Source organism: Actinopolyspora lacussalsi (genome assembly GCA_030803735.1).
GTDB lineage: Bacteria > Actinomycetota > Actinomycetes > Mycobacteriales > Pseudonocardiaceae > Actinopolyspora > Actinopolyspora lacussalsi.
The window spans coordinates 1394842-1452512 of sequence record JAURUC010000001.1 but is presented as its reverse complement, the minus strand read 5'-3'; the positions used below and the strand labels follow the sequence as shown (position 1 = coordinate 1452512).

The 57671-nt window shown below is 66.1% G+C and carries 48 protein-coding genes (2 of these 48 only partly in view); 28 read left to right on the top strand and 20 right to left on the bottom strand.

Going from position 1 to position 57671, the window contains the following annotated elements; translation table 11 throughout:
- On the bottom strand, nt 1-462 hold the 5' portion of the coding sequence (locus tag J2S53_RS06370; protein ID WP_456240210.1) for a lantibiotic dehydratase. Its footprint begins 2619 nt before the window's first position; 462 of the gene's 3081 nt are visible here — the first part of the coding sequence; the start codon lies at nt 460-462; the stop codon falls past the left edge of the window.
- Between the two features lie 20 nt (nt 463-482).
- A complete protein-coding gene (locus J2S53_RS06365; RefSeq protein WP_456240209.1) occupies nt 483-629 on the bottom strand; it encodes a hypothetical protein in 147 nt (48 codons plus the stop codon).
- A 387-nt stretch (nt 630-1016) separates the two neighbouring features.
- Here J2S53_RS06365 and J2S53_RS06360 point away from each other — a divergent pair, with 387 nt between their 5' ends.
- From J2S53_RS06360 to J2S53_RS06345, 4 genes are all read left to right on the top strand, one after another.
- Complete coding sequence (locus J2S53_RS06360) at nt 1017-1778, top strand: YwaF family protein (RefSeq protein WP_456240208.1); 762 nt, start codon at nt 1017-1019, stop codon at nt 1776-1778.
- A 181-nt stretch (nt 1779-1959) separates the two neighbouring features.
- Entirely contained in the window at nt 1960-2943 is a 984-nt protein-coding gene (locus J2S53_RS06355) for a YeeE/YedE thiosulfate transporter family protein (protein WP_456240207.1), read from the top strand.
- Between the two features lie 97 nt (nt 2944-3040).
- Nucleotides 3041-4417, top strand: a complete 1377-nt coding sequence (locus tag J2S53_RS06350; RefSeq protein WP_456240206.1) for a serine hydrolase domain-containing protein — start codon at nt 3041-3043, stop codon at nt 4415-4417.
- The gene (locus J2S53_RS06345) at nt 4414-5031 is read left to right on the top strand and encodes a TetR/AcrR family transcriptional regulator (protein ID WP_456240205.1); all 618 of its coding nucleotides are present in this window, start codon (nt 4414-4416) and stop codon (nt 5029-5031) included. Before J2S53_RS06350 ends, J2S53_RS06345 begins: the two co-directional genes overlap by 4 nt.
- A gap of 102 nt (nt 5032-5133) precedes the next feature.
- Here J2S53_RS06345 and J2S53_RS06340 read toward each other — a convergent pair whose 3' ends face one another.
- A complete protein-coding gene (locus tag J2S53_RS06340; protein WP_456240204.1) occupies nt 5134-5910 on the bottom strand; it encodes an IclR family transcriptional regulator in 777 nt (258 codons plus the stop codon).
- 101 nt (nt 5911-6011) lie between these two features.
- Nucleotides 6012-7292: an MFS transporter gene (locus tag J2S53_RS06335; protein WP_456240203.1), complete on the bottom strand. Its 1281-nt coding sequence runs from the start codon at nt 7290-7292 to the stop codon at nt 6012-6014.
- A 402-nt stretch (nt 7293-7694) separates the two neighbouring features.
- Here J2S53_RS06335 and J2S53_RS06330 point away from each other — a divergent pair, with 402 nt between their 5' ends.
- The 7 genes from J2S53_RS06330 to J2S53_RS06300 all read left to right on the top strand — a co-directional run bounded on the left by J2S53_RS06330 (nt 7695) and on the right by J2S53_RS06300 (nt 15015).
- The gene (locus J2S53_RS06330) at nt 7695-8717 is read left to right on the top strand and encodes a FecCD family ABC transporter permease (protein ID WP_456242715.1); all 1023 of its coding nucleotides are present in this window, start codon (nt 7695-7697) and stop codon (nt 8715-8717) included.
- Nucleotides 8718-9479 (top strand): ABC transporter ATP-binding protein, encoded by a 762-nt coding sequence (locus tag J2S53_RS06325; protein WP_456240202.1) that lies wholly within the window; start codon nt 8718-8720, stop codon nt 9477-9479.
- A gap of 30 nt (nt 9480-9509) precedes the next feature.
- Nucleotides 9510-10499: an ABC transporter substrate-binding protein gene (locus J2S53_RS06320; protein ID WP_456240201.1), complete on the top strand. Its 990-nt coding sequence runs from the start codon at nt 9510-9512 to the stop codon at nt 10497-10499.
- Nucleotides 10500-10552: 53 nt separating this feature from the next.
- On the top strand, nt 10553-11371 hold the full coding sequence (locus J2S53_RS06315; RefSeq protein ID WP_456240200.1) for a Rossmann-like domain-containing protein: 819 nt from the start codon (nt 10553-10555) through the stop codon (nt 11369-11371).
- Complete coding sequence (locus J2S53_RS06310) at nt 11368-12405, top strand: GHMP family kinase ATP-binding protein (RefSeq protein ID WP_456240199.1); 1038 nt, start codon at nt 11368-11370, stop codon at nt 12403-12405. Before J2S53_RS06315 ends, J2S53_RS06310 begins: the two co-directional genes overlap by 4 nt.
- Entirely contained in the window at nt 12326-13372 is a 1047-nt protein-coding gene (locus J2S53_RS06305; RefSeq protein WP_456240198.1) for a pyridoxal-phosphate dependent enzyme, read from the top strand. Before J2S53_RS06310 ends, J2S53_RS06305 begins: the two co-directional genes overlap by 80 nt.
- 566 nt (nt 13373-13938) lie before the next feature.
- Nucleotides 13939-15015: a hypothetical protein gene (locus J2S53_RS06300; RefSeq protein WP_456240197.1), complete on the top strand. Its 1077-nt coding sequence runs from the start codon at nt 13939-13941 to the stop codon at nt 15013-15015.
- 231 nt (nt 15016-15246) lie between these two features.
- Here the strand turns inward: J2S53_RS06300 and J2S53_RS06295 are convergent, their stop codons facing one another.
- Nucleotides 15247-16368 carry an NADH:flavin oxidoreductase gene (locus J2S53_RS06295; protein WP_456240196.1) on the bottom strand — a complete coding sequence of 374 codons (1122 nt, stop codon included), beginning with the start codon at nt 16366-16368 and terminating at the stop codon, nt 15247-15249.
- Nucleotides 16369-16511: 143 nt separating this feature from the next.
- Between J2S53_RS06295 and J2S53_RS06290 the strand changes: the two genes are divergently transcribed.
- Entirely contained in the window at nt 16512-16958 is a 447-nt protein-coding gene (locus tag J2S53_RS06290) for an RrF2 family transcriptional regulator (protein WP_456240195.1), read from the top strand.
- Nucleotides 16959-17086: 128 nt separating this feature from the next.
- Here J2S53_RS06290 and J2S53_RS06285 read toward each other — a convergent pair whose 3' ends face one another.
- Entirely contained in the window at nt 17087-17533 is a 447-nt protein-coding gene (locus J2S53_RS06285; RefSeq protein WP_456240194.1) for a DUF4232 domain-containing protein, read from the bottom strand.
- Here J2S53_RS06285 and J2S53_RS06280 point away from each other — a divergent pair.
- Nucleotides 17523-17780, top strand: a complete 258-nt coding sequence (locus J2S53_RS06280; RefSeq protein WP_456240193.1) for a hypothetical protein — start codon at nt 17523-17525, stop codon at nt 17778-17780. The genes J2S53_RS06285 and J2S53_RS06280 overlap by 11 nt on opposite strands.
- A gap of 129 nt (nt 17781-17909) precedes the next feature.
- Here J2S53_RS06280 and J2S53_RS06275 read toward each other — a convergent pair whose 3' ends face one another.
- From J2S53_RS06275 to exaC, 5 genes are all read right to left on the bottom strand, one after another.
- Entirely contained in the window at nt 17910-18731 is an 822-nt protein-coding gene (locus J2S53_RS06275; protein ID WP_456240192.1) for an SAM-dependent methyltransferase, read from the bottom strand.
- Between the two features lie 63 nt (nt 18732-18794).
- Nucleotides 18795-20672 carry a DUF2339 domain-containing protein gene (locus tag J2S53_RS06270; protein ID WP_456240191.1) on the bottom strand — a complete coding sequence of 626 codons (1878 nt, stop codon included), beginning with the start codon at nt 20670-20672 and terminating at the stop codon, nt 18795-18797.
- 186 nt (nt 20673-20858) lie between these two features.
- On the bottom strand, nt 20859-21458 hold the full coding sequence (locus J2S53_RS06265) for a DUF6245 family protein (RefSeq protein ID WP_456240190.1): 600 nt from the start codon (nt 21456-21458) through the stop codon (nt 20859-20861).
- Nucleotides 21459-21747: 289 nt separating this feature from the next.
- Nucleotides 21748-22134, bottom strand: coding sequence for a DUF779 domain-containing protein (locus tag J2S53_RS06260; protein WP_456240189.1), 387 nt, complete (start codon nt 22132-22134; stop codon nt 21748-21750).
- On the bottom strand, nt 22134-23657 hold the full coding sequence (gene exaC, locus J2S53_RS06255; RefSeq protein ID WP_456240188.1) for an acetaldehyde dehydrogenase ExaC: 1524 nt from the start codon (nt 23655-23657) through the stop codon (nt 22134-22136). Before exaC ends, J2S53_RS06260 begins: the two co-directional genes overlap by 1 nt.
- Before the next feature lie 249 nt (nt 23658-23906).
- Between exaC and J2S53_RS06250 the strand changes: the two genes are divergently transcribed.
- Nucleotides 23907-25481 carry a GAF domain-containing protein gene (locus J2S53_RS06250; RefSeq protein WP_456240187.1) on the top strand — a complete coding sequence of 525 codons (1575 nt, stop codon included), beginning with the start codon at nt 23907-23909 and terminating at the stop codon, nt 25479-25481.
- A gap of 550 nt (nt 25482-26031) precedes the next feature.
- Complete coding sequence (locus J2S53_RS06245) at nt 26032-26793, top strand: spermidine synthase (protein WP_456240186.1); 762 nt, start codon at nt 26032-26034, stop codon at nt 26791-26793.
- A 114-nt stretch (nt 26794-26907) separates the two neighbouring features.
- On the opposite strand, the gene J2S53_RS06240 is transcribed toward J2S53_RS06245, so the two are convergent.
- The gene (locus J2S53_RS06240; RefSeq protein ID WP_456240185.1) at nt 26908-27594 is read right to left on the bottom strand and encodes a hypothetical protein; all 687 of its coding nucleotides are present in this window, start codon (nt 27592-27594) and stop codon (nt 26908-26910) included.
- Nucleotides 27595-27804: 210 nt separating this feature from the next.
- On the opposite strand from J2S53_RS06240, the gene J2S53_RS06235 reads away from it, so the two are divergent.
- From J2S53_RS06235 to J2S53_RS06200, 8 genes are all read left to right on the top strand, one after another.
- A complete protein-coding gene (locus J2S53_RS06235; RefSeq protein WP_456240184.1) occupies nt 27805-28245 on the top strand; it encodes a hypothetical protein in 441 nt (146 codons plus the stop codon).
- Between the two features lie 152 nt (nt 28246-28397).
- Nucleotides 28398-29144, top strand: a complete 747-nt coding sequence (locus tag J2S53_RS06230; RefSeq protein ID WP_456240183.1) for a lipoate--protein ligase family protein — start codon at nt 28398-28400, stop codon at nt 29142-29144.
- A gap of 239 nt (nt 29145-29383) precedes the next feature.
- Nucleotides 29384-30391, top strand: a complete 1008-nt coding sequence (locus tag J2S53_RS06225) for a LacI family DNA-binding transcriptional regulator (protein ID WP_456240182.1) — start codon at nt 29384-29386, stop codon at nt 30389-30391.
- Between the two features lie 199 nt (nt 30392-30590).
- Complete coding sequence (locus J2S53_RS06220; RefSeq protein ID WP_456240181.1) at nt 30591-31880, top strand: ABC transporter substrate-binding protein; 1290 nt, start codon at nt 30591-30593, stop codon at nt 31878-31880.
- A gap of 76 nt (nt 31881-31956) precedes the next feature.
- Nucleotides 31957-32982: a carbohydrate ABC transporter permease gene (locus J2S53_RS06215; protein WP_456240180.1), complete on the top strand. Its 1026-nt coding sequence runs from the start codon at nt 31957-31959 to the stop codon at nt 32980-32982.
- Nucleotides 32979-33845, top strand: coding sequence for a carbohydrate ABC transporter permease (locus J2S53_RS06210; protein ID WP_456240179.1), 867 nt, complete (start codon nt 32979-32981; stop codon nt 33843-33845). The genes J2S53_RS06215 and J2S53_RS06210 overlap by 4 nt, the downstream gene beginning before the upstream one ends.
- Nucleotides 33846-33928: 83 nt before the next feature.
- On the top strand, nt 33929-35584 hold the full coding sequence (locus J2S53_RS06205) for a glycoside hydrolase family 13 protein (protein ID WP_456240178.1): 1656 nt from the start codon (nt 33929-33931) through the stop codon (nt 35582-35584).
- A 79-nt stretch (nt 35585-35663) separates the two neighbouring features.
- A complete protein-coding gene (locus tag J2S53_RS06200; RefSeq protein WP_456240177.1) occupies nt 35664-36749 on the top strand; it encodes an ABC transporter ATP-binding protein in 1086 nt (361 codons plus the stop codon).
- A 188-nt stretch (nt 36750-36937) separates the two neighbouring features.
- On the opposite strand, the gene J2S53_RS06195 is transcribed toward J2S53_RS06200, so the two are convergent.
- The 4 genes from J2S53_RS06195 to J2S53_RS06180 all read right to left on the bottom strand — a co-directional run bounded on the left by J2S53_RS06195 (nt 36938) and on the right by J2S53_RS06180 (nt 43629).
- The gene (locus J2S53_RS06195; protein ID WP_456240176.1) at nt 36938-40168 is read right to left on the bottom strand and encodes a hypothetical protein; all 3231 of its coding nucleotides are present in this window, start codon (nt 40166-40168) and stop codon (nt 36938-36940) included.
- A gap of 456 nt (nt 40169-40624) precedes the next feature.
- The gene (locus J2S53_RS06190; RefSeq protein ID WP_456240175.1) at nt 40625-41479 is read right to left on the bottom strand and encodes an SAM-dependent methyltransferase; all 855 of its coding nucleotides are present in this window, start codon (nt 41477-41479) and stop codon (nt 40625-40627) included.
- A gap of 185 nt (nt 41480-41664) precedes the next feature.
- Nucleotides 41665-42747 (bottom strand): endo-1,4-beta-xylanase, encoded by a 1083-nt coding sequence (locus tag J2S53_RS06185; RefSeq protein WP_456240174.1) that lies wholly within the window; start codon nt 42745-42747, stop codon nt 41665-41667.
- A gap of 189 nt (nt 42748-42936) precedes the next feature.
- Nucleotides 42937-43629 carry a glycoside hydrolase family 11 protein gene (locus tag J2S53_RS06180; protein WP_092973030.1) on the bottom strand — a complete coding sequence of 231 codons (693 nt, stop codon included), beginning with the start codon at nt 43627-43629 and terminating at the stop codon, nt 42937-42939.
- 425 nt (nt 43630-44054) lie between these two features.
- Between J2S53_RS06180 and J2S53_RS06175 the strand changes: the two genes are divergently transcribed.
- Together J2S53_RS06175 and J2S53_RS06170 are read left to right on the top strand one after the other, a co-directional pair.
- Complete coding sequence (locus J2S53_RS06175) at nt 44055-44798, top strand: polysaccharide deacetylase family protein (protein WP_456240173.1); 744 nt, start codon at nt 44055-44057, stop codon at nt 44796-44798.
- Nucleotides 44799-45346: 548 nt separating this feature from the next.
- A complete protein-coding gene (locus J2S53_RS06170) occupies nt 45347-46600 on the top strand; it encodes an ROK family protein (protein WP_456240172.1) in 1254 nt (417 codons plus the stop codon).
- Between the two features lie 48 nt (nt 46601-46648).
- Here J2S53_RS06170 and J2S53_RS06165 read toward each other — a convergent pair whose 3' ends face one another.
- Nucleotides 46649-50038 (bottom strand): hypothetical protein, encoded by a 3390-nt coding sequence (locus J2S53_RS06165; protein WP_456240171.1) that lies wholly within the window; start codon nt 50036-50038, stop codon nt 46649-46651.
- Between the two features lie 269 nt (nt 50039-50307).
- On the opposite strand from J2S53_RS06165, the gene J2S53_RS06160 reads away from it, so the two are divergent.
- The gene (locus J2S53_RS06160; RefSeq protein WP_092928304.1) at nt 50308-51303 is read left to right on the top strand and encodes an LLM class flavin-dependent oxidoreductase; all 996 of its coding nucleotides are present in this window, start codon (nt 50308-50310) and stop codon (nt 51301-51303) included.
- A 119-nt stretch (nt 51304-51422) separates the two neighbouring features.
- Nucleotides 51423-52226, top strand: coding sequence for an SAM-dependent methyltransferase (locus J2S53_RS06155; RefSeq protein WP_456240170.1), 804 nt, complete (start codon nt 51423-51425; stop codon nt 52224-52226).
- Nucleotides 52227-52248: 22 nt separating this feature from the next.
- On the opposite strand, the gene J2S53_RS06150 is transcribed toward J2S53_RS06155, so the two are convergent.
- Nucleotides 52249-52374 (bottom strand): hypothetical protein, encoded by a 126-nt coding sequence (locus J2S53_RS06150; protein WP_456240169.1) that lies wholly within the window; start codon nt 52372-52374, stop codon nt 52249-52251.
- 585 nt (nt 52375-52959) lie between these two features.
- Between J2S53_RS06150 and J2S53_RS06145 the strand changes: the two genes are divergently transcribed.
- Nucleotides 52960-55191: a DEAD/DEAH box helicase gene (locus J2S53_RS06145; RefSeq protein WP_456240168.1), complete on the top strand. Its 2232-nt coding sequence runs from the start codon at nt 52960-52962 to the stop codon at nt 55189-55191.
- 45 nt (nt 55192-55236) lie between these two features.
- Here J2S53_RS06145 and J2S53_RS06140 read toward each other — a convergent pair whose 3' ends face one another.
- Together J2S53_RS06140 and J2S53_RS06135 are read right to left on the bottom strand one after the other, a co-directional pair.
- Entirely contained in the window at nt 55237-55533 is a 297-nt protein-coding gene (locus J2S53_RS06140) for a hypothetical protein (RefSeq protein ID WP_456240167.1), read from the bottom strand.
- A gap of 268 nt (nt 55534-55801) precedes the next feature.
- Nucleotides 55802-57671: the 3' end of an AAA domain-containing protein gene (locus J2S53_RS06135; protein WP_456240166.1), read on the bottom strand. 3548 nt of this gene lie beyond the right edge of the window; only the last 1870 of its 5418 coding nucleotides appear in the window; its start codon lies off the right edge, out of view; the stop codon is at nt 55802-55804.

Here is a 57671-nt window from a genome sequence, read left to right as displayed (position 1 = left end):
GTGATGCAGTTCCGCGAGCCTCTCGGAAAGCCATTCGCTGTCGGCGGTGACGCGTTTTCGGTGTTTCCGTCCGATTCGTACCCGCGATTCAGCCCCGAACGACGCGAGTTGTACGCCTGCCAGCAGCCCGAAAGGCGTCGGTCTGCCAGTCATGCGCAGGAGGTAGCGCGCGGCGGCGAGTACGCCGCGCTCCAACTTGGCCGGCTTGACGTGTTCACCGTTCTCGACCTTTTCCACGGTCCCAGCCAACGAGGAGCTGGACACCTCGACGGCCTCGCGAACGCGCTGGTCAGCCACGAGACGAAGCAGATGGCCCGCGAGTTTTTCCTGGTCGGGGCGAGGATCGGGTTCGAGATTCAGGCGGGTTGGGCCGGAGTCCTCCACCGGAAGCACGGCCGTCCGGGTGAGCCCGAGAGAGGCGGGCCGGAAGATCGGCCCGCCCTCGTCGTCGGTGTCACGCATAAGGTCGTGATCCCCGGGGGTTACGAGCAGATGATCGGATTGCAGGTTCCCTGCGTGATCGGTGACAACGGATCGTTCGCCCGAGCGGTTCGCGGCTGTGGCGCCGAGTCGGTGCCGTCGACCGAGGGAACCATCTCGACATCCAGGTCGAACAGTGTGCTGTCCATCATTGTCCTCCAATTCGAGCGGTGAAGAACGATCAACGATGTTCTGTTTACCCGCCAGGAATCATTGTGATCATTCGTTGTGTGACCCTATGGCACGATCGTTCGCCTGTCCACCCCGTTTCGGCAGAAAGCCCGACGGGGGAGCCGGTTCCCCAAGTCGCCGACAGCGGTGATTTATTCGGGGCATTCGTCGGTATCGTTGAGTTCCGGTTCGGCTCCGTGTTCCGTTTTTCAGTTCTCCTAACGTGTCGCGTGCGAGAATTCGGTGCCCGCGATCCGGCCGTTGGTGGGCGTTTCCATGGGACGATTCGGGGTGTTCGACGTGAATCGACGAATTCCCGTGCTGTCATTCGGGCGTTCGGAGGATTCTTCTACTACCCTCGCGGTGTGGACCCGTCGTGGGCGCAGGAGACCTTCACTCCCTACGGCCTCTCCCACTGGGCTCTCCTCGGGGTGACGGTAGTGGGGGCGGTGCTGCTCGTCCGGATCGGACGTCGTCAGCGCGGAACGCGTTCGGGAGTGCTGTTCGCCAGGGCGTTCGCGTTGCTGCTGGGGCTGTTCGCCGTGGCGATGCAGGTATACCGGGTCCTGCCGTCGCAGTGGGACATCGAGGTCTCGCTGCCGCTGCACCTGTCCGACCTCACCTGGCTCGTGGCGGTCTACGCGCTGTGGACGCGGCGGCAGTGGGCGTACTCGCTGACGTACTACTGGGGTCTCACGCTCAATCCGCAGGCCATGATCACTCCGGCGCTGGACGCTCCCGGGTTTCCGCACGTCGACTTCGTCGACTTCTGGACCCAGCACATCCTCGTGGTCTGGGCGGCCATCTACCTGACCTGGGGCTTGGGGCTGCGTCCCGACTGGCGCAGCCTGGCGACCACCGTCACCGTCACGGTCGTCTGGGGGGCGGCCGTGTTGGGGTTCAACCTGCTCACCGGGGCGAACTACGGCTTCCTCAACGCCAAGCCCGAGAACTCCTCACTGTTGGACGTCATGGGGCCGTGGCCGTGGTATCTCGCCGTGGAGTTCGCGGTGGGGATCGCCGCGTGGGCGTTGATCACGTGGCCGTGGACGCGCTCGGCCGGGCGGTCGGCGCGGCGGGCCACACGGCGAGGTGAGTCCGAGGCAGGGCGTCTCCCGCGACAGTGAGCGGGCTCTGGCGAGCTGATTCACTCGGACACCGTGGCCGATGCCGCGATACGACGCGGAGCTCGGGGCCCAGTAGCTTCCGCGCGACACTCACCCGAGCCGGGCTCCGTCCCGCATGAGGCCGCGTCCGCATGTGATGGTGGCGCCGAACAGCACCGGACCGTAGTGGGTGTGATGCGGCATGATCCTGGCGGTAGTCACGGGACTCGTAGCCGGGGTGCTCTTCGGCTACGTGCTGCAGCGAGGTCGGTTGTGCTTCCACGCGATCTTCGCCGGGATGTACGAACGAAGGTTCGCCCTGGCCCGCGCCTGGTTGCTCGCGGTGGCGTTGACCTCGGTCGGCCTGGCGGTGCTTTACGCGACTCCGGTGGGGCGAGGTCTCAATACCGGCCTGCCGCTGAGTCCGGTCGGCAACATCCTCGGCGGTCTGATCTTCGGTGTCGGTATGGCCGTGGCGGCCAGTTGCGTCTCCGGTCTGTTCTTCAAGCTCGGCTCAGGGATGCTCGGCGCTCTCGTCGGGCTGCTCGGGTGGGCGTTCGGCGAGCTCGCGGCGAGCAGGGTGCGGCTACCGGGGCCGACGGTGCTGCCGGGCGGAATCGACGGGACGTTACCGGGTGTGCTGGGCGTTCCCCGTGCGGTCGTGGCGGTGCCGTTCGCGGTGTTGGTGGTCGTGTTCGGTTGGCGGTGGCGCGGGGGTGATCACCGGCAGTACGCCTGGCAATGGCGCTGGCCCTTCGCGGGCGTCGCTCTCGCCGTGGTCGCCGTCGCTTCGTGGCTACTGGCCGGATTGGGAGGAGCGAGCTTCGGTGCGAGCACCGTGGGTGCGGTGAGCGGTATCGCGACGGGCGATGTCAATTGGTGGCTCGGCGCGTTCCTCTGCGGAATCGTCCTCGGCGGATTCCTCGCTGCCCGGACGGCAGGAGGATGGTGGTTGCGCGGTGAAACACGAGTGCGCTATCCGCGGTTGCTGTTCGGGGGCTTCCTGCTCGGTTTCGGTGCGTTGCTCGCGGGTGGTTGCAACCTCGGACACGGGCTTTCGGGCGTCGCACAGCTCAATGTCTCGTCGTGGCTGGTCGTAATCGCCTTCGTGCTGGGAATCGGTCTCGCCAGGAAGACGCAACGAGTTCTGTCCGCTCCACCGGTGCTCCCGGAGAAGACCTATTGAGCCGGCGTCGAGATGGCGGAGCCCATCCCGCAAAACTGTCACTGATTGACATTAGTCATCCAGTGACACAAGATGTCGGCCAGCGGGAGGAGTGGCGATGACGGATCTGTCGGGCCTGCGGACCTGGTTGGACGAGACCCTGCCCGAGCTCGCACGGCGGCACGGGGTGCCCGGTGCGGCCGTCGGCGTGCTCGCCGACGACCAGGTCGCCGAAGCGGCGACGGGCGAGCTCAATCTGCGTACCGGTGTCGCGGCCACCACGGACTCGCTGTTCCAGATCGGTTCGGTGACCAAGCTGTGGACGAGCACACTGGTGATGCAGCTGGTCGAGGAAGGTCTGGTCGAGCTCGACGCCCCGGTCACGCGTTACCTGCCCGACTTCCGACTCGCCGAAGAGGGGGTGGGCGCGGACATCACCGTCCGGCAACTGCTCACCCACACCTCGGGCATCTACGGCGACGCCTTCGTATCCACCACCCGGGACGAGGACGCGGTGCGGCGCTACGTCGAGGACGTCGTGCCCACGCTCTCCCAGGACATCCCTTCCGGCGAAGGCATGTCCTACTCCAACTCCGGCTTCGCCGTTCTCGGCAGGATCGTCGAAGCGGTGCGCGCCAAGTCCTTCCAGCGGCTGCTGCGCGAGCACATCGGGACGCCGCTCGGCCTGCGGCACTGGGCGGTCACGCCGGAGGAGGCGCTGCTGCACCGAACGGCCGTGGGACACGTGCCCGGCCGGGACGGAAGTCCTGAACCGGCCCCGTTCTGGAACCTGCCCGCCTCCCTCGCGCCAGCGGGCACCGTGCTGGCGATGGCTCCTCGCGAGCTGTTGGCCTTCGCCGGGGCGTATCTCGACGGTGGCGGGAAGCTGCTCGACCCGGCGACGGTCGAACGGATGTGGCGCCCACACGTCCCGGTCCCGGACATCGGCATGCTCGGTGGTCACTTCGGACTCGGCTGGATGATCTTCGACTGGGACGGGCAACGGGTCGTCGGGCACGACGGCGGCACCTACGGACAGAGCTGTAGCCTGCGCGTGCTTCCCGAGGCCGGTATCGCCCTCGTCTCGCACGCCAACGGCGGGGAGAACGCCGCCTTCCACCGTGAGGTCGTCGCGCGGATCGCCGACCGGATCGTCGGGCTTCGGCCACCCGAGCTGCCCACCCCGCCGGAACACCCCGAGGAAGTCGACCCCACCCGGTTCGCGGGTCGGTTCGACTCCTCGACGATGTCCCTGGAGGTGACCGTGCGGCCGGACGGCTCGGCCGTGGCGCGCTCGGAGGCGCTCACCGCCGAGGCCCGGCAGCTGCAACCCGAGCCGAGAGTGACCGAGCTCGTGCGGTTGGACGACGATCGGCTGATCGCCACCGATCGGCTCTTCGGGGCACACGAGGTTCTCGCGTTCTCCGGTGGCGGCCCCGGCAGTCCCGCCACCCACCTCTTCCAGGCCGGCAGGCTCACGAGGCGCACGGCATGAGCGGATCGCTGCGGCAACGGCAGAAGGACGACCGTCGACTGCGGATGATCCACGCCGCGCTGGAGCTGTTCGACGAGTACGGCTTCTCGGAAGTCGGCGTGGCCGAAATCGCCGAACGGATCGGGATGTCCTACCGGACCATCTACCGCTACTTCCCGAGCAAGGAGGACGTGCTGCTCGGGCTGGTGATCGAGGGCAACCACGCGTTCCTCGAACGGGTCGACGAATGCCTCGGTGAGGGACCCCTGCTCGTCACGTTCGCCGACGCCATGACCGAGGTGCTCGAGGAACTGTCCGACCGGGTCGGCGAGGACGCCATCCGCAGGATGAGCGAGCAGATCGACCGGGTGGAGTCGGTCCGCTCCCGTGCGTTGCTGCACAGCGCCGACATGCGGGACCGGCTGGCCGCCTTGGTCGAGCGGCATCCCGCGTACGCCCCGGAGCGGGATTCCGGGATCCACCTGGCCGTCGAGGTGTTCGGGGCCGTCTCCGCCGAAGCGCAGCGCAGGTGGCGTTCCGCCCCGCCGGGCAGGGGCTCGTTGGCCGATGAGTTCCGCGCCGTGATGGCGGAACTGCCCGCGGTGGTACCGGACTCGCCCCGGACCGCGGACTGAGAATCCGAGCTCCGGCGCGAGCGGATCGCGGGCGGTGCGCGTACTCGGGTGAGCTCGTAGGGCGTTCGGCAACCGGGCAGCACCGGCCCTATCTCTCCGGGGTCAGCGGGCGATACCGCGATGCGCCTCGTGATCGTGTCCGGCCATCGTGCGGGAGATGCCCCGTGCCGCCGCCTGCAGGGCAGGGACGTGCATCCGCGCCTGGTCGTCGTTGGGCACGATCACCGAGAGTGCCGCGACGACGGTGTGGTTCGGCTCCCGTAGCGGCACGGCCACACCCGTGGCGCGGGTGTCGATGAAACCGCGGCACAGCGCGATCCCGCTTCGGCGTACTTCGGCCAGCATCGCCCGGAGCTCGCCCGGATCCACGACCGTCGCCGGGGTGTAGGCGTGCAGCGGTCCCGTGAGGACCTCCTCCTGCAACCATGTGGGGGCGTGTGCGAGCAGTACGATGCCGACCGAGGAAGCGTGCAGTGGGAGTCGACCGGCGACGCGGGTGAGGTTGATGACCGCGCCCGGCGCCGAGAGACGTTCCACGAACAGCGCCTCGCGTTCCTCGCGGACACCGAGCTGGACGTGGTGACCGACCACCGCGTGCAGGTCCTCAAGGAAGGGCATCGCGGCCTCGCGCAGCCCGAGAGCGGGGGAGGCCCGCGAGGCCAGTTCCCACAGTCGCACGCCGACCCGGATTCTGCGGTCGTCGTCGCGGTGCAGCCAGCCGTGGCCGACGAGCTCCTCGACCAGGCGCGAGGCGGTGGCGATGTGCAGCTCGGCCCGGCGCGCGATCTCGGAGACACGCAGCGCGGGTGTCTCCGCGCCGAACGACTCGACGATGCGAACCACGCGCGACAGCACTGACTCCCCGGGAGAACCGACCATCACGACAGTCTCGCCGCCATCTCCTCGCCTTGTCGAGTGAGCTCACCGGTTCGCTCGTCATCGCACGCCTGGTCGAACTCGGTGGCGGCTTCTCGTCGGATTCAACCGTTGGGAACGGTATCGCGCTTTCCCGACGCCTCGGACGCCGTCGATGGGTGGGTGAAATGACGCGCGCCGGGTGCCATCGCCGCCAACGCCGGTGCCGCGAAACACGCCGCCGCACACACCACCAGCACCCAGAAGTTCCCGACGAGTGTCACCGCGGGTGCGATCAGCGCCAGTCCCAGTGGTGCCAGTCCGTAGGAGACCAGGAAGTCCAGGGAGGACACACGAGCCAGCTTGTCCGGTGCCACCTCACGCTGGGTCGCGGTGAACCACGGGACGTTGAACAGCTCGATCCCGATTCCCGCCAGCACGTAGCCCGCGACCAGTACTGCCGCGGGAAGCGGCAGCAGCAGCCCCAGCGGGGCGAAGCCGTAACCGGCCAACCCCGCCAGTGCCCAGAACCCCTGCGAACGGGGTCGCCACCGCGTGACGAGCAGCGCCCCGAGCAGCGCTCCCGCCGTGTAAGCGGTCAGCGCGGCGGCCAGGACAGCCTCGGTGCCGTAGCGCTCACGACTGATCAACGGCAGAACGACCCCGGTGGCGGAGTAACCGGTGGTGATGACAGTGGCCAACGCGGCCAGCCCGGCCAGGAACCAGGGATGCCCGCGCGCCTCGCGCAGTCCCTCGGTGAACTCGGAGACGAACGGCGTGCCGCCCTGGCGCGAGGGGCCTCCGGCATTCCTACTTCCGGCGGGAGGCAACCACGCCGCCACCAACCAGAGGCCACCAGTGAGCAACAGTAGTGTGCCGGTGTCGACGGCGGTGGCCGCCAGCGCGGTCAGACCGGGCGCGACCAGCGTCGTCACCCTCACCGACAAGGTCCGCGCGGCGTTGGCCCGCTGCAGTCGTGCCGAGTCGACGACCTCGGCGGTCAGGGCCTGAAACGCGGGCCTGCACGCCCCTTGCCCCGCTCCCACCACGGCCGCCGCCGTTGCCATCAGTGGTTGCGAGGTCCCCAACCCGAGCGGGATGACGAACGTGGCCGTGGCAGCGGTGAGTCCCGACAACGCCACGACCCTTCGACTGGTGTAGCGGTCGGCCAGCACGCCGCCGACGGGCACGGCGAGCAGGAAGCCCGCTGTGCGCGTCGCGAGCAGTGCACCGAGCATCACGGCGCTGATGCTTCCGTCGAGCACGGCCAGGCCGAGCACGAAGGGCAGTGCCCACGTGGCGAGTCCGGAAGCGGTCGTTCCTGCCCACAGCCGCAGGAAGTGCGGCTCTCGAAGCAGTGAGCGTCGCGGCGGGGTTTCCTCGGACTGTTTCTGGGCGGATGTCACTGGATCGACTCCCGTCACACGCGCCTACGGCGGCCGCACACGGGAGGACGTCCCCGATCGGCCACTTCGGAGAGCACCGAAGGTAGCGGAAAGCGTCTTCGCTGTGACTGTTCTCCCAATGAACATCAACCGTAGACGAAAATGATTACCGTTTTCTATTATGCATCCTAAGCGACCCCGAAAACCGACCTCGACCCCCCGAGCCCGCCCGCACGGAGCTTCGAAGACGGAGCGCACCCAGTGACCACATCGGATACCCAGTCCACAGCGGATACCCAGCCCACATCGGATACGCGGTACACGTCGGATGCCCAGCCCACATCGGATACGCGGTACACGTCGGATGCCCAGCCGACATCGGACGCGCAGCCGGCCCGCCCGGCGAGCCGCCGGGAAAAGAGCCTGCTCACGACGGTCCTGTCGTTGGTGGTGGTGCTGGCGATCTCGATCCTGGTCGGTATCACCCTCGGTCCGGCTCCCGTGCCGCTGCCCGAGACCGTGCGCTACCTCGCCGCCGCCGTCACCGGAGGAACGATCGACGCGGCCGACGCGAGCGGGTATTCGATCATCTGGCAGGTGCGCACTCCGCGAGTGCTGCTCGCGGCCGTGGTGGGAGCGGGCCTCAGCGTCGTCGGCGTGGCGATCCAGGCCACCGTGCGCAACGCGCTCGCCGACCCCTTCATCCTCGGGGTCTCGTCCGGAGCCTCGGTCGGCGCCAGCGCCGTGGTCTCGTTCGGACTGTTCGCCGGCCTGGGGGTCTACGCGCTGTCCACCGCCGCACTGCTGGGGGCGCTGGGTGCTTCGGCCCTCGTCTACCTCGCCGCGCGTGGTAAGTCCGGGCTCACTCCGCTTCGCCTCGTACTCACGGGCGTCGCCCTCGCCTACGGATTCCAGTCGATGATGAGCGCGATCGTCTTCTTCGCTCCCTTCAGCGACTCCGCCCGTACGGTGCTGTTCTGGCTGATGGGCAGTTTGGGCAGTGCCACCTGGTCCGGTCTCCCACTGGCCGCCGCCACCGTCGTTCTCGCCACGGTGCTGCTGTTGTGGAACTCCCGCGCGCTCGACGTGCTGGCCCTCGGTGACGAGACGGCCGCGGGACTGGGCATGGACGCCACCGCCGTGCGCAAAAAGCTCTTCCTGCTCACGGCGATCGTGACCGGATGCCTGGTCGCGGTCAGCGGTGCGGTCGGCTTCGTGGGGCTCGTCATCCCCCACCTCGTGCGGCTGCTGGTCGGTGCCAACCACCGCCGAGTGCTGACCATCGCGCCGCTGATCGGTGCGATCTTCCTCGTCTGGGTGGACCTCGCCTCGCGGACGCTGTTCGCGCCACGGGAACTGCCGCTCGGCGTGATCACGGCGCTGATCGGGGTTCCGGTGTTCATCGTTCTGCTGCGACGCCGCGGCTACCTGTTCGGAGGTCGGTGAATGTCGATCACACTCGACGGCCTGTCGGTGCACCTCGCGGGAACCGAGCTCGTCCGCGATCTGAACATCGAAACGGCGGAAGGGGAAGTCCTCGGACTCGTCGGACCGAACGGCAGCGGCAAGTCCACCGCGCTGCGCTGCGTCTACCGGGCGCTGCGGCCGAGCAGGGGAGCGGTGCTGCTCGACGGTGCCGATATCTCCACCCTCGCACCGCGCGAGTCAGCCCGGCACATCGCCGCTGTTCCGCAGGAGAGCAGCAACGATCTCGACTTCACCGTCGCCGAGATCGTCGAACTCGGCAGGTTTCCGCACCACCGCGGGAACCAGCCGCTGACCACCGAGGAACGCGCCGTCCGCGACGAGGCGATGCGTCGTGCCGACGTCGTGCACCTCGCCGACCGCGGTGTGCTGTCGCTGTCCGGTGGGGAACGCCAGCGGGTGCTGCTCGCCAGGGCCTTCGCGCAGCAACCCCGTGTGCTGGTCCTCGACGAGCCGACCAACCACCTCGACATACACCACCAGATCCAGTTGCTTCGCCAGCTGCGCACGGACTCGACCACCGTGCTGATCGCCATGCACGACCTCAACCTCGCGGCCGCCACCTGTGACCGGCTCGCCGTGCTCGCCAACGGGACGGTGCTGCACATCGGTACGCCCGTCGAAGTGCTCACCCCCGAGCTGATCAACGAGGCGTTCGGCGTCACCCCCTCGATCGTCCATCATCCGCGCACCGGAATCCCCCAGCTGCACTACGACATCTGATCACCGTTGTGAACAGGAGAGATATCCGCAATGACCTCACGCGTCGCAGTCACGCTCCTGCTGACCACCTCGTTACTGGCAACCGGCTGCGGAGCCAACGTCGCGCCCGCCTCGAACGGTGAATCCGGCACGGTCACCATCGAGAACTGCGGGCGCACGATCGAATACCCCGAACCGGAACACCCGGTCGCCTACGACATGAGCAGCACCGAGAAGATGTTCGCCCTCGGGCTGGCCGACCGCATGCGGGGCATCGTCATGCCCAGCACCGCCGACCCGTCGGTGAAACGCTCCCCGTGGCGGGAGGACTATCGCTCCGTCGAAACGCTCAGCACCGATGTGCTCAGTCTCGAGGTTGTCCTCGACGCGGAGGCGGACTGGGTCCTCGCCGGTTGGGAGTCCGGTTTCAGTCAGGCCCGGGGCATCACTCCGAGCAAACTCGACTCCCTCGGCATACGCAGCTACCAGCACACCGAGAGCTGCTTCAACTACGGATCGGATCCGGTTCGCGTGCCACCGCTGGAGGCCCTCTACACCGATCTGCGACAGATCGGGAAGATCTTCCGCATCGAGGATCGCGCGCAACGCGTGGTCGCGGACCTGAAGCGACGTGCCCGAGCTCTTCGCGAGGAACGACCACAAGGCACTCCACCCAGGGTGTTCATCTACGACTCCGGAACCGACAAACCCTTCACCTCCGGTGCTCAGGCGGCACCCAACGCCATCGTCTCGTTGGCGGGCGGGCGCAACATCACGCACGACCTCGACAAGCGCTGGACCACGATCGGGTGGGAATCGGTCGTGCGGGCGAATCCCGAAGTGATCACCGTCGTCGACTACGGGGACAAACCCGTCGAGGACAAGATCGCGTTCCTGAAGTCGTTCCCCCCGTTGGCGCAAACGCCCGCGATCAAGAACGACCGGTTCCACGTCATCGACTACGGAGCCGCCGTCAGCGGACCCCGCAACATCGCCGCCGCCGAGAAGTTCGCCGACTACCTGCGCTCCATCGGACGCTAGTCCACGAGCCGGCTCTCACCGGCTGTCCCTCCGATTCAGGAAAAGACATCACCATGGCCGAAACAGCGACCCTTGACGCCCTGTTCACCGAGGTGCTCGATGGTTCCGGGCCACCGCGCCCGAGCGAACTGATCGCCACCAGCGTGTTCTGGATCCAGCACGGCACTCGACTGGCGGGATCGACCACCGTATACCGCAACCGCTACGTCCTCGTCCGGGTCGGGCAGTCGTACGGTGCCTGCGCCTTCGAAGCGGGCGAGCTCGATCCGGACACCTGCTCCGGAGCCTCGGGCAGCGATCTCGCGACCCTGCTCCGTGCCGCACCGCTCCCACTTCGTGTCGCCGCGCTCGACGCGTATCTCACCGAGACCGAGCACCACCGCGACCGTCCCGACGCGGAAGCCGTCACCCTACCCGCGGGCACTCCCGAGCAACGGGCCCGAAGCCGGGACGAAGCGATCGCGGGGCTCCTCGAACTCGCACCGGGGAGCAGGGTGGCGCTCATCGGTGTTGTCACCCCGCTCGTCGTGGCGCTGCGGGAACGGGGGTGCGTCTGTCTGCCCTGTGACTACAACCTCGACGCCACCGCTGACGGTGGACTGGTCACCTCGGTCATGAGCGAAGTGCTCGAACCCGCCGACGCCGTCGTGGCGACCGGCATGACACTGGGCAACGGGACTTTCGACGGAATTCTGCGCCACTGCGGGAAGCGGAACGTGCCGTTGATCGTCTACGCCCAGTCGGGCTCCGCGGTCGCGAGAGCCTTTCTCGGCTCCGGCGTCACCGCACTGTCCGCCGAACCCTTCCCGTTCTCCCAGTTCGACTCGAACCCCACCACCCTGTACCGCTACCGCGCGGCCCACTCGTCATGAACGCACCCACCGACCGGAAAACTCCCCCGACCACCGGAACGGGCCAATCCGGCTGCCATCACGGTGAAATCCTGCAAGGAGTCTTCCTCGATGACCGAGGAGCGGCCTGTCGGGCTCTGGTGACCATGCCACTTCCCGGCCCCCGCAGCAGGGCCGTCTTCGTGCCCGACCCCGACACGGCCGCGGACAGCGTGGTCATCAGCCCGAACGACCGAAGCAAGGCGCGACGAGCGGCGATCCTGACCTGCGAACTCTGTGGCAGCACCACGGCACGGACTCCGTGCGGCGGACAACTGTTCCTCAGCAGCGAGGTTCCCGACGGTCTCGGGATGGGGTCGTCGAGTGCCGACGTGCTGGCCGCGATCCGCGCCGTCGTGGATGCCTACGGTGTGCACCTTCCCGCCGAGACCGTGTCGACAATCGCGGTGTCGGCCGAACGCGCCAGTGATCCGCTGATGTTCGACGACAGGGCCCTGCTGTTCGCGCAACGGGAGGGCAGAGTCCTCGAGGATCTCGGCGACCGGCTTCCCCCCGCGGTGGTGGTGGGATGCCTCACCGAAGGCGCCACCGGTGTCGACACCCTGGAGTTGGGTACCCACCACATCCGCGACCGGGACGTGCGGGTCGGTGAACGACTGCGCGCACTGCTGCGCCGAGCCGTGGCCCGGTCCGACGTCGCCCTACTCGGCCAGGTCAGCACCGAGAGCGCCCGGTACAACCAGCGCATCCTCGACAAGACCCAACTGGACTCACTCGCGGAGATCGCCGAGCGGGTCGGCGCCGTCGGCCTGCAGATCGCCCACAGCGGCAATGTCGCGGGTCTGCTCTTCGACCCGAACCAGCCCGGTACGGGAGACCGGATCCGGGCATGCCTGTTCGAACTGGACCGCAACGACATTCCCAGCACGCGAGTGTTCAGCACTCGGCCTCGTTCCCGAAACGGTGATGGTGATCATGGACGAGCACATCGCGGACGCAGTCGCACGCCCCGATCTGATCCGGCTCGACAGGGGACTCGTATGCCTTCGATTTGAGACGATGAAAGTCGTCTCCGCCCTGACGGCGGTCGAGCGATTGCTCGAACAGGGGCGTGTGCGTCCCGGGGACACCCTGCTGGACAGTTCGAGCGGCATCTACGCCTACGCGCTCGCGCTCGCCTGCCACAGGTACGGACTCGGGTGCCACATCGTCGGCTCGACGACCATCGATTCCACGCTGTACAACCAACTCGTCCTGCTGGGCTGCCGTCTGGAGCAGGTCGAACCGTCGGCGGATCTCAAACTCGACCAGAGTCTGCGGGTGCGTCGCGTGCGACAACTGCTGGACGAGAACCCGCACTACCACTGGATGCGGCAGTACCACGACGACATTCACTGTCTCGGATATCGCCCGATCGCGGATCGCATCCGCACCGAACTGGACGGTGAAGCACTCACGATCGTCGGCGGCGTCGGTTCCGGCGCCTCCACGGGGGCGCTGGCCAGGTATCTCCGCGGCGCCGGAACGGATGTCGGGCTGGTGGGTGTTCAACCGTTCGGCAGCATCACTTTCGGCGCCGAACACGTCTCCGACAGCGAGATGATCATCGCCGGGATCGGCAGTTCCATCCCGTTCGGCAATGTCGAGCACACCGCCTACGACACACTGCACTGGATCTCCTTCGACACCGCGCTGTCGGCGAGCACGGACCTGCTGCGCAGGCACGCCGTGTTCGCGGGGTTGTCCAGCGGCGCGGCGTACCTGGCAGCACACTGGGAGCGATACGTCCGGTCGTCGGGGCCGGTGCTGTTCATCGCCGCCGACACCGGGCACCGCTACAACGAGGCGGTGTTCTCCCGGGCCGAGTCGGCGAGGGACATCTCCGAGCTCGCACCGCATCCGGCGGTCGACACCGCGGAGCTCAAGATGCCGTGGTCGCGGATGTGCTGGGACCGTGCGGAAGCACCGCCCAACGCGCGCAGCGAGGAGGAACGAGAGGCGATGCCGGTGAAGTGGTCCTGATGGGAGCGTGACCCGATGGGCGTGGCACAAGAGGATCAAGAGATCTTCATCCCGTTTCATCACGTGGCCGTGCTCGGCGGCTACACGCTGATCAGCGCTCTCCGCCAACCCGAGGTGACGCGAGAGGTCCGCGTCGTCGGCATCTCCACGACGACGTCGTCGGGCTCGTCCGGGCCCGCCCGGTACGGCACGACCTCTTCGGGTTCGTCAGGGCTTCGTCTCCCCCGCGTTGCGGCAGCGTTACCGAGAGTCGGTATACGGTTGTAACCCAGCTGAGTTTCGGGTCCGATTTTTCTCTCATTGAATGAGAACGTGGTAGTGCTGTGGAATACAGCGACCGCATGCTCGGTGCCTGTCACGACCATGCGGAGCGTCGATGACGACGAGAGCTGACGCCGTGGGCCGGACCGAGGTGGGCGACCGTACGCCGCGGGCGAGCTGCCTGCCGTCGAAAACATCGGTACAGCGGCCCGCTGTGATCGAGGGACAACGGTGTGATCTCGGTCGCGTCAGGTCTCGTGGTCGACTCGCGCTGCCGCGATGATCAGGTGAAAGAGGACGCGGTGATGAGCCCACGAGTGGCTGGTGATTTGTTGTTGGTCGGGAGTTTGCCGACCGATTCGACCGAACAGGCGTTCCGGTCGGGCGCCCACTGGTTCGGCGATCTGGTGCACGCGTTGCCGGACGGTGAGACCGGGCCACGTGCTCCGTGGGTGGGTTACGAACGTGAGCGGTTGATACGCCCCAATCCCGATGTCGTCGTGGTGGAGGAAACAGGCTCGCCGACGGGGGTGCCGCGTCACATCTACGACACGCCCGTGTTCTCCGTCCGCGACGGAGTCGAACGGCTGCACTGGGACACCTGGCCGCGCATCGACGACGCGATCGCCTCCTACGAGGTGTTTCGCGAGTTGCGAGAGCAGGGCCTGGTCCCGGAACGTTTGCGGTTCCAGGTGGGGTTGCCGCTCCCGTCGAGCGCCATGAACGCGTTCAAGGCGAACTTCGGGAACGACTATCCCGCCGCGGCGCGAGGTTTCGAGGAGTTGGTCGTTCGCGAGCTCGAACGGCTGACCGAAGCCATCCCACCCGCCGACCTGGCCATCCAGTGGGACACCGCCTACGACACACAGGACGTCGAGGGTGTGCTCTCGTGGACCTCCGGTGACGCGTGGGAACGGTTCGCCGGACCGGTCTCCCGGCTGACGCGGCTGATTCCGGAGGACGTGCTCGTCGGCTACCACCTGTGCTACGGCACGTTCCCGGAGTGGCCCATGTACGAGCCGGGGGACATGAGCACGGTGGTGCGGATGGCCAACTACGCGGTCGCCGAGTCCGGCCGGAAGGTCGACTGGCTGCACATGGCGGGGCCAAGGACTCTGCGCAGTGAGGACGACCGCTTCTTCCGTCCACTGACCGACCTCGACGTCGGTGACACTCGGGTCTTTCTTGGCCTCGTGCAGCCGATCGACGGTGTGGCGGGGCTGCGGCGTCGTGTGGCGACGGCGTCGAAGCACCTGGACGAGTTCGGCCTGTCGATGTACTGCGGATTCGGCAGGCAGCCGGGTGAGGACGGCGAGGAGACGATGCGGCAGCATCGCGAAACGGTCGGTGAGTTCGCGAAGGAGCCCACTGTGCTTTCCTGACGGCTGATCCTTCCCGAGGAAGGGTTCGTTCCCGGGTGGTTCGAGAATATTCGGAACCGCCCGGGAACGTGCTCCCCACGAACAGCTTCGTTCATTCGGCCGGTCGTTGATCCCGAGAACCCTGTGCACGGCGCGGCGGGCTTTTCAGCGAGCTGTTCGAGCGGGTGGCCTGGTCCGGGCCTGTTGTCGAGCTCCGGGTGCCGATCGGATCCGACCACCGATGAAGGTGCTTCAGTACAGCGTGCTCATCGCCTCGCGGGTGAACGGGACGAGTTCCGTCTCCCGGCCGTCGAGCACCTTCCGGCTCCACTCCGGATCGGCCAGCAGGGCGCGGCCGACCGCGACGAGGTCGAACTCCTCGCGCTCCAACCGTTCTGCCAGCCCTTCGACGCTGGCCACGTTGGTGCCCGCGCCCTCGCCGAGGGTGGCGGGGTCGAACACCGCGTCCAGCCCGACCGAGCCGACGGTGATGACCGGCTTGCCGGTGAGCTTGCGGGCCCAGCCGCCGATGTTGAGGTCCGGGTCGGATTCCGGGAACTCGGGCTCCCAGTAGCGGCGTCCGGAAGCGTGGAAGGCGTCGAGCCCGGCCTCGCTCAGCGGGGCGAGTATCCGTTGCAGCTCGTCCGGGGTCTCGGCGAGTTTGGCGTCGTAGTTGTCGGCCTTCCACTGCGAGAACCGCAGCACCACGGGGAAGTCCGCCGAGACCCGCTCACGCACGGCAGCGACAATGTCGGCGGCGAACCTGGTGCGCTCCACCGGAGAGCCGCCGTAGGCGTCGGTGCGTCGGTTGGTGCGTTCCCAGAGGAACTGGTCGATCAGATAGCCGTGCGCTCCGTGCAGCTCCACACCGTCGAAGCCGACGCGCTCGGCCTGCCCTGCCGCTTCGGCGAAGGCCTCGACGAGCCGTTCGACGTCGGCGAGGGAGAGATCGTCGCCCGCCTGCCGGGTGCCGTCCAGCGCGATACCGGAGGGGCCGACCGAGGGGGCTTCCGGAACCGGTGGCTTGCCCGCCCTGCGCTGGATGCCGACGTGCCACAGCTGTGGCATGATCTTTCCACCCTGCTCGTGCACCGCTGTGACGACGTCGCGCCAGCCCGCCAAGGGGCCCTCCTCGTGAAACCGCGGCACGTGCTTGCCGTCCCCGGCCGAGGGATCGTCGATGTAGGTGCCTTCGGTGATGATCAGGCCGGTTCCCGCCGCGGCACGCCGTGCGTAGTAGGCGGCCACGTTCTCATCGGGCACACCGTCGGGGGACTGCCCCCGGGTCATCGGTGCCATGACCAACCGGTTCGGCAGCTCCATCGATCCGAGCGTGAACGGACGTGCGAGTGCCTGCGCTGCGCGAGCGGACATGCGATCTTCCTCCTGTTGCACGTAAAAAGTGTTCCTTTTGAAGATACACTTTCTGGTGTGGGGGATCGCGGCGGCGTTGCTAACCTGGGGTACCGGTCTGTGGGAGCGCTCGGCCGAGGTCGACGGAGGGAGGTGTTGCCCGCGTGCTGGACATCCGGTTTTCCAGCTCCCTGATGGCGATGCTGCTTCTTGCCGTCGCCGACGAGGAGGGGGATCCGACCCTGAGCTCCGCCCAGCTCGCCGAGCGGATGGACACCAACGCGAGCCTGGTTCGCAAGCTGCTCCTGCCGCTGACCCGTTCCGAACTCGTCATCTGCACCAAGGGGCGCACGGGGGGAGCCCGGTTGGCGCGGGCCGCCGAGGAGATCACCCTGGCCGAGATCTACCGCTGCTCGACCGGCGACAAACCGCTCTGGAACTGCCGCACGGGCGGTGAGCACGACTGCCGGGGCGCCGCGAACGCGCAGGCCTACTTCGCCGAGCTGACCGAGGACGTGGAGCGGGCCGTGCTCGACGCGCTCGGTGACCGCACGCTCGCCGACGGGGTGCGCGAGATGCGACGTCTCGACCGGGAGCCGACGCGGGGATAGCTCGTCGAAGTTCTCCGGCAGGGTTGTCGGGCTGCTCGCTTGGCGGAACCTCCGCGCGGCTCGCCGGCCCCGGGACGCTCGACGTGGGGCGGCCGTCCGCACGACCTCGTTCCGTCGCCGGGAGCGTTCTAGCGGAACCAGGCGCGGACCCCGAGCTCGCCGGTGCTGCCGATGTTGACGGTGATCTCGTCGCGTTCCTGCTGCGGCGAATTCCGTTCCCGGCCCACCGGCACCACTGATTGCCAGGGGCGGCCCCGCGCCGGAGCGATATTCAGGTACTCGCCGACTCGCGGGGCGTTCATGCTCGCGTGGGTGTTGCGCCACATCAGCTGGGCCTCGGCTTGCTCGTCCGGTCGCACCGTGATCGCCTCCGGCGGCGTGTCGAAGCCGTCGACGGTCGCGATGTCCGCCGATCCCCGCTCGACACGGACGTCCAACGCTCGCCGCTGCTCGTCCAGCACGCGCACACGTGGGTAGCCGTTCAGCCGGTAGGGCCGGTCACCGCAGTTGGCCAGCTCGACGTGCATCAGCCGCAGGCCCATCGCCACTTCCACCAGGTCGGTCGTGAGACGCACACCCGTTTCCGGGCAGTCCGATGCCGACGAGTTCGCGGGTGTGCTCGAAGGTGAGGATGCTCTCCCGTCGTTCGCGGATCCCATGCCCGTTCCGGCGGAATCCTCGACGGCCGAGGTGGTGGAGGTGGACGCGGCCGACGAGGGCCCCGGCGTTTCCTCGGCAGGTTGTGTCGGATGCGCGACGCAACCGGTCATGACGACGGCCATGACGAGCGGGAACAGCCTCACGATCCACCGGGGCTCATGATGGTCATGATCGCACGGCTCGATGCCGGTGGTTGCCGAGCGGCATTCCGGTGATGACCACGGTGGCAGCAGCGGGCGCGGCGAGATCTCCAGTTGTGCTCCCGCGCGGGTTCGGCCGCGGTTCCGGGAGCTACGGCAGGATTCCGACGGCGCCGTAGACGTTGCCGCGCTGAGCCTCCTGCTCGGTGACGTGCCGGTCGGGGCGCCACAGCGACGCGGGCACCACTCCCGGGGTCAGCAGTTCGTAGTCGGGCAGCAGCGCGGCGACCTCCTCGCTGGTGCGCAGGTACAGATTCGGCGTGGAGGTGTCGGCCAGCAGGGAACGCAGCGCCGCCACCTCCTCGTCGGTACGGCTGAGCTGGGCGTTGTTGGACAGTGCCAGCGCGCTGCCGGACGTGCACGCCTCGCGGTAGCGGGACACCAGTCCCGCCCCGTCGGTGGTGGGAAGAATGTCCAGGATCCCGAACGCCAGCACCGCGATCGGGCGGGCGAAGTCCAGCAGGCCGGCCACTCCGACAGCGTTGAGCACGGTCTCGGGCTCGCACACGTCCGCCTCGGTCACCGTCACCCGGTGCTCGTCGGCGCCGAGCAGCTGGCGCGCGTGGTGACAGGCGACGGGTTCCCAGTCCACGTAGGCCACGCGTGCTGACGGGTCGTGCTGGTGGGCGATCTCGTGCACATTGCCCACCGTCGGCACACCGGAACCGAGATCGAGGAACTGGTCGATCCCGTGCTCGGTGATCAGGTGGCGGACCGCGCGGCCCAGAAACGCGCGGTTGGCCCAGCAGTAGTCCCGTTCCGTGGGCACGAGCCGCAGCGCTTGTTCGGCCACGGTCCGGTCGATGGCGAAGTTCGCGGATCCGCCGAGGTGGTAGTCGTACATCCTCGCGATGTTGGGTTGGTCGAGGTTCGCGCCCTCCACCTGGCCGGCCAAATCCCCGTCGTGCGACATGCCGACAGCGTACCTCCCCGCACGGAGCGAAGATCGATATTGCTCCGAGTGCGAGATACGAGTTCATCCGACCGGCGAGTCGTCGCTCAACGCTCGCGCGTAACGCACTCCGGCCGTCAGCAGCACCAAGCCGGTGAGCAAGAACGCCACCACCCGCGCGAATCCGTCCAGAGTGGCGAGATCGAACAGGAACAGTTTGGTTAGCGCCACCGGAAGCAGCACCATGCCCGCGACACGGAGCGAAGGCAGCGTGATGCCGCGCAACAGCAACGCGATCGCGAGGACGACCCAGCTCAACGTGATCAACACGTGCCCGGTGAGGAACCCGGAACGGTCCTGCTGGAACAGCGACACCAGTGCCATCGTCGCGCTGGCCGTGCCGTACAGCACCAGGACCCCGGACAGGATCCACAGGGTCTTCGCCGAGGGTGGGCGGGACAGCACGCCGAGGCGCACCCCCGCGAGCGGAATCGCCACCGCGACCAGCGCGGTCAGCACACCCACCAGAACCCCGGCGACACCCGCGGAACGTGACACCAGCACCAGCAGCCACGGTGGGATGTCGTGGTGCAGCGCCATGACAGTGCCGAGTGTCGCGTAGCTCAACGCCCCGAGCAGCACACCGGGGCCGCGCAGCCACAGCGCCCCGAGCGTCAACAGCAGTGCCTCGCAGAGCAGCGCCGTGGCCCAGGCCGAGGAGTCGAGCGAGATCATCGTTGCCTGCATCGCGGCCAACGCCGCGAGTCCGCCCGCCGCGGTGGTGAACTTCGCCGGGAGTCGATCACGCTGGTTCGGGAGGAGACGCCCGCTCGGTACGAATCGCCCGCTCGGAACGAATCGCAGGCCCCACAGGATCGTCAGCACCACCGCCACGCCCGCCGCGAGCGCGGCCGCGAACGGACGCTGCACCAGCGGTGTGGCCAGCAGGACCGGTATCGGTGCTGCCACCAGCGCCGCGATCGCGGTGTTGTCGTCCGGACGAAGGACGGCCGTGAGCGTGGCCACCACGATCCCCAGCAACGAGGCGGTGCTCACCACGAGTACCACGGCGATGTGGTCGGTCGCGGTCAGCATCGCCCAGACGTCGGCGAGGATCGCGGCGATCACCACGGGCAACGCGGCGACCTGGGCCAGTTGCCGCCACCCGTGTCGGAGCTGCACCGGGGTCGCCGCCAGGTGCAACAACGCCAGAAAGCCGACCAGGGTCGTGTTCGGCTCCCCGTTGATCAGCGGCGCGCACACCGCGCACCCCACCACGACTCCCACGGCCACCGGCTGGGCACGCCACCGGTCGGACAACAGCAATCCGCCGCCCGCGATGACGAACCCCGCGGTGAGACCACCGAATAACGACAGGTAGTCGTACAGCACGGTGGCCGCGACCGTGTCCAGGTACAACACGGCGAACCCCGTCGCGGCCAGCGCGTAACTGCCGGACGTGCCGCCGGGTCTGCCGCGTACTCGGAAAGCCGCCGCCAGCAGCACCGCTCCCAGACCGGCACCACCGAGCACGCGGCTGGCGGGGCCGAGCCAACCACGTTGGACCGCCAGCACCAGCAGGAAGACCACGCCGAGCAGCGTCACCGCCCCGCCTATCCAGGCCAGCAGCCTGCTCGGAGTCCAGCCGTGCCCTGCGGAACGGGACTCCGGAGTTCGCCGCTCCCCGTCGTCGGTGATGACGGCCGCGGGCGGTACCGGTTGTGCGTGCCACGACGGATCGAACGGGGCGGGTTCGACGTTCGGCGGAGGTGGTGGGGCCTGCGGTGTCGAATCCCGCGGTGCCGAAGCGGACGGGGAGGGGATTCGCTGTTCCCCGGAATCGTGTGTTGCGGGCCGGTTCCCCCGGAGATGTACGGCACCGGCGAGGACGTCGAGTCGTCGACTCATCTCGGCGAGTTCGGCGGCGACCGCTTCCAGCGTGGGGTGCTCCGGCTCGGACATGCCTCCAAAATGCTGTGCACTACACCGGGGAGGGAACAGTACGAATACTCAGATCTCCGGCCGTGTCCGTGAGTACCCGGCCGTCGCCCGGTGGTCTCCGCCTTCCCCGTCCTGGAGGCCGCTTGGCGCGCTCTCTCGTCCCCGCGTGAGCGGCTGTCCCGGAGGCGGGCGACACCCTCGGCCGCTTCAGGACTCGGAACTCCCGGAGTCCGATCCGGAGCGGGCCCGCTCGGTCAGCGCGCGCAGCTGGTCGATGTTCTCTGCAGCGCTGCTCAGCGCCTGGTGTGCTGTGTCGAGCTGTTCGGCGACCGAGTCGATATCGGCCTGTTCGGTGAGGGTTTGGCTCGCCGCGCTCACGGACAGCAGCCGATCCAGCCCTTCGGCGGTCTGCGCGGCGGCCACCTGGACCGGCCCCGCCTGTTCGGATTGGGCGGTCTCCCGCAGGGGGGAGGCGAGCCGCAGCAACTGCCACCGCAGGAATTCGAGCATGCTGGTCTGATCGCCCGCGACCCCGGCGGTTTGCTGCTGCTGCAGATAGACGGCGGTGCGCTGTTCGGCGTCGAATTCGCCGGACTCGTTCAGGATCGCTTCGAGCTGGGCGGCCCCGAGCAGCGCGTTGGCCAGGTAGGCGCGGTAGACCGCTTCACCGCCGATCCGTTCGGCCGCGGCCGCGTGTTCGTCGGCGGTGTTCGTCCCGCGATAGTGGCCCAGCGCTTGCAGTGCGGTGGCCAGTTGGTCGACCGCGGCGGGCTGATCGGTTTCGGACGAGGAGGACGGGGTGCTCATCGTCGCGCAGCATAACGGTCCACGTGTGCGAGTCTTGGAGGTGAGGGTGCTCGGCGAGATCGTGTTCACGGACGCCGCTCCACCTGATCGGAGCAGCGGAGCCGGTTTGGCCCGCGCGAGTGGGACGCAGTTCGTTTCGGACGGCGAAGGCGTGTGGAAGCCGCCTGCGCGCAGGCAGGGCAGGCCCGTCGCCGCAGCCCTTCGTCGAGCCCTGCGTCCGAGTCGACCGGGACCGCCCGAGACCGGTCGACTCCCGTCCGGCTACGTCAGCCGACCGGCCGAAGTGGTCTCAGGTTTCGAGCCCGGCCAGTTCCTCCGAGGTGAGCAGGCGTGAACGGAGCAGGAACCGCACACCTTCCGGTGCCTCCAGCGAGAATCCGCTGCCCCGACCACTGACCACGTCGATGGTCAGATGGGTGTGCCGCCAGTACTCGAACTGCGGTCCCGACATCCACACCTCGACACCCTCGGCGACACCTTCGACCTCGAGGTCTCCCAGGTGCACGTCGTTGACCCCGGTGCGGAACTCGCCGTGGGGATAGCACATCGGTGCACTGCCGTCGCAGCACCCGCCGGACTGGTGGAACATGACGTGACCGTGCTGCTCGACTAGGCGACGGATGAGTTCCGCCGCCTGGTCGGTCACGGCCACCCGTTGCGGGGCCGGTGTGTTCATCAGAACAGTCCCATCGCGCTCTCCGAGTAGTTGACCAGCAGATTCTTGGTCTGCTGGTAGTGATCGAGCATCATCTTGTGGGTTTCCCTGCCGATGCCCGACTGCTTGTAGCCGCCGAACGCCGCATGGGCGGGATAGGAGTGGTAGTTGTTCACCCACACGCGACCGGCCTGGATGTCCCGGCCCGCGCGGTACGCGGTGTTGCCGTTGCGTGACCACACACCCGCGCCCAGGCCGTAGAGCGTGTCGTTGGCCGTTTTCATCGCGTCCTCGTAGTCGTCGAACGAGGTTACCGACACTACCGGCCCGAAGATCTCCTCCTGGAAGATCCGCTGCTTGTTGTGGCCCTCGAAGATGGTGGGTTCGACGTAGTAGCCGCCGGACAGTTCACCACCCAGCTCCACCCGGTTGCCGCCGGTGAGGATCTTGGCTCCCTCCTGCTTACCGATGTCGATGTAGGACAGGATCTTCTCCAGCTGGTCGTTGCTGGCCTGTGCCCCGATCTGGGTGTCGGTGTCCAGCGGGTGTCCGGGAGTGATGTTTTTGGTGCGCGCCACGGCGTCGGTGGTGAAGTCCCGGTAGATGCCGGACTGGACCAGCGCCCGCGACGGGCAGGTGCACACCTCGCCCTGATTCAGCGCGAAGAGGGTGAATCCCTCGAGAGCCTTGTCGTAGAAGGCGTCGTCGGCGGCGGCGACGTCGTTGAAGAAGATGTTCGGGCTCTTGCCGCCGAGCTCGACCGTCACCGGGATGATGTTCTCGCTGGCGTACTGCAGGATCAGCCTGCCGGTGGTGGTCTCTCCGGTGAAGGCCACCTTGCGAATCCGCGGGTTGGAGGCCAGCGGCTTGCCCGCCTCAACGCCGAACCCGTTGATCACGTTCACCGTTCCCGCGGGCAGCAGATCGGCGATCAGTTCGAGCAGCACGTGAATGGATGCCGGTGTCTGCTCGGCCGGTTTGAGAACGACGGCGTTGCCGCCCGCCAGCGCGGGAGCAAGCTTCCACGTCGCCATCAGGATCGGGAAGTTCCACGGGATGATCTGTGCGACCACCCCGAGCGGTTCGTGGAAGTGGTAGGCGACGGTGTCCTCGTCCACCTGCGACAGCGTGCCCTCCTGCGCACGCAGCGCACCGGCGAAGTAGCGGAAGTGGTCGATCGCCAGCGGGATGTCGGCGGCCAGCGTCTCGCGTACCGGCTTCCCGTTCTCCCAGGATTCGGCCACCGCGAGCTTCTCCAGGTTCCGCTCCATCCGCTCGGCGATGCTCAGCAGTATTCCCGCGCGTTCGGCGGGTGATTTCCCGCCCCAGGTGCTCACGGCGGATTCGGCGGCGTCGATCGCCCGCTCCACGTCCTCGGCGGTGCCCCGTGCCATCTCGGTGAAGGGTTTGCCGGTGATCGGGGTGGGATTCTCGAAGTATCCACCCTTGGCGGGCGCCACGTATGCGCCGCCGATGAAGTGGTCGTACCGAGATCGGTACTCGACGACCGAGCCAGCTGCTCCCGGCGCTGCGTATTGGCCCATGTCCGTACCTCCGTGCGGCGTCGTCACTCGTTGGTCCCCGAGAAGCGATCACCCTCCTCAGGGCGGCTCGGGGACGTCGGACGGCACCGTAGAGTCGTGCACGTTGCAGACACGTTGCGTGGGCGAGCTCGTCCCGCTCGGCTACCTCGATCGTTCGACATCTTGTCCGTTGTCCGGATCACACGGCAGCATGGGTTGACTCGCGCCGGTGTCGGATCCGGTGCCCGAACATTCCGCGAGGCGCCCCGCGTGGTCGACATTTCCATGAGGTACTTCGACGAATCATCAGGCGATCCGTTGCGACAGGCCCGGTTGCTCGAACAGGTGCACGCCGCCGTGCTCGGAGGTGATGTAGCCGATGACGTGTGCGTGGACGGCAAGCGGAAGGGAACGTGCTCGCCGCGTCCGGTCGTGGTGGAGTCCTGGCGGCGATCGCTGGCGGCGCGGATCGACCCGAACGGGTGGCAGCCTCCCGTCGAGTTCGAAACCGCCGCACTTCCCGAGATCCGGGCGGAGCATCCGCTGGCGGAATGCGTCCCCTTGCTGCGGGAAACACTGTTGGAAGCGGCCGGGGACACCCCGCACATCATGATCGTCACCGATGCGGCGGGGACCATCCTGTGGCGGGAGGGGAATCCGGAGATCTGCCGCAAGGCCGACGACGTCCTGCTCAGCGAGGGAACACGCTGGTCCGAGGACGCCATCGGCACGAACGCGATGGGAACGACGCTGGCCACCGGTTCACCGGTACGTATTCATTCCGCCGAGCACCTGGTGCGCACTTACCACGCGTGGACCTGCGCGGCCAGCCCGGTGCACGACCCGGAAACCGGGGCGGTCCTCGGCTCCATCGACGTCAGCGGACCGCTGCGAACCATGCACCCGGCTCTTACCGCGCTGGTGACGGCCGCGGCTCGGCTGGCGGAGAACCGGTTGACCGATCGGATGCGCCGCGAGCACGAACGCCTCCGGCAGCGACACCTTCCCTCGTTGCGTGCGCTCCGCGGCGAACCCGGTGCGCTGCTCGGTCCACGAGGTCATGTGATCGAAACGAACTCCGGTGAGCTGAACTTGCCCGAACGGGTCGAGCCGACTCGGCCCGAAGCCGGGATCGCCGTCGGGGACGACAGGCGGATCGTGCTGGAACCGCTCTCCGGGGGTTACTTGCTGCGCGCGCCACGTCGAAACCGGTCACCCCATGGCGGAACGTCCGGAGTGACGCGTACCCCCGCTCCCGCGGCGGTGCGGCACACGCTCCGTCTCGGGTTGATGAGCGAATACCCCACCGCGGAGTTAGACGGGCAGCGGCTGGAGTTGGGAACGAGGCACGCCGAGTTGCTCGCCGCGTTGGCGCTGCGTCCGGCCGGGGTGAGTTCCGAGCGGCTCGCCCTGCTCGTACACGGTGAGCGGGGTAACCCGGTCACCGTTCGCGCCGAGATCCATCGACTGCGCAACCAGATCGGGTGTGCTGTCGTACGAACGAAGCCCTATCGGCTCGACGCCTCGATCGAAGCGGATTTCCACGACGTGCGCGAGGCGCTGTGCGAAGGAGCGCTGCGATCGGCGCTGGCTCTCCACGGGGCCGGGCTGTTGCCGGGCTCGGAGGCCCCGGTGGTTCGGGAGGAGCGGGAGGAACTCGCGGCGGGTTTGCGCGGCGCGGTGCTGGGCAGCGAGGACCCTGATCTGCTGTGGAGCTATGCGAGCACCGAGCACGGCAGGGACGACATCGAGGTGCTGGAGCACCTGTTGAGCCTGTTGCCCCGGGGCGACTGGCGACGTGCCGGAACCCGGGCGCGGCTCGCCCGGCTGCTGCGGGAGCAGTGAGCGTTGGAGTCACCGGAACCGGTGTCGCAGGCGGTCAGCGTTGCTCCCGCCGCGCCGAGCCGCCGCAACGTGCCCCTACGGCTGAGCAGCGTACCGAGGTCGAAGCCCAGGCCCTGGTCGACGACCTCGTCCTGCGGCCTGGGCAGCTCGCGCCCCCGGTATGTCGGTTCGGGTTCGTTCATGACCACCACCGTGCGGCGTGTGGCTGGGCGTGTGCCGAGTGAAAGCTGGGTGCGGACCGATAATCCTCAGCGGCGGCATTGTTCCCGGCGGCAGGTCACCGGTGATGTTGACGTTGATCCCGGCTTCGGTGATGTCCAGAGGCAGGGATTCGTACGCCCGTCCGGGCAGGTGACTACGGAGTACGTCGCGGCGAACGGGTAGAAGACTTTCCCACCGTGACGAACCGGGCCGGACGAAGACGTGGCGGTGTGCGTATGCTGCTGTCGAGATCTTGGCGGTACCCGTCTCGCGTACCCGACATCAGGTGGTGCCCGTCCCGCTCCGGCGGTCGGTAACCCGGAATCACCACACGGAAGGGACGCCACTGGTGAGTGCTCGCTTCGAGGAACTGGACTGGCGTGAGACGTCGATCGGTACGATCAGCCTGCGCCGTCGTTGGGACCGTTCCCTGGAGCGGGACGTGCACGAGATCAAACTGGACGAGGAGTTCCTCATGTCCAGCCTGTTCACGGTGGCGGAGGTCGAACTCGCGCGGCTCGGACTGGCGGCCTCGCCCGCGGCCGAGCTCGACGTCGTGGTGGGTGGTCTAGGGCTCGGCTACACCGCCCGAGCCGCCCTCGAAGAACCGCGGGTGCGCTCGCTGCACGTGGTGGAATCCCTCGGCGAGGTCATCGAGTGGCACCGTCGCGAGCTGCTGCCGTTGGGCACGGAACTGACCTCGGACCCGCGGACCCGGCTGGTGCACGATGACTTCTTCGCGATGGTGGGTGCCGGAACCGGTTTCGACGCCGAAGCGCCGCGACGACGGTTCCACGCCGTGCTGCTCGACATCGATCACTCGCCGACGCACGTGCTGGATCCGAGCCACGCCTGGTGCTACGAACCCGAAGGGTTGCGCCGACTCGCGGAGCATCTCGAACCGGGTGGGGTCTTCGCCCTGTGGTCGGACGATCCGCCGAGCGAGGAGTTCACCGCGGCTCTTTCGGAAGTCTTCGACACCGTTCGGGCGCACGTCGTCACGTTCGACAACCCCTACACCGGCGGGGAGTCCAGCAACACCGTCTACACCGCCGTACTGGGACACCTCGAACGGCAGGCGGACGGAGATACCGGCGCGCACCTCGCGTGAGGTTCCGCACCGAGTGCTTCTCCGGGGTCCGAAGCGTTGTCGGGCCGCTTCGCACGGGTGCGTTCACCCGTGCGAAGGCGATGTCGATGGTCGCGGTGGCGACCCCGCTGGAGTTCATCCAGCACTTCTGGCCAGTGCGGCGGCTGCTTCCGCGGTCGTGTCGAGGACCGGTTCCGGCACGTTGCCGGTGCGGGACTCCGTCTCGGCCACGAACACGGTGTCGCGGCGAGGGGCCGAGTCGTAGTGGTGCCCGGTGAACCGCACCGTGGACAGGACGGGACGGATGTCTCCGGTGCCGTGTTCGTCGATCAGGGAGCGGAAATCCCGCGCCGCGGCACTGGAACGCATCCGGACGCGTGAGATGAGCACCGAGATCGTCCCGCTGTCGTAGCCCAGGGGAAACTGGAACCGTCGCAGCTCTCGGCACGGTGTCCGGACGAAGAATTCCCGTACCTGCCCGTAGGTACTCGTCACGCATTCCACGGCACTCCTGGTGACGCGGCGTCCCCGGCGAAGGCCGAGCCGCTTCCAGGCGCGTTCGCGATTGCCCCGTCTCACGTCCCGTCGTGCTTTCGAGAGGTTCTTTCCGATGGTGCGTACCACGGCCGTGTCCGCGGTGGACATGCTAACCGTGGTCGTTCCCGAACCGCCGAGAGTCACGCCACCGGTGCCACCTCCGGTCGCCCACACGGCCAGTGCCACGCCGCCCGCTACAACTGTCGCCTTTCCCTTGCCGCCGCCGCCACCACCTTCCAGTGGGTAGACCGTGCCGTCCTCTCGAGTTCGATACTTCGGTGCCATGTCTTCCTCCCTTCGTCGGAGAAATCCTGCGACAGCGACTCGGAGTGTTGGAAATCAACGCATAAATTTAGCCCTTTCGTGTTAAGATTGGTTACGCGCGTTAGTGTCGGCAATTGCTTGGAGTGGCTGGAAGTGTTCCGGTGCGAGAGCGTAAGTTCCGTCCGCACAAGACGACGCTCTTCCCGTTGGGAGTGATCGACGGTGCTTCCGGTGACGGCCGAAACCCTGCTTCGGCGGCGTGACGGAACTTTCGGCGCTCTCGACGAAACCGCGCGAACACGACGTGGTGAGTACGTCGAGGGCGCGATCGTGCTCACGGTGTGGGGTGTGGAGGTGCTGGACACGACCCTGTGGGACGATGTGGATTACTTGTGGAGGTACCTGGCCGACATGGTCGAGGACCTTGTCGATGGAAAGGACTGCGGCACGTATTTTCCGGATCAGCCCGTCGAACTGTCTTTCCGGAACATTCCCCGGGAGCACGTGGTGGTTTCCGTGCGAGCGGGTGAGGAGAAGCGAACCGCCGCCGCGCCGAAGGACGCACTCCTCGACGCGTTGCGCACGGCGGGGAACGAGTTCTTCGACTGGCTGGATCACGTCGCCCCCGTCGGTTTGGGGCAGGAACGCGCGAAACTGAACCACCGACGGTAGTGCGAATTTCGCACCCCGCCGCATTGTCGCGCTACCGCGTCCGGAGATGCCCGTTCCTCCGGCGTGCGATCCCTCCGGAATCCCCGCCTCGGCGTGGTCGGCCGGGGGATCGCCGTGTCCGCCCCGCTTCGCCCGTTGCGTAGGCTTGCCGCGTGGAGCTGTATCACGGGGCGCTGGGTGGGGACACGAGCCAGTCCTTCGAGGTCGCGCTGGCGCACGCCCTCGTCAGGCGGGCGAGTGACGGTGCGGCGGGCTCGGCGCTGCGGGTGTACCGGCCCACCACCCCCACCGTGGCGTTCGGGCGACGCGACACGTTGCGTCCCGGTTTTCCCGAGGCGGTCGCCCTGGTTCGGGACGCCGGTTTCACTCCGGTGGTGCGTGCGCCCGGTGGCCGCGCGGTCGCCTACACCGCGGACTCGCTGGTGGTCGATCACATCGCGGCCGAGGCGGACTCGTTGGGCGGGATGGAGGAGCGCTTCGACGGCTACGCCCGGCTGTGGGCCGGGCTGCTGGCGGAGTACGGCGTGGACGCGCGGGTCGGTGCCGTGCCGGGCGAGTACTGCCCGGGAGCCCACAGTGTGAACGCGCGCGGACGGGTCAAGCTCGTCGGCACGGCGCAACGGATCCTGCGGCGTGCCTGGTTGTTCAGCGCGGTTGCGGTCTTCGACGGGGCCGAGGTGTTGCGTCCGCTGCTCACCGAGGTGTACCGAGCACTGGGGCTCGACTTCGACGGCGAGTCGGTCGGCTCGGTTCGAGCCGAGGCGCCCGAAGCCGACCTCGACACCTTCGAACGCGGGATTCTCGACGCCTACGAGGACCGTTTCTACCTCACGCGGGCGGACCTCGACGAGTCCCTGCTGACGACGGCGCGTGAGCTGGTCGACGACCACCGACTCTGAATCTCATCCGTTCGGCCAATTGACGGCGTTTAACCGTCGTCGGTACCACTTCGTTACCCGTTCACGTGGTTCACGTCCCTCTTGTGTCGTCCGAACGCAAGCGTTTGCGTTTGAATATCAGCAGCGCACAAGCTTATTAGGAAAAAATGTTCGTTCGATCTACGCAACCGCTTGTGTTGCGTTGTGGGTCACATTTAGTCTTCCGGATCAATCGAGGCAGCAACGTGACAGGGAGCACAATGGCCACGATCGAGGAGGTCGCTCGTGCGGCCGGTGTCTCCACCGCGACGGTCTCCCGGGCATTGCGGCAACAGCCGGGAGTGTCCGAACGGACCCGGCAGCGCGTGCGCACCGTGGCCGAGGAGCTGAACTACTCCATCTCCAGGTCGGCCTCCGGGTTGGCCACCGGAAGGACCCGGCGTATCGGCGTGCTGGTGCCCTACGTCTCACGGTGGTTCTTCGGGCAGGTGCTGGCGGGTGCGGAGGAAGCGCTGCGCTCGGCGGGCTACGACCTGATGCTCTACGTGGTCGGGGATCAGGAAGGGCGTGAGCGGTTCTTCCGGGAACTTCCGCTGCGGCGCAGCGTGGACGCCGTGCTCGTGCTGACCCTTTCGCTGCGTGCCGAGGAGTCCGATCGGTTGCGCGGGCTGGACGTGCCGCTGGGATTCGTGGGCGGCAGGATGGACGGCTTCAACTCGGTGTGGATCGACGATCACGGCGGGGGCATGCTCGCCGTGCGGCATCTGCTCAACCAGGGGCACACCGACATCGCGATGATCCACGGTGGTACGCCAGACGCGTTGAACCTGCCCGCCCCGCACGAGCGTTTTACCGCTTTCCGGGACGCGATGGCCGAACAGGATGTCCCGGTTCGGGAGAGTTGGTTGTGTGCCGGAGATTTCTCCGTTTCGGGAGGAAGACGAGCCATGACTCGGATACTCGCCGACGAGCTGCGCCCCACGGCTGTTTTCGCCATGTCGGACGAGATGGCCTTCGGAGCGATGCACGCGTTGCGCAACCACAAACTCCACGTGCCGCGTGAAATGGCGATCGTGGGATTCGACGGGCACGAGATGTCCGAGTGCTCCGGGTTGTCCACTGTGGTGCAGCCGGTACGCCAGGAAGGAGGAACGGCGGCGAAACTGCTGCTGGAGCAGCTGGAACAGGGCAGCGCCGAGACCCGTGACGTGGTGCTGCCCACCGAACTGGTGGTGCGTTCGTCGACCACCGGCAACGATTCCATGTGAGACGTCCCGGAAGCTCCGGACGGCGCCGAGTTCGTTTCCGATAACGGAAAACACCCGGTGGTCGTAATGTGGCCGACGTCGATCGGAGTCCCGGAAATGATTCGGCCGTTCGGCTGAAAATTCGTCGTCCCACATATTTTTCGGAACCGAACGCGTGATTCGTCGCGCGTTCTGATCGACTCGATTCGAGGAGATAAGGATGAAGTCATTACGTTGGAGATCCGTATCCCTGATGACGGTGGCGGCTTTCGTGGTCGCCGGCTGTGGCGGTGGCGGTGGTGATTCGTCGGCATCGAGTGAGATCAGCGGTCGAGGCCCCATCACCTTCGCCACCGGCAAGGACGTGACCGGCGCCGTCACCCAGGCGGTCGAGACGTGGAACGGGTCCCACCCCGAGCAGCGGGTCCGGCTGATCGAGCTGCCCGCCGACGGCGACCAGCAGCGGCAGCAGATGGTGCAGAACGCCCAGACCGAGTCCGGCGCTTTCACCGTGCTGGACCTGGACAACGTGTGGAACGCGGAGTTCGCCGCGAACCGGTGGGTCGTCGAACTGCCGAAGGAGGAGTTCGACTTCTCGCCCTTCCTGGAATCCGCGATGAAAACCGCCAGGTACCGGGGCAGGCTCTTCTCGGTCCCCGCCTACTCCGACGGGGGGTTGCTGTACTACCGGAAGGATCTGCTGAACAAGGTGGACGCCCAACCACCGACCACGCGCGAGGAGATGCGCGAGATCTGCGCCAAGGTGCTCGAGCTCCCCGCGGCCGAGGGAATGTCCTGCTACGCGGGTCAGCACGCCAAGTACGAAGGGCTGACGGTCAACTTCGCCGAGGCCGTTCACGGCGCGGGCGGGCAGATCGTCAATGGTCAGGGGCAGCCCACCGTGGACTCGCCGGAGGCGCTGCGCGGACTCGAAACCATGGTCGAAGGCTTCAGCTCCGGTACCATCCCGCGCGCGGCGATCGCCTACAAGGAACAGCCCAACAAGCGCGCGTTCATCGGCGGCGAGCTCGTCTTCAGCCGCAACTGGCCGTTCATGTGGTCGCAGGCCAACGCCGACGACGGTTCGTCGAAGGTCGCGGGCGAGTTCGCCGTCGCACCGCTGCCCGGCATCACCGGAAAGGGCGTGTCCAGTCTCGGCGGGCACAACCTCGCGATCTCGTCCTTCGCGGAGAACAAGGCCACCGCGTTGGACTTCATCAAGTTCTACACCTCGAAGAAGCAGCAGCGACAGCGGTTGATCAAGGGCTCGTTGGCCCCCACGCGCGGCGCGCTCTACGACGATCCGGAACTGCAGCGGGAGTACCCGTACCTGGACACCCTCAAGAAATCCATCAAGAGCGCCGAGCCGCGCCCCCGAGTCGTCAACTACGGCGACGTCACGCTCGCCGTCCAGGACGAGGTCTACGCCGCGATCTCCGGCGACAAGAAACCCGACAAGGCATTGAGCGCCCTGCAGCGCAGGCTGGAAAAGCTGATCGAGCAGAAGTGATCCAGGCCTTCGCGCTCCGCCCGGCGAGCGGGTTGCGACCCGCTCGCCGGACGATGGGAAAGGGGAGTTCATGTCGATGACGACCGGTACCCCGACGGGCACGGAAGTCGATTCGGGGAACACGACCCCGGGATCGCCGAGGAGACGAAGGTCCGGTTCCGTGACCGGCACGGGCAGGTTGGCCTCGGCGCTGGTTTCGCCGACGCTGCTGGTGCTGGCCGTGGTGGTCATGTACCCGATCATCGCCGCGCTGTACCAGTCGCTGTTCGTCTCCGGACAGCGGCTCGACGCGCAGGGATTCGTGGTCGAGGGACGCCAGTTCGTCGGGCTGGGAACCTATGCCGACATCCTGTTCGGCCCGGCGGCCGAGCGGTTCTGGAACGCTTTCTGGAACACCACCTTCTTCACGGCCGTCACCGTCACGCTGGAGGCCGTGCTCGGGATGGCCATGGCCCTGGTGATGCATCAGGCGTTCCGGGGACGCGGACTGGTGCGGGCGAGCGTGCTCGTGCCGTGGGCGATCCCCACCGCCGTGTCCGCCCTGCTGTGGCGGTGGATCTTCGCGCCGGACGGGGTCGCGAACGCGATCCTGGACCAGCAGGTGCTGTGGAGCTCGCAGGCCATCGCCTCGAAGATCGCCGTGATCACCGCGGAAGTGTGGAAAACGGCCCCCTTCGTGGGGCTGCTGGTGCTGGCCGGGTTGCAGGTCATCTCCCGCGAGGTGCACGAAGCGGCCACCGTGGACGGCGCGGGGGCCTGGCGGCGCTTCTGGCACATCACGCTGCCACTGGTGAAACCGGCCCTGGTGGTCGCGGTGCTGTTCCGGATGCTGGACGCGCTGCGCATGTTCGACCTGCCGTTCATCCTGATCGGCCAGCAGAAGGACTCGGTCGAGACGTTGTCCATGCTGGCCTTCTCCGAGGCGACGAACGTGCACTACGGACCCGCGGCCGCCTACGCCACCCTGCTGTTCGCCTATGTGGCGCTGATCGCGTTCGTGTTCGTCAAGTTGCTCGGCGCGGACGTGATCGGTGAGGCCCGTTCACAGGCGCCCAAGAGCCGTGGAGCTCGTTTCCGGCGCGGAAAGGGGAGTGCGCGATGACCACTGCGACAGGGGACGAACGTCGAACCGCGCGCCGCCGCTTCGACGCCAAGAAGTGGCTTCCGGTACTGGGTGTGGCAGGCATCGTGCTGTACTGCCTGGCCCCCTTCTACTGGATGGTGGTCACGGCGTTCCGCAGACCCGCCGACCAGTACGATCTGAGCCCGCTGCCGCGCACCTGGTCGGTGGAGAACTTCCGGGCCGTGTTCGAGCCCGGCACCGGCTTCGGCCGTGCGCTGCTGAACAGCCTGATCGTGGCGTCGACGACCACGATCCTGACGCTGGTCATCGGCACCTCGACGGCCTACGCCCTGGCCCGGCTGGCCTTCCGGGGAAAGAACCTGGTGCTCTCGCTGATCATCGCGACCAGCATGTTCCCGGGCATCTCGTTGATCGTCCCGTTGCTCCGGCTGTTCACCGACATCGGTTGGATCAACACCTACCAGGCGATGATCCTGCCCAGCCTGTCGTTCGCGCTTCCGCTCGCGGTGTGGAACCTGACCATGTTCTTCCGGCAGATGCCGCAGGAACTGGAGCAGGCGGCCATGGTCGACGGCTGCACGCCCGGCCAGGCGTTTCGCAGGATCATCGTGCCGTTGGCCGCGCCCGGCATGTTCACCACGGCGATTCTGACCTTCATCCTCGCCTGGAACGAGTTCATCATCGCGCTGTCCATGGTCAACGAGCAGAACATGCAGACGGTCACGGTGGCGATCTCGAAGTTCACCGGCGCCACGCAGTACGACCAACCCTTCGGCACCCAGATGGCCGCCGGGGTCATCGTCACGATTCCGCTGGTCATCGGGGTGCTCATCTTCCAGCGAAGGATCATCGCCGGACTGACCTCCGGCGGCCTGAAGTAGCACCACCAGGTCACGGCCGGACCGGCGTGACCCGCTTTCCCGAATCACCGAAGGGCTTTCCCGAATTACCGAAGGAGCGCACAGTGCCGAATTCCTCCGACCCCGGCACCACACCGTGGTGGCGGGACGCGGTGATCTACCAGATCTACATCCGTAGTTTCGCCGACGGGGACGGCGACGGTATGGGCGACATCGAGGGGATCCGTTCCCGCCTGCCCTACCTGCGGGATCTGGGAGTCGACGCCATCTGGATCACTCCCTGGTACGTCTCACCACAGGCCGACGCCGGTTACGACGTCGCCGACTTCCGCGACATCGACCCGCGCTTCGGCACGCTCACCGACGCCGAGCGGCTGATCACCCAGGCGCACGAGCACGGCATCCGGGTTCTCCCGGACATCGTGCCGAACCACACCTCCGACCAGCACGAGTGGTTCCGCGCCGCGCTGAAGGCTGGCCCCGGCAGCGCCGAACGGGCGCGATACGTCTTCCGGCCCGGCCGTGGTGAGCACGGTGAACATCCCCCCAACAACTGGGTCTCCCGGTTCGGCGGGCCGGCCTGGACCCGGGTGACCGAACAGGACGGCACACTGGGGGAGTGGTACCTCCACCTGTTCGCTCCCGAGCAGCCCGACCTGAACTGGGATCACCCCGAGGTCCACGCGGAGTTCGAGGACATCCTGCGGTTCTGGTTCGACCGGGGGGTCGACGGATTCCGGATCGACGTGGCCCACGGGCTGGTCAAGGACGCCGAGCTGCCCGACGTGATCTCCAGCGACAACACGCGGGGCTACTCCGACGGGCAGCATCCCCACTGGGACCGCGACGGGGTGCACGAGATCTATCGCCGGTGGCGTGCGATCGCCGACGAATATCCGGGAGAGCGCAAGTTCGTCGCCGAAGCGGGCGCCGACAGCCCCCACCGGTTGGCCAACTACGTGCGACCCGACGGGCTGCACACCGCCTTCAACTTCGAGTTCCTCCGATGCCGGTGGGACGCCCACGACCTGCGCGAGACCATCGACTCCACCACGTCGAGCCTCTGGCGGGTGGGCGCTCCGGCCACCTGGGTGCTGTCGAACCACGACGTGGTGCGTCACGTCAGCCGGTACGGCCGGCCGCAGCACAGCTGGGCCCCGGGGGAGCATTACCGTGCCGAGGGGCCGCTCGACCTGAGCCTGGGAACTCGACGTGCCCGGGCCGCCGCGCTGCTCATGCTGGCCCTTCCCGGGGGCGCCTATGTGTACCAGGGCGAGGAACTCGGGCTGTCCGAGGTCGAGGACATTCCGGAACGGTTCCTGCAGGACCCGATCTGGGAACGCACCGGACACGCCGAACGCGGCCGCGACGGCTGCCGGGTCCCGCTGCCCTGGTCCGGTTCAAGACCACCGTTCGGGTTCAGTCCTTCGGAGGAGGCCGAACCGTGGCTGCCGCAGCCGGGCGGCTGGTCCGAGTACACCGTCGAGAACCAGCGTGGCCGGTCCGGCTCGATGCTGGAGCTGTACCGTGACGCGCTGCGTCTCCGCCGCGAGCATCCGGCCCTCGGGGAGGGTGACCTCGACTGGAACGGTTCGCCGCGGGAGGTGCTGTCGTTCTCCCGCACACCCGGATTCCGCTGTGTGGTGAACCTGTCCGCCGAACCGTGCGAACTGCCCGAACACCAACGGGTCCTGCTGTCCAGTGACGAACTGGACGGCTCGTCACTTCCGCCGGACACCGCCGTGTGGTTGGCCGGTTGACTTCCCGCTCGTCACGAAGGCCGGGGCCGCCGTCGCGGCAGGCCCCGGCAGCCAGCAGGCCGCCGGAAAGGAGTCGATGATGGCGACCATCACCTATGACCGGGCCACTCGGGTGTATCCGGGATCGGAGCATCCCGCGGTCGACGGTCTCGACCTGCACATCGCCGACGGCGAGTTCCTGGTGCTCGTCGGCCCCTCCGGGTGCGGCAAGTCCACCAGTCTGCGGATGCTCGCCGGGCTGGAAGAGGTGGACTCCGGTGCGATCCGCATCGGAGAACACGACGTCACCGGTCTTTCCCCGAAGGACCGCGACATCGCCATGGTCTTCCAGAACTACGCGCTGTACCCGCACATGAGTGTCGCCGACAACATGGGGTTCGCGCTCCGAATCGCCAAGACCCCGAAACCGGAGATCGAACAGCGGGTGCGGGAGGCGGCGAAACTGCTCGACCTGGAGCAGTACCTGGACCGCAAGCCCAGGGCGCTGTCCGGCGGGCAGCGGCAGCGGGTGGCGATGGGAAGGGCCATCGTGCGGGAGCCGCGAGTGTTCCTGATGGACGAGCCGTTGTCCAACCTGGACGCCAAGCTCCGGGTCTCGACCCGCTCGCAGATCGCGGGGCTGCAGCGTCGACTGGGAGTGAGCACGGTTTACGTCACCCACGACCAGGTCGAGGCGATGACCATGGGTGACCGGGTGGCGGTGCTGCACGACGGGGTGCTGCAGCAGTGCGCGAGCCCACGGGAGCTCTACGAGCGGCCGGCCAACGCGTTCGTGGCCGGGTTCATCGGCTCACCTCCGATGAACCTGCTGGACTGCGGGCTCGACGGGGAGACCGTTCGCGCCGGTGACACCGCCCTTCCCGTCCCGAGCGCCGTCCGCGAGGAAGCGGCTCACGGCGGCGGAAGCGTCACGATCGGGATTCGTCCCGAGGACGTCCGGGTGGTCGGGCCGGGCGAGGAGGGGATGTCGGCGACCGTCGACCTCGTGGAAGAGCTCGGTTCCGACGTGTACCTGCACTGCAGCCTGCCGGACGAGGGGCAGGGGGTCGTGGCGCGCGCGGAACCACGTTCGGCACCCGCGCTCGGTGAGTCGGTGCGGTTGGGGATCCGGCCGGAGGCCGTGCACGCCTTCTCAGCGGCCACCGGTGAGCGTATCGCGGCGTGAGCCGGTTCGGTGGGCCGTTCCGCGGCCCACCGTCGCTGTCATTGTTGCTCTGATGCCGGTGAAGGTCCCCGCCTAACTGGACTCTCGATAAGAAAGGCAGACGTGCCGTTCCGTACGCCGCGATTTCCTGTGGCTATCTCTGGGACATCCGGTCCAGCCCTCCGCTCAATCGCGGGCACCGGGCCGGACTATGTCTCCAAGCTGTCCGCCGGTTCGTCGGAATCTAATTCGGATAGACAGGATCGAACGAGTTCCACAGCACTACGTACCTCCTTGAGGGAACGCTCTATTGATATATGTTCACCGGTAGTGCGCTGCGACTGATCGAAATTCAGCAATGAGCTACGCAGTTTGCTCACGCCGTGCTTCAGTCTTGGTGAGGGAGGAACCGGATTGTCCAGGCAATCGTAACCAACCTGTATCAGGGAGATTGGGCGTTCGATGCTTCTCGTTGTAATGAAGATGTCGTTGTAGTTGAAGGCGAACCGCACATTGGGACACTGCTCCTCGACCAGGTTGGCGAGGGGGTAAACCAGAGTTCCTCCCTCGATGCCGGTTATGGATATCAGAATAGTTAGTCCGTTTTCGTCGCGGTCGTGATCCAGTTCTGGAGTGACGCCGTGTCGTTTTCCTTCTTCTTCTATCCAGTGGAGAATCTCTGCAAGAGCCCTTGAGTCGTCTGCGGTGATCCGAGTGGCGTGCTCTTCGGTGTTGATCGGAATATTGATAATCTGCTGCTCATTGCTAGCACTTGGCCACTCGAACGACAGTTTCTCATAAATTTTTGCTTGTGTTTCGTTTTTTATTTTCAGTGTTCGCGATACAGCATCGAGGATGCGCCACTGTGAGCATTCGCTCAACGGTTTCACTTCACCAGGTGCCACTCCTTCTGCCCACATCAGAATACCGTTCAGTGCGCTGTGGAGTCTCGGGCCGTGCTCATTGTTCACCATTTGTCGGCAACGATGATAGAAGACAGATAGTGATTCGAGGTGCTCTTTCGGTATTTCCCCAAGAAGAATTTCAGCCTGTTTCGACCACTCGGCGAAGCCGTTCAGGTCTCCATCGAGCAGATACCTCATCCCGAGGTGACCCTGCATTGCGCAACGCATCAGATCTGACTGTTTGACGTTCCTGATGCCGTACATCTGCTCTCGGAGCAGGAATTTTGCTGTTTTTTCCTGATTTTTGTTAAGATCCCATATTTCTGCTTGCTTGATACGGTCGAGGATGTTCAGCAGGTACAGCGCAGTATGTTGTCTGGCATCCGATTTTCTTCCTCGTACGAAGGTCCCGGGGATGGTCGACGAATCGTTTTCCGTAGTCAGTTCTATGGTGGCCGCGTATTTCTGTGAGTGATCTGGGCCGGATTTCTCAAAGGTTGATCCGGAACGGACTCCGAATAAATTGAGAGTTTGTTGGAGTTGTGTAAATTGGTCTTGGTTGGCATGCCGTGATCTAGCCCATTCGTCGAGGAAATTTGGTGGTTGGAATACGAGCTCGGGTCCCTTATTGCGCCAAGCTACTGCAAGTATGGCTTGCATGGCATTTGCGTAGGCAACCTCAGGATTTCTTCGCTGGCCCGCGCCCAGAAGCAATCCCTCGGACAAGCTCATTTCATCGAAAAGGTCTCGCCATGTTTCCTCTTTTGGGGTAAGTAGAACGACTTCTTCCGGTGATGGTTGCAGGGTTCGGCTCAACACGGATGCCGCCGCACTGTGTGTGACCAGGACGTCGGCTACTATCGATCCGTGATGAGCTAGTATTGCGTTGTCCTCCTGGCCAGCTGCTTTAACGGTATCTTGGTTTTCGTGGGCCCAGGAACTGTGCGTCAGTGCTCGGGTCAACAGTGGTTCGGCTTGTTTTGGCAGTTCGAACTTATTTTTTACGTAATGGATCACTTGTATGTAATTGGAAGAAGGAAAACGATAATTGCGTGATTCTCGGGTTTTCTTGTTGATTTCTTTTTTGGAATACTTCGAGTACTTGTTGGGGTACAAAAGATCGACTAGGCTGTATACAGCATCACTCCCGCTTGTCAAGACTGTCATTCCGATGACTTGTGCCGATACTTCGTCTAAGATTTTACGGCTTATCTTCCCGGGTTCACCTGTCTCGCCTCTGCCGAGCAAGATTCCGTTTTTGAGATCCGAAGATTCAGCGATTCGATCTTTAACGGATTTTCTGATATTGGCGAACGAGGAGTTCTGTTCTCCCACGCTGCGGGGGTGGTTCTTCGCGATGTAGCGATCAATAATCGCGATCTTTATCCAACGCTTTCCCGTTTCTGCCAGCATTTTGAGAGTATTGACGTTGAATATCCTGGATAGTCCTGATTCGTAGTGATAACTGCGATGCATGGACGCTATACGTAGCCATCTCTCCTTGAAAGCATCGCCACGAATAGTGCAACCAAATCTTTCCAAATAATCGATAATTTCCCCGGAGAGCGGTACGACGTCTACGTCTTTACCGGGATCCAGCAGTGGTTTTTGCTCGATTTTGTTGTGATCTTCTTTGGTGTATTTCTCGAGGGGTTCCGATTCTGTTGGCGGATTTTTGGTTGTCGCACTTTTGTTTTCATCGTCTTTTGGGGGTGATTCGATTTCGCTTGTCGATGTTCGTAGCCCGCAGGGTATTTTTTCGTTTTTGCCCGAATGGCTTTCTTTGGGTTTCATTTCTGTTGTGGATCTCTTCTTTTTGTGCTCGATACGTCTCCGACGGATGTCTTCGGCGTCCGGTGTGGTGATGCCGTGCTCGGTAATGCTGCATTCATTCAGTCCGGTCCAGATCGCCGATCTCGAGAAGCGGGAACGTGTACCGAGTTTGACTTCGGGCGCCACGCTGTTGTTCGCGAAAGCATAGTGCAGGGTGTAACCGTCCCGGGCAAGAAGCCGTTCGGGGGGCTGAGATCCGGGTGGAAACAGCCACGTGAGCCACTGGGCCGATCCTTGCGCTCTACGCTCTTCCTCTTCCAAAACCGAGTTTGCGATTTCTCTGAACTCGACCACGATGGCTCCGCGAGAGTCCTTGGTGGTGATGCGTATTGTGCTACAGGTGCCACCACTTTGAAAGTCACCGAACAGTTCGGTGTGTCCGGATCCTTTTCCTTGCCTTTTCAGCCAGTTACTGATGTCGTGATGCACGTACAGGTGATCCGCGCTGCGGATATCCGTGTGTCTCCGGTGGCACGCACTGACGCTGTCGGGATAATGTGCGAAATGCGGAACGCGTTCGCGTCCAATCTTCGTTGTGAGTTGTTGTCCGCAGCCACCCAACCATGTACCGCACCAGAAGCTGAGGTTCGCGTAGTGATCCCTGATCCGTTCCGCATCTTGCCGGTCCATTGGCATGGCAACCGGTTCGTAGGAGTCCGCATCGCGGAGTACTGCTGTCTGTACCTTGCGCCTGTCTTCCACTGTTTCATTCCACAATGTAGGTTCGACAACTCTCTCGCTCGTTAGGCTCTCTTGCTGGAGAGCGATATCTCAATGCTGTGTCCAGCGTGCCCATGGGGATATTCCAGGTCAACGTCTCAGAGTGCCCCGGACAGTTGGGAAGCATTACGGATATAGCGTCCCATCCGCATCACAACGTGCTGTGGATCTGTTTTTCGTACAAGCGAAGTGGGGGCCGCAGACTGCTGTACGTCGTGCGCCCCCCACTGGAACTGTTCAGGCGGCGGGATCGAGTCGGTTGTAGGCCGGTCTGCGGTGAACTCCTCGTCGGAGTCCCCAAGTGGGGCATCGACACGTCGACCGTTGGGTGCGTCCGGGAGTGAACACGAGCCGCGTTGACTCCCGGACACACCTCGGTTTCGCGCGGGCATCCGCGTGGTTCGTCCGGAACCGCTCGCCGGGCGGGTAACGGATCGTTCAGGGTTTGCGGGCCACCACGCAACCCAGACAGCGTTCGACGTCCTTGTACTGCCGCAGTTTCGGCCCGTCCGGCCACCACTGGTCACAGATCACTACCCCTGGATCCAGTCCGGGACCGGGCTGAATGACCTCCATCCCGGGGACCATCGCCGCGATCTGCTCATGGGTGCGGAACGTCCCCGAACCCATGGCGCTGTGGGTCATGATGTTTTCGAGGCGGCGTGCCAGCGGGCTCAGTTCCGGGGTCCGCGGGTCGAGGAAGTGCGAGACGGCTACGAACGATCCCGATGGCAGTGGTTCGACGTAGCGGCGCATCAGCTCGACGAAGTCGTCATCGGGATAGTGGTGGATGGTGCTGATGTGCAGCAGTCCCACGGGTTGGTCGAAGTCGATGTTCCGGGTAACCACTTCGTGGTTGTAGACCTGCTCCGGTTTGTAGATGTCGGCATCGACGATGTGGGTGCCCTCGTTGTCGGCAAGGAGGGCATTGCCGTGGGCCAACACCACCGGGTCGTTGTCCACGTAGCACACCCGGGCCTGCTCGTCGAGGCGCTGTACGACTTGGTGGGTGTTCTCCGCGGTCGGCAGGCCGGAGCCGCAGTCGATGAACTGACGGATGTCGGTCTCATTGGTCAGGAATCGTGCGACCCTGATCAGAAAGTTGCGGTTGGCCCAGGCCATCTCCCGGATTTCCGGTGCCGCCGTTTTGATCTCGTCCAGTACCTGTTGATCGACGGCGTAGTTGTCCTTACCGCCCAGTGCGGCGTCGTAGACACGCGCGATGCTCGCCCGCGTGGGATCAACCCCCACCGGCACGGAGCTGGGGGCCGGAACGTTCGTCTCGGTAGCCATGAGCCGTCCTTGCTTCCGGGAGAAGAGCACAGGAAAGAGCCAACATATCGTAGCGGGATGAACACAATTCATCCCCCGAATAGGTGAGTGCACAATGGTGCGTGGGCACTCGACGACTCGTTCCCCCGGAGGCCACACCCTGGGGGCGCACGACGTGAAACCGTCGTGCGCCCCACCCGCACCGCTCAGGCGGTGGGATTGATCCGGTTGTAGGCGGGTTTCGGGTTCAGCGATTCGTCGAACAGGCAGGCCGCTCCCTGGCCGTCGAACGTGTTCGGCACCCAGGAGTGCCGGTCGGTGTAGCCCCACGTGGTGAACTCCACGCAGCGCGAGACCGCCTCGCAGGCGTTCCAGAGCCGCTCGTAGTAGTCGGCCTGGGTGTTGAGCTTGCCGTCGGTGACGGGCAGCGTCATCCGCACGTCGGCCTCGGTGATGGCGACGTCGACACCGAGGTCGGCGAATCGCTGCAGGTTCGACTGGAAACCACCGGGAAAGCTGTAGTCGATGGAAAGGTGCGTCTGGAACCCGACGCCGTGGACCGGCACGCCCTGCTGCCGCAACGAGCGCACCAGATCGTAAATCGCGTTGCTCTTGTCGTTGACCCAACCGGTGTTGTAGTCGTTGATATAGAGCTTCGCCGACGGATCGGCCTGGTGCGCCCAGCGGAACGCGTCGGCGATCCAGCCGTCACCGAGTTTCCGTTGGAAGATCGAGTCGCGCCGCGTGCCGTCCGAGTTGAACACCTCGTTGACCACGTCCCACGCCCGGATCTCGCCCTCGTAGCGGTTGACCACCGTGGTGATGTGGTTCTTCACCGTCGACCGCAGCTCGGAGGCGGACAGATCGTTCAGCCAGCCGGGATGCTGCTTGTGCCAGACCAGTGTGTGCCCGCGCACGCTCTTGCCGTGCTGCCGCGCGTAGTCCATGACCGCGTCGGCGCCGGACCAGTCGTACTGGCCGCGATTCGGTTCCAGCACCGACCACTTCATGGCGTTCTCCGCGGTCACGCTGCTGAACTCGTCCGTGAGCACCGAGCGGTAGTCGTTCTCGTTCACCAGCGCCGAAGCCGCGACGGCGCTGCCGACGTAGTTGTCGGTCAGGTCCTTGAGCGGGGTTCGTGCCGGAGCCTGCGCGTCGACGCCGGAAGCCTCAGCCGCGTCCGGCGTGGCCAGCGCGGGCGCCGTCTGCAGGGTGAGCAGTCCCGCGCTCGCGGTCAGTACCGCGCACAGCCTGCCGAGCCTGCCGTGGTTGCGTAACGCTCGCAGCATTTCTGTCGCTCCTCGTGGATCGTTGCTTGGAGCGCTCCCAAGAAACACGTGCTCTTCCCCGGGAAAGTGTTCGATCGGTTCCGGGGTGCGCCTGGGAGCGAGGAGGGAATACGGCGGCATCGTCCGATGGTGGTGCGATGCCGCCGTGGAAAGCGTTCCTTTCGAGAAGGCTCTTCCCGAAACGGGGATTCAGCCGCTGACCGTCAAGTTGGAGCTTCCGCTGCTCTGGTATCCCTCCGTAGCGAGGACCATGTAGTAATCGAAGCTTCCCAGGCTCATGCCGTGCTGGGCCCAGGCGTCGAAGTGATTACCGGTGGTTATGTTTCCACCCGCCCTCGGGGACTGCCGAACGCTCCAGAACTGCGGGAAGGTCGCCGTGCCCTCCACGGAGGGAGCGTCGTACCGCATCGTCCGGTAGATGTCGTACGTACTGCCGTCGCTGTATACCGTGCCCCGGTGGTCATTTCCTCCGGGACGGTAGGTTCCGTAGTCCTCGACGATGTAGTACTCCACGAGTGGGTTCGACGTCCATCCGTAGAGCGTCAGGTAGCCGTTGCCGGAGGGGTAGAAGCCGCCGGAGTAGTACACGTTCCTGCGGCCACCGTAGCTCCAGCCCTTGCCGCAGACGAAGTTGCCGCAGTCGGTCCACGAAGTGCTGTAACTGCCCCCGGAGGACAGGGTCATCGAAACCGATCCGCCGCCATCGGTCCAGAACGTGTAGTAGAACCCGTCGTGGGTGCCGGTTTCGTTCTGCGTGATGGTCCTGGCCGCGTAGGCGGTCCCGGGCAGCATCAGCGCGGACGCGCCCAGCGCCAGGGTTCCGGCGCCTCCGAGAAAACTCCTGCGGCCGAATGAGTTCGGTGCGAAATCGTCGGTGTTCATGCTTCCTCCGGTTCGGATCGGTGGACTTCGAACGGGTAATACGACTCGACGGTCCGTCGGTGGAGCGATTCGCGCGAATGACCGGGATCAACGGTGATCGAGGTCTGTCGACACCGAACAATGTCGACCAGGTCACGTCGATCTGTCAATGGTTTCCGTAAATGTTCCGGAAACCCGCTCGTTACCAGGTGGGCGGTGCTGCCCAGTGGGAAATACAAAATTTTTCCAGATAAAACCAAGTACACTGTGGAATGATGTTTCCGAATTCGCTTCACGACGAGTCGGCGGGATGGTCGCCGGATGTCGGGACTCGCCTTGGAGGACATTGACAGTCTTCGGTGCCGAACCTATATTTCCCGTGCTCCGGAGATTCCTGTCGTACTATTTCCCGGAACCTCGCCCAGTACGCGCCGAAGGGACCCGTCATGACTCCTGGAAGACATCGGCGAACGACCAACCGCCTGCTCGTGCCACTGCTGCTCCTCGGGCTGTCGTTCGGATCGGCGAGCATCGCCCAGGCAGGTCCCGGCGGGGCAGGACTCGGCGTGGCAGGACTCGGCGAGGCGGCGGACGCCACCGTGGTCGACTCGACCGGACAACCGGGACGTACCGTGGCGCTCACCTTCGACGACGGCCCCAACGCGGGAGAGACCTCGAGCATGCTCGACCTGCTCGGCGAGCACCACGTCAAGGCCGTCTTCTGCCTGTGGGGCCAGCACGTGCGGGAGAACCCCGAACTGGTGCGGCGGATCGTCGCCGAGGGGCACGTCCTGTGCAACCACACGATGCGGCACGAGAACATGAGCACGTGGTCGCCCGCTGACATCAGGGCGAACCTGCGGGCCACGAACGAGGTGATTCACGAGGCGGTGCCGGGAGCCGAGATTCGCTACTTCCGTGCTCCCTACGGCGCGTGGGGCGAAACTCCGGGCGTGGCCGCGGACATGGGGATGCAGCCGCTCGGCTGGAGCCTTTCGGTGGCGGACTGGAACCGCCCCGGTACGGACGTGCTGGTCCGGCGGCTGATGGACGGTGTCTCACAGGGCGGTGTCGTGCTGCTGCACGACGGTGGTGGCGATCGCGGCCAGACCGTGGGGGCGGTCTCCCGAGTCATCCCGCGGTTGCGCGATGAAGGTTGGCGCTTCACGCTCCCAGCGCGCTCCGGTTGAGCGGAAGTCGTGTACCGGAACTCCCCCGTGGCGCCGCGCGGTACGTGCACACCGGCCCGAACGGCCGCGCGGCACCTCGCACGAGGTCCACGCCGAGACCGAATTCCACGAGACGTGACCAGCGAACCCGTCGTCCTCGGGTGCTGAACCTCGTTTCCGAGGCGTGCGTCCCGGCAGCGGAAACACAAGCCGAGCACAGCGGAAACGCCGCTCCGCCGTGATTCGTTCCGGCTCGGAACAGTGGCGTTCTCGGCGGCCGTGCCTGATTTCCCCGTTCTCGACGCGAGAGGTGAAACCACGGGGAAGTCCGCTCTCCATCGGGTTCGTCGGGAGAATTCGTATCCAGTACGATTCTTGGCTGTCCCGGTGCTGCTCATCCTGCCGCCAGCTTTCACGCCGCGATGTCAAGGCGCCATACGTGTAAAATCCGGTGATCGCTTCGATTCGTCGTTCGTGAGTTCCGCGGGATTTTCCGGGTTCGTGGGGTATGGCGTTTTCCGGCGACAATGGGTTAGTTTTCCGGCTGTCCCTGTTAGAGAGGGGGCCGGGTGCGCGGCTACGACAACGAGGTCAACCGGGACAACGGGCGTGGAGTCGTCGCTCAGGCGGCCGTTCGTAGGGGCAATCTGGCCCGGGTCCTCGGCGAGATCCGGTCGGCCGGGGTGTATTCCCGTGCCGCGCTGGCCACCCGTACCGGGCTGACCAAGGCCACGGTGTCCAACCTCGTCAACGAGCTGATCGGACGGCGGCTGATCCGCGAGACCGGAAGGAAGCAGTCGGGCAATGTCGGCCGCCCGTCCCGGATTCTCGAACTCGACGGTGGTTCGGCGGCGGCTCTGGGACTGGAGGTCAACGCGAACTGTCTCGCGGTGCGCGGGGTCGACCTCGCGGAGCGGGTGCTGCTGGATCGTCGGGTCGGCTTCGACGCGGTCCGAGTGGGACCTTCCCGCACCGTCGACGAGCTGTCGCGACTCGCGGCGGAGGCGATAGCCGAACTGCGGAGCTCCGGCATCCGGCTGGTCGGCGTCGGCGTGGCTGTGCCGGGGCTCGTGGACGTGCCCAGCGGCACCGTGCGCCACGCGCCGAACCTGGGGTGGCAGGACGTGCCGATCACCGAGTGGCTGCGCGGCCGGCTCGATCTCGCCCCGGAAACCACGATCACCGCCGACAACGAGGCCAACCTGGCGGCGCTGGCCGAGTTCGGCGACGAGGCCAACACCGTCTCCGAACTGGTGTATCTGACCGGGGAGCTCGGTATCGGTTCCGGCCTGATCACAGCGGGGCGACTGCTGCGCGGCTCGGACGGTTACAGCGGGGAGATCGGACACTTCCCGGTGGACCCCTACGGACGTAGGTGTCGCTGCGGGCAGCACGGTTGCCTGGAAACCAAGATCGGGCTGGCAGCGGCGGTCCGAACCGCCGCACCGGACCTGGTCGGAACCCTCCGGGACCCGGATGAGCAGGCGCGGATACTGCTGCAGCGCGCCGAGGCCGGTGATCAGCAGACGCTGGCCGGTCTCGACGAGATCGGCCGTTGGCTCGGCATCGGGATCTCGATCGCGGTCAACATGCTCAACCCGGGAGCCGTGGTGCTCGGCGGCTACTTCGCCACGGTCTCCGCCCACGTGGTACCGACCGCGCTGCGGGAACTGCGGAGCAGAACCGTCGCGGGCCGGTCGGCGATATGTCCGGTCACCGCCTCGGTTTTCGGTTTCACCGCCGCCGTGCGCGGAGCGGCGATCGTTATCACCGAGGAGGTCTTCCGGGACCCGTGTCTGGTTCCGCCGGACACGCGGGAGTAGCTCTCGTGGGACCGTGACAGCAGGACTCCGCCGCACGTGGTGGTCCGATCACGGCCCCGCGTCGCTGTCCCGCGTTCGAGTCTCCACCGTTTCGCACAGCGCCCGAATCCGTTCCACGCTGGGTGGGGTGTGGGCGAGATCCGCCTCGTGCGCTCGCGCACGGCTCAACCTTGCCGTGAGCACTCTGCGCTCGAACCCGGTTCGTTCGTCCCGCAGCTCCGCCAGGGTTTCGCTGCGTGCGCGGGTCGTGAGCTCTTCCAGCGATTCGTCCCGAACGCTGTGAGCGCTGCTGATCCAGTGGTTTTCCCGCTCGGCCTCACGTGCCCGCTCCGGAAACCGAGTTATCGGGAATCTGTCGAGCAGCCACCTGGTCAGTTCCGCCAGTCTCCGGTCGTGCAACCTCGCGGGGTCCAGTGCCGCGACCACCTCGTCGGCCCGGGCGGACACGGCGGCGCCGGAGACCAGGTCGGCGACGACAACGTTCGGGTCCGATTCCGCCTGCGCCCGGTAGGCGAGGGTGGCGAGTTCCGGCTCCGGAGCGCGGCGAAGTTCCCGGCGGATCCGGGTGGCGAGTTCCGGTGAGTACGTGTCCAACAGCCGCAGCAGTGTTTCGCCGAGTACGCCGTGATAACTGTGGTTCAGGAACCGTCGGTGCAGTTCCGCGTCGATTTCGCTCAGCAGTGACGCGTAGCGGTGATGGTTCTCGAGAGGTTTGCCCTGTTTCTGCTGTTCGTCGAAGCGTAGCAGCACCGCTTCGGCGAGGGCCGGACGCGCCGCGTGCGGCACGGAATCGATCAGCCGCCCGCGCAGTCCGGCGTCCTCGTCCGCCTCGTCGAGGATCCACGCCGCGATGATCGGGGGAGCCCACCTGCTCCAGGTCGAGGTGTCCAACCCGTCCAGCCGGTGTGGTTGGTGGCGAAGCAGCGTGCTCAGCAGGTATACCCCGGACCAGTCGGGCAGCACCTCCTCGGTCGAGATGTGTCGCAGTCCCGCGTCCGAGGTGGACGTGACCCGGTGCGTTCGGACGTATTCGAGACCGAGGTCGAAGACGTCGCGTCGTTCCTCGGGGGCCAGCAGCTCCCAACCGGGCCGTTCGGTCAGGTCCTGGGTGAAGTAGTGGTCGATGGACCATCCGCCGTCCTCGGCGAGCCTTCGGCAGACCTGCCACCACTCGGCTACGTCCCGGCGTGCTGCTTGAAGTGCCTCGGTGAGTTCACGGCGTTGCTTCGCACGTTTTTCCTCGTCGGAGGGGGCCGGATCGGTCCTGTGCATCTTGCGCAGCATCTCGGCCCGCCCCGAGTCGCTCGCGACGTTTTCGCGCAACTCCCGGATATGCGGGTACGCCGGATGTTCCTCGGGGACCGAGAGGATCAGATCCGCGCTACGGGCGTCCGGCTCCGCCACGAGCAGCGGCACACAACCGCCCAGCACGGACCGAGCTTTCTCCCCGAATCGGGGAAGCACCTCCAGTATCCACTCGATATCCGTTTCCCCGACCAGATCCAGCAAGAGCAGCCACCGTACGAAATCAGGGCGGATCCGCTCCGCGAGGAGCACGGCCAGCTCGCGTCGGAGCCGGGGATCGTTCAGCCGTGGGACCGTGACCCGATCGCGCCAGCGTGACCAGTTGTGGTTGATGACCGCTGCCGTCACGTCGGCGAGTTCGACCACGCTGGGCAGTGATTCGGCCGCGCGCCACCCGTTGTCCAACAGTCCGATGATGAACCGGCCGTAGGTTTGTTCCCCGGCTCCGGCACACTCCGCTCCCCAGGCCAGTGCTTGCGGAAGGTCCCGTACGGGAATCCGGTCCGCCAGCGTTTCCAGCGACCGCCAGTAGGAGCCCTCGAACCGGTCATCGCCGCGTCGCCGTATCGAGTCGAGGAGTTCGGCAGTGGGCAGTGCTCCCGGGTACAGTGCGTCGATCCCGGCTGCCAGCAGCTCCTCGTCCGGATCCTCCTCCGGTTCGAGTCGCAGCAGCGACGCCAACTCGTCCGGCGCGCTCTCGTCCGACAGTGATACCACGGCCATGGCCCCCGCCCGGCGCGCGCCCGAACTCCACCGTGGGCTCAGCACCTCTTCGAGAAGCTCCGGCACCGTTCCTCGGCACCGACCTTCCTCCGCGAGCCGAGCGATCCACCACAGCTGTTCGGAGTGCTCGATACCGGCCCGCAGCCACCCCAGCAGTGCGCGCTGCAGTCCGGGATGCACGAGGGTGGCGAGGTCGAGCTCCTGCACGGCTTCGAGTTCACCCTCGGCCGCGGCTGTGAGCAGTGACTCGGTCATAGTGGCCCGAACACGATCGGAGGACGGTTCCACCCCTGTTCGAGCCAGGAGGGCGGCGTTGGCCGGGATCAGGTCCTGGACCAGCTCGGGATCCATGTTCGCTGTCCACGCCGTTACCGCGGCGAGGGAACCGGGAACTCGACCGTTGTCGTGAACTCCCAGCAGCTCTCCCAAACGATCCCGCTCGAGCTGTCGCGAGACCACGAAACACGCCGCGAGGTAATCCGCGTGCTGTCGCAGGCGGAATTCCACCCCTCCACCACGAGCGGGAGCGAACAACGCGGTGTCGAGCACTTCCTCGTGCCCGCCCTGCTCACTCGGCGCGGCCTCCTCCGGGAGCGCGACGGCAAGCGACTCCCCGACGGGCGTTCCGGAGCCGGATTCGCCCCCGCCTGTCGCCTCGCCAGGGCTGACGTTCCCGAAGATCGACACCGCGGCCAGCCACATCGCCCGCTGCCACTGGTGCCGCCGTGTCAGGGCGGCGCCGGTGGAACCCGTCCCACCCAACGCGACGTCTGTATCGTGCTCGATCGCCGCACGTTGATCCGATGGTAATTCCCCAGTGTCTCGCCGGTGGCGGGCCACCGCCTCGAACCACATCGCCGATGCCGGAGGTCGCCATGAACCGGTCTCAGCGAGCTCGGTGAAAAGCTCCTCCGAGACGCCGATCCCGCGTGCGATCGAATCGGCCGCGTCACGCGTCAAGGGGAGAAGCTCGAACACTTGGAGCGCGAGCGGAGTGCGACGCAGAACTCGCGCTTCCGGCCTGTTCCAGGTGGTGGTCCGGCAGGCCAGGCGCAGTCGTGCCCGTCGTTTCCCGGGAACGCGCAACCAGTCCCGGAGTTGTTCGAGAATGCCGGGAAAATCACCAGCCACGGCATCGACCCCGTCCAGGTGAACGACACCGTCCTCGTACTCGGCCGCCGCGGCCAGCGCCCGGTACGCCTCGGTTACGTCCAGCAGGGTGAAGTCGATGACCGTCGCCCCGGACTCGGCCTCGCGCAGCGCTTCGAGCACGGTGGTCTTACCCGCTCCGCCCGGTGCGAGCAGCACGAGATCACCGGAGGACCCGACGAGCTCGGAGACCGCCATCGGCGCGGTACAGCGCCCGGCGCGCCTGGGCGGTTCCAGGAAACCGTTCCGATCCCGGACCACCTCGCGAACCGCCGGCTCTCCGTACCTGGGTGGTTCGTTTCGAAGTGGTCTCACATGGCGATCCGATCCCGGTCGGTGCTCGGGACCGCTCCTCGTATCACGCGGCAGCGTACTCATATCGGCTCAACGCTAATCGCGGAATCGAGCGGCCGGGAATGTGATCCGTGCGATTCCCGGAATAGCCGTCACGGGTGAACGCGTTCGAACGGTTGGTCGTAACAACTACGACCGAGCTCGTCACGGTGCCCGCGCGGAAGGATGCGTTTGCCATGGGTGTCCCACTGTCCGTCCTCGATCTCGCCACCATCGGTCATGACGAAACCCCGGGCGACAGCCTGCGGGCCAGCATCGACCTGGCGCAACGAGCCGAGCGGTGGGGGTACCGGCGCATCTGGTACGCCGAACACCACAACATGTCCCGCATCGCCTCCTCGGCGACCAGCGTCATCATCGGGCACATCGCCGCCAACACCAGCTCGATCCGCCTCGGCGCGGGCGGCATCATGCTGCCGAACCACGCCCCGCTGACCATCGCCGAGCAGTTCGGCACCCTGGAGACGCTGCATCCGGGGCGCATCGACCTCGGCCTCGGCAGGGCGCCCGGCAGTGACCAGAACACCGCGAAGGCGTTGCGCCGCGACCCGAAGGCGGCCGAGACCTTCCCGCAGGACGTGCAGGAACTGCAGGGGTATCTGGGGGAGAAGTCGCTGGTGCAGGGAGTGCAGGCCGTGCCCGGCAAGGGGACCGGCGTGCCGCTGTACATCCTCGGCTCTTCGTTGTTCGGTGCCAAACTCGCGGCCGCGCTCGGGCTGCCGTACTCGTTCGCCTCGCACTTCGCCCCGAACGCGCTGGAGGACGCCGTGTCGGTCTACCGGCGTGAGTTCACCCCCTCCGAACAGCTGTCGGAACCGTACGTCATCGCGGGGGTCAACATCGTCGCCTCCGACACCACCGAGCAGGCGCGGGAACAACTCCAGGCAGCCAAGCGCAGCAGGCTGCGGATGCTCACCGGCCGCAACCTCACCCGCGAGGAAGCCGACAGCGCTCTGGACTCACCCGCGGGGCAGCAGGCGCAGCAGATGCTTACCTACTCGGCGGTCGGAACCGCCGACGAGGTGAAGAACTACTTGGACGGTTTCGCCGAGCACGCCCGGGCCGACGAGCTGATGGTCACCTCGCTGGCTCCGGAACGGGATGCCTGGCTGCGTTCCTTCGAACTGCTCGCCGAGGTCACCGGAATGGTCGACGTCGCGGCACAGCACTGAGCCGACATCGGGCACGCCCCGCTCCGTGCGTCGATACCGCGCGGCACCCCTTCGCGGTTCGTGCCCGCGTGTGTACGCTGCTGGGTGAGCAGTGGCCAGGGTCGTGGGGAGCGCGTGGTATGTCGATCGGTGAACCGTCTGGTAGCGAGGGTATCGACGTCCGGACGCCGAACGCGGCGCGGATGTACGACTACTACCTCGGTGGGTCGCACAATTTCGCCGCGGATCGGCAGGCCGCGGAGCGCGCGGTGGAGATCACGCCCGTCATGATCCCTGGTGCGCGTGCCAACCGGGCGTTCCTGCAGCGGGCGGTGCGGTTCTGCCTCGACCAGGGGATCCGCCAGTTCCTGGATCTCGGTTCCGGGATTCCCACCGTGGGGCACGTGCACCAGATCGCCCACGAACGGGACAGCTCGGTTCGGGTGGCCTACGTCGACAACGAACCCGTGGCGGTGTCCCACACCGGTCAGCTCTTGGACGGTGTCGAGAACGCGACGATCAGCAGGGCCGACCTGCGTAAACCGGACGAGGTGCTGGCCGAACCCGGGGTAGCCGGGTTGCTCGACTTCGACGAGCCGATGGCCGTGCTGGCGGCGGCCGTGCTGCACTTCGTCGGCGACGAGGAAGGGCCGGCCGAGCTGGTCGACTCCTACCGCCGTGCGGTGGCACCGGGCAGTTTCCTGGTGGTCTCGCACATCACCGATCACTACGACGAGCCCGACCGGGTCGAGGAGATCTCACGGCTGTACCGCGACACCAGCCACCTCGCCAACCACCGTTCGGTGGACGAGTTCGCCGCGCTGCTGGGCGACCTCGAACTGGTGGAGCCGGGTCTGGTGCACGCCGTCGACTGGCACCCCGATTCTGACGAGGTGCCGGAAGGGGCCCGCAACGCGTTCTGGGTCGCGGTCGGCAAATGCTGAGTCTTCTCGCGGTGGTCGTGTTTCAACGGCCTGGCGAGCTCTCGGCCCGCTCAGCCCGTTCGGCTTCCTGCCGCAGTGCCTTCTGGCGGATCATGCGGAAGATGTAGCTCAGCACGCCGAGGATCATGCCCTGCAGCAGGAAACTCATCGGATACTCCGCCGAGGCGGTGCCCTCGGCAGCGTAGGAGATGACCGGGAGGAGTACCGCGGCCAGTACGCACAGTCCGCAGCTGAACGCGCAGCCGGCCGCGAATCACCACGCTGTCCGGCTCGACACCTTCACCTGTGTCTCGGGTGGGGCATATCGCTGCATATGTCCAAGGTAATCGAGTGCCTTGTCCTGGTTCGGCGAAGATCATCGGCCGTTGCGGGACCGTGATTCGAGGGGCACGGCAGTGATCGGATGGAGAGTTCGTCCGATACGCCATGATGAGTGTCACCGAAAGCATGGTCGCCTCTTCCGCGCTCGCCGGCGGATCGTTAAGCTTTTCCGGGCCGGCCTTCGCCCGGACAGCTGCGTCAGCAGAGCATTGAATCGGGCGTGCTGATTCGTCCGATCGAGGAGTGTTTTCCCACCGCATGGATCGTTCGAAAGAACCCGTTGGTTGCTTGGAAGCGGTCGTCCTTCCGAAGCACTCACCGCTGAAGCCGGTCCCAGTCTTGTTCCCGCGGTGCGCGTTCGTTCTCGATCCGGTGCCGGGAGCCTCGTGGCGATCTTCCGGGATATCCCGAGATGACTACTGATCATTCCTCCCAGCTCGACGAGAACGTGATCGCCGGCGCCAAAGGCAAGGTCGGATCGGCCGCGAGAACAATCATCGGTCGTGTCCAGGAGTTCGCCCAGCGGGCCACGGCGCTGCTCTCCACTTCGGAAACCCTGCGTGCGAAAGCCGCGGAGCAAGCCGCCACCCTGCGTGAACACGAAGTTACGGCCGAGCTGGGCAACAGACAGGTCTCCGACCTACGACCTTTGGTGGGCAGGGGCGTGCGAGTCGGCGCCCTGCCCAACGCGGGGTATCGCACTGTCGCAGACGTCACCGTCGCGAACAGCTACCAGCTCAATGCTGTTCCGGGTATCGGAGTGCAGACGGCACAGCGGATTTCCGAAGCGGCGGACAGCCTGGCCGAACAGGTTCGTGGCGAAACACGTGTACGCTTCGATCCGGATCGTCGCGACAGTGGGCAGACCGAACTACTGGCGACTTTCGCGGCTATTCGACAGGCCGACGACCTACGTGCACGGTTGCGGCAGCCGTTGGAGCGGTTCAGCAACCAGACCACACCCCTGGTGAAAAAGGCACAGCCCACCACCAGGCGTCTCGGAATGTTCTTCCGCCGTCGAGCGCGAAAACGAGAGGCGCTGGCCGCGTTGGCGCAGCTCGACGCCGTTCTCGCCGACCCCGAAGTGACTACGCTGCAACAGGAGGTGGAGCGGGGAGAACTGGCCGTTGACCCCGGGACCTACTCCGCGGAGCAACTCTGGCAGGACTATGCCGAGAACGCCGCTCAGTACAACGCTTTGCTCTCGACGATGGCCGGTCCCGCGACCGAGGACGAGGCCGAGGCGGCAAGCGGATTCGTCCCGGACGAACTGCGGCAGCGTATCGATGCGGAGCCGTTGGACACCAGCATGCTCAAGGCGACCCTACGTGGTTATCAGGCATTCGGCGCGAAGTACGCGGTTCACCAGCGGTATTCCATCATCGGTGATGAGATGGGACTTGGCAAAACCGTGGAGGCTCTGGCCACCATGACGCACATGGCAGCCAAGGGCCAGCATCGTTTCATGGTGGTGTGCCCGGCCAGCGTGCAGATCAACTGGCTCAACGAGATCGAGCGACACACCGCGCTGAAGCCACACAGCCTGCACGGTGCGGATCGTGATGCCGCGACCGAACGATGGAAACGCACCGGAGGGGTGGCGGTCACTACCTTCAGTACGCTGGGAAAGCTGAAAGGAGCGGCGGAGGCTGACGCCGCTATGCTGGTTATCGACGAGGCACACTACGTCAAGAACCCCGATTCCCTGCGTTCTCGCCATGTTTCCCGTGCGCTGGAGGGCTCACAGCGTGCGCTGTTCCTCAGCGGTACTCCGATGGAGAACCGGGTCGAGGAATTCCGAAATCTCATCAACTACTTGCAGCCAACGGTGGCGGACCAGCTCGATCCCACCGACGCACTCGCGGGCGCCCGGCGTTTCCGGCGGAGGGTGGCCGAGGTCTATTTGCGGCGCAACCAGGAGGATGTGCTCACCGAACTGCCGGACAAGGTCGAGATCGAGGACTGGGTCCGGTTCACCGGCGAGGACGAGCAGAAGTACGCGGAGACCGTTCGTGCCAAAAAACTCATGCAGATGCGACAGGCGGCATACCGAGCCGAGAACTCCGCGAAGCTCGAACGACTTGAAGAGATAGCGACCGAAGCGAGGGAGGACGGACGTAAGGTCGTCGTGTTCTCCTTCTTTCTCGATGTGCTCAACACGATTCACCGGCGGCTGGGTGACGCGGCGATGGGGCCGCTGACCGGCTCGGTGTCGCCGGGGGACCGTCAGAGTCTGGTCGAGAGCTTCACGAACAAGCAGGGCCACGCCGTATTGCTCAGCCAGGTCGAGGCCGGTGGTGTCGGGTTGAACGTGCAGGCGGCTTCGGTGGTGATCATGGCGGAACCACAGTGGAAGCCCAGTACCGAGGAACAGGCCATCGCCCGTTCCTATCGAATGGGCCAGATCCGCAAGGTTCAGGTTCATCGCCTGTTGGCGAAGGACAGTGTCGACGAACGTATGCGTGAGATTCAGCAGGACAAGGCGCTACTGTTCGACGAGTTCGCGCGCAAGAGCGACGCCAAGGACGCGAACAGCTCGGCTGTGGATACCGGAGTGTTCCGGCCGGAAGTACTCGACGACGAGTCCCTTCCGAAGGAACAGCGCATCGTCATGGCCGAACGGCACCGGCTGGGGGTGGGGTGAGCGGGACGGTGTGTATCACCCTCCGTCGCCACCCGATCGTCGACTTCACTCGGCCGTACGTACGTGACCGTTCGCGGCGTCCGCCCGCTCCGCTTCCTGCCGCAGTGCCCTGTGGTGGATCGACCGCCAGTGGTATATCTGGATGCCGAACGTCAAGGTGCAGCACAGCCATGTCAGTAGGAACTGAGGTGAGCCGATCACTCCGGCCACATAGGGCATGGCGAGATAGATCGCCGTGATGCTTCCAGTCAGTGCGCACAGTACAACGCAGGTCACCATGATCCGCCATGCCGTCCTGCTCGACACCTTGACGGGAATATCCGGTGGTACGTATCGCTGCATATGTCCAAGGTAATCGAGTGCCTTGTCCTGGTTCGGCGAAGATCATCGGCCGTTGCGGGACCGTGATTCGGGGGGCGGAGCTGCTCTGGTCCCTCGTCCCGGCTCGGTCCTGCTGGACGGTCCGCACGGTGGGTTTCCGGGTGGTGTCCGATCGGTACTCGCGGCCACCACACGATCACGTCGAGTCCCACCCGACCGATCGTGTGGTGGCCGCTCGCGGCAGCACCACTCGGTCATCGACGACGATCGCCGAATCCGGTGCGAGAAGCTAGGCGTCCTCCTCGTCCACGAGTGGCGTGACGGCACGCAGCCGCTGCTCCGCCTTCGCACTGAGCTGGCGCCAGCCGAACCGGCGCACCACCGCGCGGAACAGCCGTTTCTCGTCCAGCCATCCGTACTGCAGGGCCTGCTCTCCGAGCACGGTCGCCAGCTCGCGGGGTGGAATCTCGTCGATGGTGCGCGGCCCGGCGGTGCGGACCAGCACCGACGGCTGTTCGGGCAGCCGGAACGTGCGGTGCGCGATCCGGTTGTCTCCCAGCGGGTTGTCCTCCACCAGCATCTCGTGGCGAACGGCGGCGGAGATGCCCTCGTTGAGGGTTTTGGATATCTCCGAGGTGCGTCGTCCACCGTAGGCACGGGCGTAGAGCCTGGCCAGTCGGTCCCCGAGCATCGGCCCCTCGGTGGCCACGATCTCCGCCAGTCCCTCGGCGAGCCGCTTGCGCACGAGGTTCTGCGGGTGCGGCAGCGTGCCGTCGTACTCCACGTACTCCGCGTGCTCGGAAACCGACCCGTCACCGGTCGGACCGGATACCTCGGCGGTTTTCCCGGTGTCCTCGTCGACGGGACGGGAGTCCTCATCGCCCGGGGCGGGTTCCGAACCCCCGCTCCCGGTCTCTTGCTCGGTGCTCTCGGCCTCGTCCGGCACCACGAGCGGCACGGCCGTTCGCCCGGCGATGTCCTGCTCCGCGGCACCGTCCTCGACGGACCGCCCCGCGACCGATTCGGCGGCAGTCGATTCCCTGCTCGTGGGCGCTTCCCCGCTCGCGGGCGTCACGATTTCCGGGATTTCCGGCTCGGCTCCGCGCGGCTGGATTCCCGCCGTGCGCAGCGCCCGCCACAGCGATTCCAGCTCGCCTCCCTGGTCCACGTAGAACGCCGACTCCCGGATCCGGTGGAACGTCCAGCCGCAGCGCTCCAGCTCGCGCTGCCGGGCGAGGTCACGTTCGTAGGCCTCGGGTCCGTGCCAGGCGTCGCCGTCGCACTCCACGGCCAACCGAGCCTTGCTGCCGATCACCACCAGGTCGATCCGGTAGGGCTCCACGGAGTACTGCGGGATCACCGAGTAACCGCGTGAGACCAGCCGGTTGAACACCCGCTGTTCGAACAGCGAGTCGAACCTGGTGTCGCGCTGATCCTCGGATACGACGCCCACCAACTCGTCCGAGTCGGTTCGGGACCCACCGTCGATCATGCCGTAGCAGTGCTCCAGGAGCTGGTAGCGCATGTCCTCCTGGTTGTGCAGCTCGGAAAGACCCACCGAGTGGAACAGCCAGACCTGGTCCTTGGCGCGGGAGACCGCCACGTTGTAGCGCTGCACGTGTTGCAGCGCGGTCAGCGAGCTGATCCGTTTGCCCTCCCTGCTCGCCTCCACCATGGACAGGAAGATCACGTCGCGCTCGGCGCCCTGGAAATCGGGCGGGGTTCCGCACCGCAGTTGACGACGTTCTATTTCCTGCGGCGAGAGCCGGTCCAGCAGTTTCCGCTCGATCAGCCGGGCCTGCCGCGCGTCCCCGAGCAGCGAGATGACCCCGAAGGTCTTCCCGTCGTAGCGCGGGTCGGTCGCGCAGCGCACGATCTCCTCGACCAGTGACTCGGCCTCGGGCTCGTTCAGCTCGCCCTTCCGGTGGCCCTCGGTGACGTGGCGGGCCCGGAACGGTTCGAGCCGGTCGGCGTCGTACTGGCGCACCGGGCTCAGCGTGATGTTGTCCGGCCGGTAGGCGATCCGGTTGGAGAACTCGATGATCTCCGGCACGCACCGCCGGTGCTCGGTCAGCGTGATCTGGCCGCCGTAGCGCATCTTGGCGTCGTCGAACAGGCTGTGCAGCGGGTCCTGCCAGGCGTTGCGGTAGCGGTCGTCG

Excerpts from the sequence above, each read along its gene's own strand:
- J2S53_RS06225 (WP_456240182.1), top strand. The coding sequence starts at position 29,384 with ATGGCCACGATCGAGGAGGTCGCTCGTGCGGCCGGTGTCTCCACCGCG.
- J2S53_RS06150 (WP_456240169.1), bottom strand. The coding sequence starts at position 52,374 with ATGAGTTTCCTGCTGCAGGGCATGATCCTCGGCGTGCTGAGCTACATC.
- J2S53_RS06340 (WP_456240204.1), bottom strand. The coding sequence starts at position 5,910 with ATGGTCGGTTCTCCCGGGGAGTCAGTGCTGTCGCGCGTGGTTCGCATC.
- J2S53_RS06320 (WP_456240201.1), top strand. The coding sequence starts at position 9,510 with ATGACCTCACGCGTCGCAGTCACGCTCCTGCTGACCACCTCGTTACTG.
- J2S53_RS06365 (WP_456240209.1), bottom strand. The coding sequence starts at position 629 with ATGGACAGCACACTGTTCGACCTGGATGTCGAGATGGTTCCCTCGGTC.
- J2S53_RS06265 (WP_456240190.1), bottom strand. The coding sequence starts at position 21,458 with ATGAGCACCCCGTCCTCCTCGTCCGAAACCGATCAGCCCGCCGCGGTC.
- J2S53_RS06355 (WP_456240207.1), top strand. The coding sequence starts at position 1,960 with ATGATCCTGGCGGTAGTCACGGGACTCGTAGCCGGGGTGCTCTTCGGC.
- J2S53_RS06215 (WP_456240180.1), top strand. The coding sequence starts at position 31,957 with ATGACGACCGGTACCCCGACGGGCACGGAAGTCGATTCGGGGAACACG.
- J2S53_RS06295 (WP_456240196.1), bottom strand. The coding sequence starts at position 16,368 with ATGTCCGCTCGCGCAGCGCAGGCACTCGCACGTCCGTTCACGCTCGGA.
- J2S53_RS06155 (WP_456240170.1), top strand. The coding sequence starts at position 51,423 with ATGTCGATCGGTGAACCGTCTGGTAGCGAGGGTATCGACGTCCGGACG.
- J2S53_RS06190 (WP_456240175.1), bottom strand. The coding sequence starts at position 41,479 with ATGGCTACCGAGACGAACGTTCCGGCCCCCAGCTCCGTGCCGGTGGGG.
- J2S53_RS06145 (WP_456240168.1), top strand. The coding sequence starts at position 52,960 with ATGACTACTGATCATTCCTCCCAGCTCGACGAGAACGTGATCGCCGGC.
- J2S53_RS06350 (WP_456240206.1), top strand. The coding sequence starts at position 3,041 with ATGACGGATCTGTCGGGCCTGCGGACCTGGTTGGACGAGACCCTGCCC.
- J2S53_RS06315 (WP_456240200.1), top strand. The coding sequence starts at position 10,553 with ATGGCCGAAACAGCGACCCTTGACGCCCTGTTCACCGAGGTGCTCGAT.
- J2S53_RS06210 (WP_456240179.1), top strand. The coding sequence starts at position 32,979 with ATGACCACTGCGACAGGGGACGAACGTCGAACCGCGCGCCGCCGCTTC.
- J2S53_RS06325 (WP_456240202.1), top strand. The coding sequence starts at position 8,718 with ATGTCGATCACACTCGACGGCCTGTCGGTGCACCTCGCGGGAACCGAG.
- J2S53_RS06270 (WP_456240191.1), bottom strand. The coding sequence starts at position 20,672 with ATGTCCGAGCCGGAGCACCCCACGCTGGAAGCGGTCGCCGCCGAACTC.
- J2S53_RS06185 (WP_456240174.1), bottom strand. The coding sequence starts at position 42,747 with ATGCTGCGAGCGTTACGCAACCACGGCAGGCTCGGCAGGCTGTGCGCG.
- J2S53_RS06140 (WP_456240167.1), bottom strand. The coding sequence starts at position 55,533 with ATGCAGCGATACGTACCACCGGATATTCCCGTCAAGGTGTCGAGCAGG.
- J2S53_RS06160 (WP_092928304.1), top strand. The coding sequence starts at position 50,308 with ATGGGTGTCCCACTGTCCGTCCTCGATCTCGCCACCATCGGTCATGAC.
- J2S53_RS06310 (WP_456240199.1), top strand. The coding sequence starts at position 11,368 with ATGAACGCACCCACCGACCGGAAAACTCCCCCGACCACCGGAACGGGC.
- J2S53_RS06275 (WP_456240192.1), bottom strand. The coding sequence starts at position 18,731 with ATGTCGCACGACGGGGATTTGGCCGGCCAGGTGGAGGGCGCGAACCTC.
- J2S53_RS06240 (WP_456240185.1), bottom strand. The coding sequence starts at position 27,594 with ATGGCACCGAAGTATCGAACTCGAGAGGACGGCACGGTCTACCCACTG.
- J2S53_RS06345 (WP_456240205.1), top strand. The coding sequence starts at position 4,414 with ATGAGCGGATCGCTGCGGCAACGGCAGAAGGACGACCGTCGACTGCGG.
- J2S53_RS06300 (WP_456240197.1), top strand. The coding sequence starts at position 13,939 with ATGAGCCCACGAGTGGCTGGTGATTTGTTGTTGGTCGGGAGTTTGCCG.
- J2S53_RS06200 (WP_456240177.1), top strand. The coding sequence starts at position 35,664 with ATGGCGACCATCACCTATGACCGGGCCACTCGGGTGTATCCGGGATCG.
- J2S53_RS06260 (WP_456240189.1), bottom strand. The coding sequence starts at position 22,134 with ATGAACACACCGGCCCCGCAACGGGTGGCCGTGACCGACCAGGCGGCG.
- J2S53_RS06305 (WP_456240198.1), top strand. The coding sequence starts at position 12,326 with ATGGACGAGCACATCGCGGACGCAGTCGCACGCCCCGATCTGATCCGG.
- J2S53_RS06220 (WP_456240181.1), top strand. The coding sequence starts at position 30,591 with ATGAAGTCATTACGTTGGAGATCCGTATCCCTGATGACGGTGGCGGCT.
- exaC (WP_456240188.1), bottom strand. The coding sequence starts at position 23,657 with ATGGGCCAATACGCAGCGCCGGGAGCAGCTGGCTCGGTCGTCGAGTAC.
- J2S53_RS06175 (WP_456240173.1), top strand. The coding sequence starts at position 44,055 with ATGACTCCTGGAAGACATCGGCGAACGACCAACCGCCTGCTCGTGCCA.
- J2S53_RS06180 (WP_092973030.1), bottom strand. The coding sequence starts at position 43,629 with ATGAACACCGACGATTTCGCACCGAACTCATTCGGCCGCAGGAGTTTT.